Consider the following 40,659-nt stretch of genomic DNA (forward strand, 5'->3'; position numbering starts at 1 on the left):
ATTATGACAACTACCATGTCATAGCGCGAAGTGCTTATGGCGAACTTTATCTGTGGGGAATAAATACTGGACACTCATTGACAATAAAGCCGTCATTCAACTGGATAAAAACGAGTAGTGGTGATGAAAATGAAATTCAGAGCGGGCGGGCCAATGCTGCGATACAGAGTTTTTTCGGTATAAAAGAGCCCGCAGATGTGGATATCATTAGCAACTCAATCCCCTTGTTCCCATCTGTACTCAAAACGTATGGCCCAGTGGGCAAAGACGAAGTCATGGTCTTTACCCCCTACCTATTTATGGGCGGTAAAAAATCCGTTGATGCTATGGCCAAAGAGAATCTGCAGGTGTTCTTACACATCATGGCTGATTTGGGCGGTGCCGAAATCATTGATATGGCCGCTATGGTCAGCAACGTCATCAAGCATTATGAAGGTTAACCAATATCGTTAAGCCCGCACCCAAATAAATGATTCATCGATCGTCAGGGGGCATTAAGGGCATGCACCTTAATCTAAAAAATGAAATAATACGAACAAGCGGTTTTCATCGTCCTCGGCAATAAATAATACTTATTTATCAATTTTAATTTTTTGTCCTGAGATTTACCTATTTCATTAGTTAAAAACCCCGTTATAGTATTTTTTGATTTAACACTTTTAGGACTATGAGACTCAGGTCAATGAGAGATAATACTTACACATCAAGCCCTTTTATTCTCTTACTGTTACTAACCGTTGTTTCTGCTCTTATGTATGCGTTGGGGATGGTAGCAAGCATTAGCGAACAAGTAATAGGTTTTTTAGCCTCATTAACTAATTACCCCATTGTAATCACATTATTTTTGTCTTTCAAAGGTGTCGATCTATTAGGTAGAAACGTAAGGAAAGTGTTAGCTGTCTGGTTTGTTTTAATTACTATTTTGGAAGGGCTTTATCCTGTATTTTTGTATGCAAATCAAGAAATACCTAGTGATTACTATACATTATTATCACTACAAATTTTGTTAAACTTATATATTGCAAAGGTAATTACAGATGAGCGCAACTTTATTAAAGGAAGTCAGTAAGTCATCTCCTCTTACTACTTTATTATTGCTAATGAACAAAAGAGTTGATAATAAATAGAGTTCCAATCGAATTTACAAAGATATCTATCCTATTCTTAACGACTCTTTAGCTAAAGGATACGCATTCGAATCAGAAGAGATTCAGGGAATTGTTCGAATTCTCGAGCGATTGCCAGCTTGGGGGGCTAAAAGGGAAAACTTTAGAAAAATGTACCTAAAGAATGAATACACACTAAGAAAGCTTCCTAGAGATCCTGCTGTTTTTAATGGCCAAGGCTATTGGCATTAGTCGAACGCCCTAAAAATCAAAGACCTCGAATCACGCGAGGCCTATTAGTATGCCAAGGGAGCTTTTAAAGGACAGGCGTTACAAGCCCTGTACTGCACCTACTACTCTGATGATACATTAGTCTTCTCAACAGACTGACTACCCACATTGCTGGTACTATCCGCTATACTAAATGCGAGGTGTCGCGCTACTAACTGGCTAATACTAGTAAACAGACATGCGGCGAAAAAGTAGGCATGATCAATACGTAGCAGCTGCCTAGCTACTACGTGATTCATAACTCCAAGTGAGTATAAGTTTTATAAGGGAGGTTCTAGCTATGGCTACTACTTCATTTGATAAGAACTTCGTTGTGACTGATGAAGTGGCTATCGCAAAGTTTAAAAACGCAGCGAAAAATCCACGCAAGATCAGTGTCAAGAAGCGCGACTATGAGTCTGATAAAGAAAAAGGTATTCAGCGATTAGTACAGAAGTTATCAAACTCAGCGACTTGTTAGAAGCTGTTGGTACAGAAGGTTGCCAACGGCTTTTCTCTGATTTTTCTTGCCCCAAAAATCCAGAGCTAGAAATCTTTCTAAAACTAAATCCATACGATTCGAGCAAAGCGATAATTCTCGCACTTATCTAATACTCGATAGTGAAAACGCTGATATTCTCGCCTATTTTTCGATATCCTTTAAAGAAGTCTCTCTGACACAAGCCGAACTGTCTCAGAATCAAGTAAAAACTAGATGGCATTAATAAACACTCGGAGAGCGTTAAAACTTATCTTATTGGGCAAATCGGTAAAAATTTTACTATTCTGCAAAATCCAATATCTCTACCCGACATTTTAGAAGAGGTTTATGCCATTATCGAAGCGGCTCAAGCATTAGTTGGTGGGAGAGCCATCATACTGGAATGCGGTAAAGTGGATAAGCTTATTGATATATATCGAGATAACGGTTTTGATGTATTGATTCAGAATGATGAAGAGCACTTTGTTACTATGTATACCTACATAACCGACTAAAGTCCTTGTGTTAGACGAACTTGCTCCAGAACACTTGTCCGAAGTGCTATCAAAAAACCCTATCGCCACTTTAAAAAACTGAGAGCCCTGCCGCCACTTCATAGCTACTACGGTTATATAGGCAATTTAAAAGGCCGAGATTTCGGCCTTTTAAATTAATAATATCAGTAACTTAGAAAGATATCTTTTACTTAGTGAATTGGCTTATCGGTTTTCGAATAGAACTTGCCGAAGTACTGTTCTAGGATTTCTGGAGTCAACTCACCCGCTTCTTCGAGCTTTTTCAGTTCTGCTGCGATGGCTTTTTGTTCTTCAAGTGATGGCAGGGCTACTTCAGGCTCATCACTCATTTCCTGTGACATTTGCTCCAGCTCTTTTTCAAAATCACTCATGCTATTACTTACCTAATCAATATAAAAACTGGGGCTAAGTTTACCCACTTAACCCCAGTTATTCTAGTTTACGAATGGTTTTATAGCTTAAAGCTTCCTACCATACGATCCAGACGTTCGGACAACTCTTTCAGATCAGAACTCGCGGCTGCCAGTTCTTCTGCTGTGCTGGTTGTCACTTCATTGATGGCGTTGATCTCTTCGATATTTTGGTTGATGGTATGCACAACCGTTGATTGCTCTTCCGTCGCCGTCGCCACCTGAGTATTACGGTCAGAAATATCGTGGATACGCTCGGAAATACTCACCAACACGCCAACCGCTTCATCTGATGATGATACCCCTTCATGAGTGACTGATTTACCCGCTTCCATCGCCGTTACCGCATCTTTGGCATCACTTTGTAGCTGGTTGATCATCTTCTGGATCTCTTCCGTCGAATCTGCGGTTCGACTCGCCAAGTTTCGTACTTCATCCGCGACTACAGCAAAACCACGACCCTGCTCGCCAGCTCGCGCCGCTTCAATGGCTGCGTTGAGTGCAAGTAGGTTGGTTTGTTCGGAGATATCACGGATAACATCCAGAATCGAGCCGATTTCCTGTGTTGTCGATGCCAGTTGCTCAACGACTTGACCAGTATTCTCTATGTCCGTAGCCAAACGACTGATCGCATCTTTGGCCTTATTGACAACATCTTGACCAACTTGGGTATTATCAGAGGCTTGATTCGCCGTTTCTGCGGCAGTGGCCGCATTCGATGCAATCTCGCTGATCGTTGCGCCCATTTGGTTAATCGCCGCGACGACTTGAATGGTTTGGTCGCGCTGAATTTGGCTGTTATCGTGTGTCGTGTTGGCTTTTTGGGAAACACTGTCAGAGGCGGTTTGTAGCGCCCCACTGGTTGACGCCACTTCTTTCATCGACTCATGAATTTTCTCAATGAAGCCGTTAAAACCTTCAGAAAGCTGGCCAATCTCATCGCTGCTCTTCACTTCAATACGTTGTGAAAGGTCACCGTCGCCTCGGCCAAGATCGGTAAAGCGTGCTGCGATCGACCTGATAGGACGGGCAATGCTGTTTGCCAAAAATAGCCCCATAAAGATAAACAAAGCCGCGACCACTAATGTCGTAATGGTCATTTGCTTCGCCACCTGATTTAAATCGGAGAAGACTTCATTAACAGGAGCAACACCAATCACAAACCAATCCATGGAAGGGATGTACAAGCTTGATACGAACACTTGTTCACCGTCGTAGCTGGCTTCAATCAGGTTGAAATCCGATTTATTGAGAAGTTTGGAAGCGTCGCTGCCATAGAGCTGAGAGAGCGTCGAACTGGACTTATCTTTCTCACGATGGATCTGAACTTGCCCTTGAGAGTCAGTCAGAAAGACAAAACCTGTGTCTTCGATTTGAAAACCATTCAGCATTCTGACCATATCATCCATCGACTTAGATAGGCCAGACATACTTAGCCCATTAACAAACTGGAAGTTGGCGAACATTTTCACTTCCCCTGTCGACTCTTGGAACATGCTCACCATGGTGCGCTGATTCGAGCGGGTAAAACCAAAGAACCAACCATCTTGTTGTTGGGTCAATTGGCGTAAAAAGCCGTTTTGGTTCCAGTAATACGCCGTTTCACGGTTCGCAACGGAAGCATCATTCAAATTGTATTGGTTACGAACGTTATTCAGTTCCTTGACCAACTTGGCTTCAACTTGAGGATCAATGTTGGTCGTGCTGATCGCATCTTTGATAAATTCATTGTTTGCGATCTGCTCCGCAGCTCGCAGTAGCTGAGTCACATCATAGTCAATTTGTCCCTTGATCTGGTCTAGCATCGAGGGTAATTCTATATTTACCAGCCTATGCTCCAGAACTTCGCGTGCCTGACGCTGTGCCATCACCCCAACAATAATTGTTGAAGCAAGAACAGCAAAGGTAATACCCGCAACAACCTTTTGCTTAATACTGATCGCGTTTAGTTTCATCATTCGCGTTGCCTTCTAGCGCTTTGTCATTATGAAAATTCATCATCGCCACAGATTGACTGGCTCCGGAGAGGGCCAAACCAAGCTCAATAGTGACGCATCTATCTATATCGGATGTAAATTACATTTCTTTACTGAATAATTCATCAATTTCGTACTGATTTGCAAACCAATTTTTCGATATTGAACACTTGCATGAGGAGTCAAAATCCCCATATTGTAAATAACTGAATAATAGCACTTATATTGCAATGCTGTGTTGATGAGTAAATCAGCAAACAAAACGCAATAAAGTCAAAATGGATGAACTTTTTCACGGCTTAAACCACTAAGTGAAAAAGTGAGGAGATAGACACCAATGAACTCTCAGTCATTTCACAACCTTCAGCAATACTTGGAGAGCCAAGTTATTGGTCAGGCTGAACTGGTTAAACAACTTTTAGTCGCGTTACTCGCCGATGGTCACATCTTGGTCGAAGGACCACCGGGGCTAGCCAAAACAAGGGCAGTAAAGTCCTTGGCTGATTGTATTGACGGTGATTTTCATCGAATTCAGTTCACCCCTGATTTACTGCCCGCCGATTTAACCGGTACTGATATATTCCGTCCAGAAACAGGCGAGTTCACTTTCCAAGCAGGGCCAATCTTTAACTCATTGATTTTGGCTGACGAAATCAACCGTGCACCCGCGAAAGTTCAGGCAGCAATGCTTGAAGCCATGGCAGAAAAGCAAATCACGGCGGGTCGAAAAACCTACCCGCTTCCTGAATTGTTTCTAGTGATGGCAACACAGAACCCCATTGAGCAAGAGGGTACCTACCCACTTCCTGAAGCCCAATTGGATCGCTTTTTACTGCATTTAGCGGTGGACTATCCAAATGCAGAAAGTGAACTGGACATTCTGCGTCTAAATCGAGGCGAGGCAAAGGGTGAAGAAAAAGTAACCCCACCTGTACTGTCACAACAGGAAGTGTTTTCTGCCCGTCAAGAAGTGTTGAATATTCATATGGCTGAAGGCGTGGAAAACTACATTATCCGTCTTGTCATGGCAACACGACAGCCAACGCAATATGACGATACGCTAAACAACTGGATAGAAATGGGCGTTAGCCCTCGTGCCACCATCGCATTAGATCGCTGTGCTCGAGCTCACGCTTGGCTATCGGGTCGTGACTATGTCTCTCCAGAAGATGTGCAGGCGATGGCTTTCCCTGTTCTCAGACACCGTATTCTGCTCAGCTATCAGGCTCAAGCCGAAGGTATAAGCGCCAATCAGGTGGTTAACCGCCTTCTGTCTCTGGTGGGCAGCGCATAAGGGGAACAGATGGATAAACAATTATCCCCACACTCTGACGGCGTGAACTTGTGCCTTGATGAACTGCTTTACTACAAGCAACAAGCGATAAAGTGGTTACCTCCTGCCAAGAGTTTGTGGTCTCAAATGTTGGGGCAACATCAGAGTAAGCAACTCGGTCGTGGTATGGACTTCGCCGAAGTCCGTCAGTATCAAGCTGGAGACGATGTTCGCAGCATTGATTGGCGTGTGACCGCACGAACGGGTAAACCTCACACTAAGCTGTTCACGGAAGAGCGAGAGAAACCCATTATTGTTTATGTCGATTTCAGTGCCAGTATGATGTTTGGTTCTCAGCTGATGTTCAAATCGGTGTTGGCCTCTCATATGGCAAGCCTAATCGCATGGTTGTCTGTCGCGCAGCGAGATCGCATCGGTGCCATCATTGATACTGGTAGCCAACTGACTGAACTCAAGCCAACCAGTCGTCATCAAGGTCCGCTCGCGTTAATGCAGCATTTGGTGACGCTTCACCAGGACACACTGCATCAATCGACTACAGGTCACGCTACCGACATGGGCCACGCCTTACAAGCTCTGAATCGCCTTTGTCCCAAAGGTAGCGAAGTGGTTATTATCAGTGACTTTCTGCGCTTTTCAGAATCAAACCAGCCATTACTCACTCGATTACGTGCGCACAACCGCGTACGACTGGTCCATATTTCCGATCCTTTGGAAGCAGGCATCACTCGTTACCGTGGCGTCGAACAAGTTTCCGATAAGCGTCAAACCTTGTGGATGGATTTTTCTTCACAAAAAGCACGCGACCAAATTAAGTCTGTTTTTGAACAAAAGCAGCAGGATCTGAAAGACTTATCGATTCACCACGGCTTGAGTTTTACTCGTCTCTCTACCCAAGAGTCATTACTACAACAATTATCTGGACGTAATCAATGAGCACCAATAACAAGGATTTACTATTACCACTCAATCCAATGCAACTACCGGAAGTGCCTTCATGGTTTCCACTTGCATGGGGATGGTGGGCAACCGCAGGAGCGATTGTCTTTGGCACATTGATCATTTGGTTGACTTATCGCTGGAACAAAAAGCGTTTGGCACCAAAGAAAACCGCGCTAAAGCTGATTCAAGCCGGCGACAAACCGGCTGAAGCCATTGAATTATTACGTCAAGCCGCACTGTGTTACTACCCAAGAGAAGAGGTAGCGCAGCTCACGGGCAAAGAGTGGTACGCGTTTCTTGATACTCAGATGAAGTCACCCGTGTTCGTTAACAACTATGAACTTTGGCAAGAAGCCTTGTACTCAAAACAGCCTGTGGGGAACGCCGCTGAACTGATTACCCATTGCGCCCAATGGGTTGACGAAGCGCTTCCCCCAAAAAGAAGGAGAGCCAAAGTTGGCTAATATCGAATTCGTATGGTGGTGGGCATTTTTGTTGCTACCACTTCCCATACTGATTTATTTTTTACTGCCACCGGTTAAGCAGTCATCGCCGGTTTATATGCCCTACTTGCCGAATTCAGCAGTCGGCAGTGCGCCGAGAAACTTATTGGCTAAAGTTCTGGCGAGCTTAGTCTGGCTAGGCGTGATTACAGCAGTCGCGAGACCTGTCTGGTATGGCGATCCTGTCACGACACAACCCAAGCATAGAGACATGATGCTGGTTGTCGATCTGTCTTACTCAATGAGTAAAGAAGACATGCAGTTCAACGGTGATTACATCGACCGTTTAAGCGCCGTCAAACACGTCTTATCTGACTTTATATCCAAACGTCAGGGAGACCGATTGGGTTTAGTGCTGTTTGCCGATCACGCTTATCTGCAAACACCATTAACTCTCGATAGACAGACAGTCGCCGAGCAACTAAACCAAACTGTATTACGCCTTGTAGGGACCAAAACCGCTATTGGTGAAGGTATTGGGCTTGCAACCAAAACGTTCGTCGATAGCGATGCGCCACAACGAGTGATGATACTACTCAGCGATGGCAGCAACACGGCGGGCGTACTGGATCCTATCGAAGCCGCCGAAATTGCCAAAAAGTACAACGCCACCATTTACACAGTTGGCGTCGGTGCTGGAGAAATGATGGTCAAAGAGTTTTTCATGACACGTAAAGTCAACACTGCACAAGACTTAGACGAAAAATCTCTGATGAGCATTGCCCAGCTAACAGGTGGACAATATTTCCGCGCTCGTGACAGCAAAGAACTGGCCACCATCTATGACACCATTAATAGCCTAGAACCTGTTAGCCAAGCCACGCAGACCTGGCGACCACAACAAGAGTGGTTCGGGGTACCACTGGCGATAGCACTGACAGGCTTATTTGTACTGATTATCATTAGGAGGAATCATGTCTGATTTTCGCTTCCTCTACCCAGAGTGGCTGCTGGTACTTGTTCCACTATGTGGATTGGTTTTCTGGCTCTCAAAACGTAGCCGTAGCCAGACGTTGATCGCTCCTCATCTAGCCAAAGCAATGGGTATACAGCAAAAATCGGCACGGAATGCCATCACGAGTGCCATTGCGACCAGCGGTTTGATCGCCATCATTGCTCTCTCTGGGCCAAGTTTTAATAGCTCTGAAAGACCGAGCTTCAGCAACGACAGTGGTCGTGTATTGATCATGGATATGTCGATGTCCATGTACGCGACCGACATCAAGCCTAACCGGCTGACCCAAACAAAATACAAGGCCAGCGACTTACTTAAACAGTGGCGTGAAGGGACTACAGGGCTTGTCGCCTACGCTGGTGATGCGTACACCGTCAGTCCGATGACCTCCGATACGCGCACCATCGAAAACCTGATACCGAATCTCAGCCCTGAGCTGATGCCCTACCCGGGTGCCGACGCCGTGAAGGCTGTCAGTTTGGCCATCAATATGATGAAAAACACAGGTTTATCTCGCGGTGACATTATTCTCTTCACTGACGATTTAGATGATGCGGAAACCCAAGGCATTGAAGATCTGGTTGAAGGCACTCGCTGGCGACTGTCTATTCTGGGTGTGGGTACCCGCTCAGGTGCCCCGATAAAACTCAGTGACGGCACTCTGCTTAAAACCGATGCTGGGCAAACGGTGGTCGCTAAATCTAACTTCAGTAATATGAATAGTGTCACCAATGCCCTTGGTGGTTTCTTTACACCCATTCAGCTTAACAACAGTGACATCGACGCCATCGCCAATCATACCAGCCGCATCGAAAGCACTGGTAAGTTAAACCAATCACAACAAATCAGCGATCGGGTCAATAGTGGTATCTGGTTAGTCCCCTTGCTTGTCATCCCAGCATTACTTATGTTTCGCCGTGGCTTTTTGTTTGCTTTGGTCATTATGGCTTACCCGCTACTGACGCCGAAACCTGCAATGGCCTCAGCCTGGCTCAATCAGGATCAACAAGCCAAGCAGCTCTATGATGCCGAGCAATATCAACAAGCGGCTGATCTGTTCGATAGCAAAGAGTGGCAAGGCATTGCGCAATATCAGGCGGGTAATTTCCCTGCGGCCATCAATGCGCTTAAAGGCTCACAAACTCTACGCGGAAAATACAACCTCGCTAACGCCTATGCTCAGAACCGAGAGTTTGATCAAGCGATTCGTCTTTATGAGGATGTCCTTACGCAAGATCCAAACCACGAAGATGCACAGCACAACCTGAATATTGTCAGACAGCAGCAACAGCAACAGCAACAGCAACAGCAACAGCAACAGCAACAGCAACAGCAACAGCAACAGCAACAAAAGTCTGGCGATGACAGCTCATCAGCGCAAGAGAATTCTTCTCCATCTGAGCAAGATCCTTCGTCAAATGAGCCATCCTCTGACAAGCAATCTGATCAACAGCCCTCTCAAACGCCTGAACAAAATCAGGAAGAGACTGACGAACAACAAAAGCAACAAACCTCGAGTTCCAGTGCTGATCAGCAACAACAAGAGCAACAGCAGGAGAAACAACCGCAAGGCGCACCAAAACCGGAACAAGCACCAGAGCAGCAAAACAAAACCGCGACTCCGCCACAAAGCGCAGCAGAGCAGGAACAAAATTTAGAACACATTGATCCTGCACTTCGCAAACTGGAACAGGTCGAAAGCGCGCGCGACCCTAGCCGTTTACTCCGAGCACAGATGATGTTGCAAGCTCAACAAAAACAACCACCGCAGAATACAGGTAAGAAGTGGTAACTATGAATCGACAAATAATGAAACTGATTAGCTTCTTAGCGCTGGCGTTATCTTTTTTCAGCCAACCCGCGATGGCGGCTAACGTCTGGGCGTCTGTCAGCAAGAATAAAGTCGTCAAGAACGAAGTCTTTCAACTTCGCGTGGTGGTCGACGAAAAGGTATCTTCCGACGATATTGATTTCAGCGGATTGCAAAAAGACTTCTATGTGGGTCGACCTAGCTTTGGATCTTCGATCAATATCGTCAATGGCAATCGCAGTACACGCAGTGAGTGGAACTTAACACTAGCCGCTCAGACTCTCGGCGTGGCAAAGATTCCCGCTTTTACCATCAATGGTGCGAGCTCGAAACCAATCGCGATTCAAGTCACGATGAACAGAGATGAGCCTAAGGTATCCGATCTCGTTGAACTGCGCAGCTCACTGGATAAAACAACGCTCTACCCCAATGAGAGTGCGTCATTACAAACTCGTCTCATTATCAAGGCCGATCCTAGACGACTGCAAAACCCAAATGTGGTTCCTCCACGAGTCGACGGTCTGACCTTAACTCAAATTGGCGAACCGAATCAGTACCAGAGTGTGCTGGGTGGCGTAGAAGTCACGGTACTTGATCAGAACTACCTCATCACGGCAGACGAGCCGGGGGAATACACGCTCACCAGCGCGGCTTTCAAAGGCTCCGTTGTGTACGGAAATGACCGCACAGGAACGACCAAGCTCATTTCCGTGGATACCCCTGCGAAAACATTTGATATCAAAGTAGAAGACAAGCCAGCAGGCTACACGGGGGTATGGCTACCTACCTCTGAGCTTAATTTAGCCCAAACATGGACGTCGGCCGATGGAGAAAACATCGCCTCCTCTTCGACGCCTCAAGCCAAAGTTGGAGACTCAATTACTCGTGAATTGACGCTTGATATCAAAGGGCTGTCATCTGACCGATTCCCCAATCTGAAAATCACTTACCCACAAGGTATTCGCGTTTATGAAGAAAAGCCCCAGTTCGCGCAACTGAATAATGGCTTCACTCGTATGACATTAAAACAAGTCCTCATTCCTCAGCAAACGGGCAAGGTTGACCTACCGGAAGTTAATCTCAACTGGTGGGATAGCCAGAACAAACAACAAAAGACCGCGCGTCTGGATGGTTTGTCACTGGATGTCAGCCCCGGTGAGAGCTTGAACATTCCCGTACCGGCCTCTCCATACACAGCGCCAGCCGACATAAAAACGGTCACCGTCAGTGACCCAGGCATCTGGCCCTATCTAACCGGGTTGTTTGCTCTTCTTTGGGCAATCAGCACTGTGCTGTGGCTAACAAAACGTCCACAAACAATCGAGTCAGATAAAAGGCAAATCAACGTTCCCCTCAAATCAAGTGACGCTTTGATAGCGGCTTTGCAAGCAGGAGACCATTTTAAAGCACAGCACAGCGCCTCAAAATGGCTGATGGAAGCACAAATTAACGATCCTTCTCTTGTTAACGAGATCCAGAATGAACTGGATGAAATGCAAAAGTGTCATTTTTCTCAGCAAGAAACTGGCTGGAATGCTGCAAAACTGCTTAAACTAATAAACAAGGTGGACAAAATGCCTCGCGCAACAGGGAAGCCAGAGGAAAGATTAGCGAAGCTTTAGCACAGTCAAGATAGAGGCATTGTCCAGGTTTATATTCATTACGCTAATGAATAACTGGAGGAATGATGTCGGCAATTGAAAAGCCAGATCCCAGTACTCATTATGTGATCCTCTATTTTGATGGATCTCAAATGACTTCATTTGAAGTCGATGCGTCCAGTCGTCATGAAGCGATAGAAGCGTTTAAAAATCTGGGGTTTGCGGAGCAAGATATATTTTCAATCTCTCCCTAATCTAATCATCTAGCCACGAAAGGCAGCGTCTTAGCTGCCTTTCTGTTTTAAGCGGACAATTCAATAATGAAAAGGACTGCCTCTAAAACAATTGGGATGTTGGGCACGTTGTTTTTTGCCTTTGCAGCCATCGCAGAAGTTGATTTGGTCAAGGTTGATAAATCCAAACGCCGCATGTACCTGATCGACAATGATCAGGTAGTGAGGGAATTTCGCATTGCCCTTGGCAAGCATCCAAAGGGACATAAAACTCAGGAAGGGGATCATCGGACACCAGAAGGACGCTACTATCTCGACTTCGTGCTTGATGATTCGGAGTTCTATCGCTCAATTCATATCAGCTACCCCAACCTACGGGATATTGCCTATGCAGAGCAGCTCAATATCAACCCTGGAGGAAACATAAAGATTCATGGATTAAGAAACGGGGAACAGCGCCCCGCAACATTTGTACAGAGTTTTGACTGGACTAACGGCTGCATCGCCATTACTAACGAAGAAATGGATGAACTGCTCACTCTAGTGAAAACAGGGACACCGATAGAGATCCGCTGGTAAACCTCAGTCCTGACACGGCTGTGGTTCAACCGAAGCCACTTTTTTCTCCCTCGTCACCCACCAGCACAACAATGACCCTATCGTCACCAGCGCCACCCCCTGCAAAAACGTATCGGTGAGCACTAGGCCAAGAATCACGGAAGAAATAACGGTAGACAGCACAGGTGTAAAGTAAGACAAGGTTGCGAGCAACACCATATTACCGCCAATAATTGCGTAGTTCCAAAGCGCATAGCCACTGCCCATCGCAATCCCCGTGATGAGCAACAAACCACCAGATTCAAGATGGATACTCATTCCCGTTTCATTACTAATGGCGTACTTTATCCATAACGTTACGGCGGTCATTATAAAGAACAAGGTGATCGGATTTTGCCCTTTAGAAATTCGCTTAGTGAGATTGCAGTAGATCGCCCACAGAAACGCGCCGACAAATGCCATCGCGTAAGTGAGCGGGTTGGTCGCCACATTAGCGGCAATTTGGTTGAAAGACAGCCCCTGTTCTCCAGTGATACTCCAAGCCACACCAAAAAACGCCAGAGCAATCGCCGGATAAACCAAGATATTGGTTTTCTTCGGACTAAACGTCACTGCCAATAACACCGTCAAAGCAGGCCATAAGTAGTTAATGACCAGCATTTCCACAGCTTGTTGTCGAGAGTTCGCCATAGCGAGTGCGAGCGCCAAGCATATTTCGTAAGCAACAAACAGCCCGCCACCCAGCATGACGTAGGTCAGTGAATAGCTTCTGATTCTGGGTAACCCCATGACCATCACCAAAAACAGAGAAGCAACGGTATAAATCGATGCCGCACCGCCAATCGGCCCCAAAAATTCGGTGACCGTCCGAGCCAGCCCCATCACACTGCTCCATAGTAGGATGGCTAACACACCGCACAAGGTAAATTTATGTTGGCTCACACAACTCTCTCAATTTGACCACAAAGGAGCTTAACCTAGCGTTAACTGTCGTTCTCTGTCAAATGTCTTATTAATTTTGCTGGCGTTCCACCATACAGGCTGTCTGGTGGAACATCACGTGTGACCACAGAGTTGGCGGCAATGACGCTGCGTGCACCAATCGTCACACCTTGATTGATCACCACATTGCCGCCAATCCAAACATCATCTTCAACGATGATTGGCAAGCAAGTGGTTTCCCAGCCACGTCGGCTACGATAGTCCAAAGGGTGGCCTGCCGTATAAAATTGCGTATTGGGACCAATCAGTACGTGGTTACCAATGGTTATATCAGCGCCATCTAACATGGTGACGTTCATATTGATAAAGGTGTTGTCCCCAATGGATATGGTTTGGCCAAACTCACAAAGAAAAGGAGAACGAATCATGCTCGCTTCGCCAAAGCGTTTTAGCAGCCGGCGGAAAAGATCGACACGCTGCGCATCACTGGTGTTGTGATTTAACTCTTGCAATAAACCAGTGGCTTGCTCACGAACTTTATTGACACTACCGTCAGAGCCGTTAAACAACTGACCCGACACCATTTTTTCAAACTCTGTCATCACGTTTTCCAATTAACTGCTTGAATAGAATAAATAAAATAACGCGAATGGAAGGCAGGAAAAAGAGAAAAGCTCGCAGGTGATCTTTTCCCTAATTTACAAAAAAGCCGAGTTGTAAACTCGGCTTTCCACATAATTGAACAGGCTAAACGATTTCCCAACTGTGGGTCATTTCGACGCCAGCACCTAGCATCAGACACACTGAACAGTACTTTTGCAAAGAGTCTGCTGTTACTTTTGCGACAATGTCTGTATCCAGATTGTCTCCCGACACCTCAAAGTGAATATTGACTTTGGTGAAGATACGAGGCGCAGTTTCACGTCGCTCTGTCGTGAGTTTTGCAGTGCAGCTAGTGACCTTTTGTCCTGCTTCTTTAAGCCCGTCCACAACGTCAACTGAGCTACATCCGCCAGCGGCCATCAAGACCATTTCCATTGGGCTGGGTGCTGTGGCACCGCCATTGCCATCCATCACTACGGAATGACCAGATTGAGAGTGACCAAGAAATTTAAAATCTTCGACCCATTTTACTTCGGCTTGCATATCTTTCTCTCTTATACGTCTGTCGGGAATGTGACACCCGTTTGCTTGCGAATTTCTGTCAACAATTTAGCCACAATCAGCGAGCGCTGCATACACGCTTGATCAATTTTTTTCGTTTCAAATTGCTGAGCAAACGCCAGAGCTTCGTAATACATCGGATTTGGGTCTTGCTTTACGCTCAAATCCACACCAACGCCACCTCGGGTGATTTTTGTCAGCTTTTTGCCCGTTGAAATCATCTCCATTAGCAGCGCTCCTTCTTCACCCTGAATTTCACTCGGTAAATAAGAGTCACTGGTCTTGGAGTGCTGAAGCACCACTTCAAAACCGTCATAGCCAAGGATGACGCTCCCGCTACCATCTACGCCACTGTCGAGCATCTGAGCCTGTGCTTTGACACTGAGAGGTTCACCAAACAACTCTACCGCTGAACCCACACAGTAGTAACCAATGTCCATAATCGAACCATTGGCGAAGGCAGGGTTAAAGGTGTTTGGGGTTTCACCAGCCAGATACTTAGGATAACGTGAAGAATACTGGCAGTAGGTAATCAAGGCTTTTCGGATCTGACCAATGTTCTGACTTTGCTCTTTCAGTCGCTTAAAATTCGGTGTATGTGGCGACATGAAAGCCTCAAAAAGAACCACATCATTCGCCAACGCAGTCTGATACATCTGTTGAGCTAGCGTATCATTCGCAGCCAATGGCTTCTCGCAAATAACATGCTTACCTGCCTCGAGTAATTTCAATGCTTGTGGCGCATGCAGCGAGTTGGGGCTAGCGATATAAACGACATCGATCGACTTCGACGCCGCTAGCTCTGCAAAATCATCAAACAGAGCGGGAGATGCGTATTTCTCAGCAAACGCTTTCGCTTTCTCGATAGAGCGAGAATACACACCAGCCAAAAGATATTGTTCTGTCTTCAACGCCGCTTCAATGAACTGATCAGTGATCCAGTTGGTCCCAATCACAGCAAGTCTAATCATTATTTCGTCTCCAATCATGACAAAAGGAGCCGATGGCTCCTTTGAGAGTACTCTTGTTCGTGTTCGCTATCTTACACCGTCATTACCACTCGCACTGCTAAAAAGATCAGTACTGCGCCAGACAAACGGTCAATCAGTTGTGCTTTAGAGCGAATTTTGTCCAATAAACGGGGACTCGATAACAAGAACGTTATCAGGGTATACCACAAGCCATCGACTACGAGTGGGGTCAGAACAATCAAGGCTTTGGCGGTTAAACTGTCCCCAACGGCAACAAACTGGCTAAAAAGCGCGATAAAGAACAGCGCAATCTTAGGGCTTAGCATGGAGATAAGAAACCCTTCCTTAGCCGATTGCCAAGCCGATGTGTGCTCTCCCGATTCCAGCTTCGCGGCCACACCTCCTTTTGATCGAAGAGCATTGTAACCAAGGTACGCCAGATACGCGGCACCAGAGTAACTGATCGCTTTGAAAAGCAATGGAGACTGTTGTAGCACAACCGCTAGGCCGATCAGAGTAATAAAGGCGTAAATGCCAATCCCCAGAGCATGAGCCCAAGCCGCTGCTAAACCATTGGTTCGTCCTCCCGCCAAACTATGTTTGGCAACCATAGCGAGGCTCGGGCCAGGAGACATGGCTCCTAAAATACAAATGGTAAAAAGTGATAGCCAGATTGTGAGTGTCATTGTTGTTTCCTGAGGCTGATTCCATATCGCTAAACTATCGCAGCCAATAAATGATTTGAAATCAAAGTTTATTATATCGGCTATGAAGTCAAATCATACCCACAGAGTAACTTGATGTTCGCATGGCATGAAGTACCCTCTCACGCATCCATTGATGCGCTTTATCCTGATCGTATTTGGGGTGCCACATCAGCCAATACTGATGAGCGTCAGTATCAAACGGTAAAGGGCGGTATTCAAGAGGGTAGTTAGCCGACAAGTTCAACGCAATATGCTCCGGCACCACCATCAGATAATCACTGGAAACCAACGCGTTGGCCGCTGCGGAAAAGAACGGGACTTTTAAAGCAATTCGTCTTTCATAGCCAAGCGATTTGAGAACGTTATCTGTGCTTGAGTCTTTATCTCCCCCCCCAGTGACCTTTAAATGGGGGTAACCCACCAGCTGTTCTTCTGTCAGAGTTTGCAGGGCCGACAATGGGTGAGATTTTCGCATCAGACAGACTGACTTGTCTTCACCAATTTTCACACTGGTCACATTAGCGGGTTTCTCCGGCTGCATGGTCGATGCCAAGTGAATACCGGTTTCACCAAAATTCAGCAGATATTCGGGCTGCCAAAGACGATAAGCGAGGTTGACGTTGGGCGACTGTTCGACCATCACCGCGACCACATCTGGCACTATGTATTGAGCGACATAGTCACTGGAAGAGAGCACAAATTCTTGCTTCCATGTTCGTGGATCGAAAGGTTTGTCATGCAGCAGTTGCTCAAATTCACCCAATAAGAGGTTAAGTTTCCCCTGCATGACCAACGCTCTTGGTGTCGGTACCAACGCGTTGCCTTCGCGGACCAATAATGGGTCGCCACACAAGTCTCTTAACTGAGCAAGCTGGCGGCTGACAGCTGATTGGGTAATGTTGAGTCTATTCGCGGCTCTACTGACATGGCACTCTTCAAGCAATACCTGTAGCGAACGTAACAAGTTGAGATTGATATGGTTAAGAGACATGGCGTGTATTGAGGAACTCCGTAAGTACAGTGTGAGTCATTAGATGACGCAGTTCGGGGATTGCTTGTAGCTGATCACGAATTTCATTGAGCCTTGTCATGGTCGGAACTTCGACAAACAACATCATGTCGGTTTCTCCAGTGATAGCATGACACCCTTTCACACCCTCGATGTTGCAAATAGTCTCAGCATAATATTCACAATAATGAGAAGACTCAGACATGTCGAACTTTAACGCCATATAAGCCTGTATCAGATCCGTTTCATCTTGTGCAATGTTGGCATGATAGCCAAGAATAACGTTTTCCTGTTCCAGTTTCTGAATTCTGGCCGTCACGGCTGAACGTGACAAGTTGACCTGCCGAGCAATATCCGTGACCGAGGCTCTGGCGTCATGCTTTAAAAGACTAAGAATTTGATCGTCGAACTTATCCATATTACTTCCTGTCATATCTCAACTTATCCTGTTGATTTCAGGTAATGTGACACAAAAGTCCGCTCGGCGAAAGAGTACAAATTGTCTATTCACCCTCCTCACTTCCGCCAAATTGACATATAACTACGACACATTGCTTGCTGTATTTTTCTATAAGTTTGATTAAGCTGTCACAAAAAATTTCAGCAAAGGCAAACCATGAGTCAGCTAAAACAAGAAATCACATTACTCTCGGGCATAGGACAACTGTCAACGACCTTACTGGGCACTGGGCTATTTATGGTACCCGCTATTGCCGCCGGAATTGCCGGCTCACTCTCACTTTGGGCGTGGCTGATTCTGTTTGTAGCCATCTGTCCCATTGCACTGACCTTTGCTCAACTCGGAAAGCGCTACCCTAATGCTGGCGGCACGGCCCACTTCGTTCGTCAGGCGTTTGATAAGCGTCTAGAAAAAAGCGTTGCTTGGTTGTTTGTCAGTGTTATTCCAGTTGGCGTTCCGGCTGCGGTGGCACTAGCCGCGGGCTTTTTACAGCAATTACTGCCTGAAGCGCTTAACTCTTCTATTTTCGCTCAACTACTCACTGTGTTACTTCTGATCGCAGTCAATTTGGCTGGTACTAAGTCATCGGGACGCCTTCAGACACTCATCGCTCTCAGTATTTTCACTCTAGTTGCGGCTTTCTGGTGGAAAGGTGATGTGGGTGCGCCAGATCTGACGATGCCAGAGCTCACCTCTGAATCGACATGGAGTATTGGGGCTGCACTAGCCGTGATGTTTTGGTGCTTTGTTGGCATTGAAGCATTCGCTCATATGGGCGAAGAGTTTAAGAACCCGCAGCGGGACTTCCCTATCGCGATCATCATCGGCTGTTTTGTTGCCGGTGCAATCTATTGGGCCTGTTCGGTGGTCATTCTTAAATTTGGTGCTTACGGTAGTAGCGAATTCGATAGTGCCTCCATACCTTGGCTATCAGAAATGCTGTTTGGTGAACAATTGAAACTGCTGATCAGTGTCCTTGGTTTTGCTGCCTGTTTTGCCAGCGTGAATTTGTACACACAGAGCCTCTCAAGAATGGTCTGGTCACAAGCGCGCGAATACAAGCCTCAAAGTGCCCTAGCCAGAGTTTCAGTTCGTGGTGTGCCAGCAAATGCAACACTCGCGGTCGGCGTGGTACTCATCCTTTCCTGTCTCGTGGGAGAAATTTCAGGGTTGGATCTGGAGTTCTTCCTAAAACTGGCCAATGGCATCTTCGTACTGGTTTACCTTTTGGCGATGCTTTCAGCCTGCAAACTTCTGACAGGTATCAGTCAATGGTTAGCAGGCCTCTCACTGCTCATATGCACTGGTGTATTCATTTGTTTAGGTTGGTCGATGCTTTATGCTGTCGCTGTTTTCGCCCTCCTATCTCTACCATGGGGAAAGCGACAAACTCTAGAGCAACGTCAGGCTAAAGAGCGTATCTAGTGACGTTGTCACCCCTAACTGACAAAATACTTTGTGGTGATACTTTCTTCCACTCAGCGTTTTTCTCTAATGGCTCTGAAGCCAGAGCGATGTTTGCGCCATCTTGTCGAATAAAGACCGTTGGCGCGTCATCATCTGAGCTATAACGCACCACCCAAAACTGCTCGCCATCAGAAATACAAATCGATGCTTTTAAGGGTTCTTCAATCCCTTTGGATTGAAGCAACTGGCTAATATCAAGAATGGTTTTGCGTATCGCTTCAACGGGTTGTTCTCGCAAACCATTTTCGAGCATCAACAAGAAAATGAGTTCACTGTCTGTAGTGCCCATGCGCTTGAGAAACAACGATTCCGGTAACTGCTTTTGCAACTCATACTTTACTTTCTCAAACTCACCAATTTGGCCATTATGTAAGAACATCCAATTATCGATGATAAACGGGTGACAATTCGAGCGAGATACCTGTGTCCCCGTCGATGAGCGAACATGCGCCATAAAACGGTGAGAACGTATGTGATGTGTCAGAGAACGTAGGTTCTCGTCCCCCCATGCCGGCAGAACTTCGTGGAATTGCCCCGGAGTATCCCGCTCTGTGTACCAACCGAGTCCAAAACCATCGGCATTAACACGCGTCACCGCTTTTCTTGCATCAAGACTTTGGTGCACCAACGAATGCTCCGGCTCATAGACCAGTTTATCCAGATAAATTGACTCTCCCTGATAAGCTAACCAGCGGCACATATTCTTCCCTCAATTGATGATATTTCTTCCATACAATCACGATTCCAACTATGGAGCAAGCGCGAGAACCATCGCACTATGGATTGACTAGATATCCGCAGCAAGGATCAGGCGTAGTACCGCTGAACATACTGATTGGGAGTCAAACCTCGATGCTTTTTAAACATACGGTTAAAGCTTGCAATATTCTGATACCCAAGGCGAGGCGCAATGTCCGCCACTTCGATACCATGACGCATCATTTCAACGGCAATGTTACTCAACACATAACCACTCACCGTGGTGAAGTTCATACCTAAATGACGCAACCGACGTTGAAACTGCTGAACTGAAAGCCCGAGTAAGTTCGACACATTATCGACCGTTGGCAAGCCATAGTGACGGCTGTAATTGAAAATCTCGTAGATGACTTTCACTTCATCTTCTGGGTCGGGCATATTAAGCAGTTCATCTAAGTCTGCAAAATTCATCGCCAGACGCCCTTTTTGTACCCTAGTCTGCTGCTTAGTCGCAAGACGCAGTTCCGAGTGAAACCATATTTCTGTAGCCGGATGATTCCATGCTACCTCACAGCCAAAATAGGCTTGATATTTGGTGGTATTCTTACGGGAACCCGATAACTGTACTCTGAGTGGTGAAAAATCTTGCCCCAAATAAGCACGCAAGATCTTCATCAATGCCATCGCCATCCGAACACTATCGTGAACTTTACATTCAGAGGCGACCATGGGATTTCTGTATGCCCACTTTATCAGGGAGCCATTCAGAGAAGCTGAGAGAAAAGCACCACTTTGCAAACTACTAAAACCATAATTCACCCGACGAATAGTCGAGGCCAGATCGCTGCCAGAAAGTAGCCAATGAGAAATCATCCCCACCTGCCCCACGTCAACATCACGATTGATATCAAGAATGACATCAGCATTGCCCGTCACCTTCTCTAGCGACTCGAACCAGCGATTGATTTCGACCATAGGTATCAATGTCATCGGATTGCTAAACGCCGACTCTGGTATCGCCAACGCTTCATTGCCTATTTGGTATCGCCGCCTCGCTTCTTGGTGAATGTGCCTAATTCCCAGCACACGCATAAACCTCACTTTATTCATAATCAAATCACGTCGATTCTGGATGTATTTTGAATCAATCTGTCACATTTAATCCAACTATTCAAACCTGACACACAATACAACACCTTATAAATAAAGGAGCCTTGAATGAGTTTATTGAGTGTCCCGTTCGTTGGAACAGGTGCAGACACGGCATTGCATGTTGTTGCGACAGTGGTCTTAATCGCGACTGTCGGTGCAGCGCTGTTTGGATTCTGGAAGTTTCACGAACTACCCATCAACAAAGCCCACAGCAAAGACCATCATCAAATCGGCTTGATCACTGCACTCACATGGATTGGTTTCATCTGGCACTGGGTTTGGGTTGTGGCAGTAATACTTGCCTTCGTCGATATGGAAAAAGCCATCGTTAATCTTCGCGACACTTGGCGTCACGCGCCAAACGAGAAAGATCAACAGGAGGAGTTGTAATGTTAGAAGGTTTGGCCGTCTGGGCGCTTTTCATCTACCTATTACGTCTTGTTGGTATGCCTTGGAATGTGGTGACCAAATCGTTCGCTTATTTCGGCGGGGTCTCTTGGCTGATGTTCGTTTGGGTCGGGCTAATTAACTATACTCCAATGGATTTATCAGGGGGTTCAGTCGTGCAATCCCCTCATATTCAATTGCGCCCTGATTCGCCTAACGTCACAGGCAAAGTTGACAAGATTCACATCGAACCCAACCAAAAAGTGAAAAAAGGACAGTTGATCTACGAAATAGACCCAACACAATATCAAATCGCTTATAACCAAGCGAAAGTGGCGGAAGAATCAGCGATGGTTGAACTTGAAGTCGCATTTGAGGATATCTCAATCTCACAAGCGACCTACGCTTCCATGGTTCAGGATTTGAAAACTACACAAAGCCAACTGGCCGCGGCTAAGGCTGATTACCGTCTACAAAACAAAATGTTGGCCCGTTATACAGAACAAAATCGTGTTGTGAATAACACCATCACCGCAAGCGATATCGATAAACAGGAAACCGCCGTCACCAAAGCACAGCACAATGTCACAACCTTAGAGTCGACACTCAAAACCAAGCAAGTCGATACTCAGAAAGCTAAGTTGGCGATCGCAAAATCAGAACTCGCTGTCAAATCAAAGCATTCAGATTGGAAGACAGTGCAAGAACAACTCGCTAAAGCAAAATGGGATTTAGACAGTACCAAGGTTTACGCTCCAGCTGATGGCTTTGTGACCAATTTTATATTGCGAGAAGGGCAACGCGTATCAATGCTGCCAAGACTGCAAATGTACACTGATGAAAAGTATGTCTTGATGCGTGTTAACCATCAGGCGATCCGCAACATTAAACCGGGCCAAAGTGCCGAGTTTTCTACCTCTGTTTATCCGGGCAAGATTTTCTCGGCCAAAGTAGAAGGCATCGTCGAAGCGACTGGTGAAGCCCAAAGTAACCTACTTGGTTTTGATGATTCAGTGCGCACAACCACAGGCAAAAACTTACAAAACAAACATCACTTTGTGCGTTTGAAGATTGAAGAAGCAGACCAGTATGACATCCCTGTCGGCTCTGTTGGACTTGCTTGGGTCAGTGGGGAGAAGCCGATTAGCTTCATGGCGTTTCTTGACGTGATCCGAGGTATCATCATTCGAATGAAATCTCAGCTCTATTACTTCTACTCGATTTAACCCCTAACATATGGAAGCCCAAATCAACTCGGCTTCCATTCTATCTGCCCAAAATAGTCCCCTCCGCTTAGTTGTCTTTTTGGGCACTTAAATACACATAGCACCTTGTTTGGTCATTTCAGCCAATTTCATGCTTTGGAGTGCAGTCATTACTCTTGCGTACTCTCCAATTAGCATGACTCAATAGCGCACTTGCTTCTTAGAGATAAAACACGACCATGGTTTCAAACTTAGCCCCAATGTGGCTTAGCTAGCATTTTCCAAACACAACCTAGTAAAAATAACGATAACTCAAGACTCAAACTGTCTTAAATATCATTAGCAAAATTGAGGTGATTTGCAAAATGCAATTCCATATTGCAATCGGTTGCTTTAAAACACCCATTTAACGGTCGAATTTTGAGCAATTGCGCACTGTAAAAGTTGGCACATATACTGCTTATGTAATATTGACCCTTCTTAAGCCGAGGGTCACCTAGCCAACTGACGTTGTTAGTGAACCTAATTTGTTCACACTTATTTAAGCCAATCTTACTTATTGAGATTGGCTTTTTTTCTACCTGCTCTCACTCAAATAGCTTCTTTATAAATTACTACATTGATGTGTCACTGCTATGAATTTCTTATTTTCACTTAAATCAACAGAGGCTGGCTGAATTTTTTCACTTCCTTGTTATCGCCAAAAATCAATGGCTTTAAATGTAAAAATACAAGTTTCAGCAAAATATTATTCCAAAGTACAAAAATCCGTTAAAAGCTTCCCAATCACTGACATCATGATTTAATCACAGCTGTCGGCATTCGCTTCATGAATCTCTGATTTGTTTACTCTTGAATTAATGCCAGAAACTGTATGTTCCCGCTATCATCGCTTTTGGGCTCAATATCTGGACCTCCAACTAGAATGCCATTTGTGCTGCACAATTAGGCTCCTCTAGCATCATGGCACGCTCAAGTACTATGATGTCTGTAGTGTAAGAAGCGCGTTGCGCTACGTCGTACTCAACCCTCTTATCAACAAGACAATACTCAGCGAGAAATCGCGTAAGGACGCACAATGACTCAGTTGTTGATCAAAAATGTCAAACTACAACACCAAGCAGGGGTAAAGCAGATCCTGATTGAACATGGGCAATTTCAACGGATCGTCGATAACGACATGGCTATTGACCACTGTGGGCAGGTGTTAGACGCAGAAGGTGGCATCGCCGTCGCTCCATTTTGTGAGCCTCATATTCACTTAGACACCACGCAAACAGCAGGTGAGCCAAAATGGAATATTTCTGGCACGCTTTTCGAGGGGATTGAACGCTGGGCTGAACGCAAAGAAATGCTGTCAGTGGAAGATGTTAAAACTCGCGCAAAGCAGACTCTTAAATGGCAAATAGCCAATGGTGTTCAGCACGTACGCACTCATGTCGACGTATCGGACCCGACCCTTGTCGCACTTAAAGCCATGGTCGAACTGCGCGAAGAGATGAAAGAGTGGGTAGATATTCAAATTGTGGCTTTTCCCCAGGAAGGGATCCTCTCCTACCCGAACGGTAAGGCGTTACTTGAACAAGCCGTGCAGATCGGCGCCGACGTGATCGGTGCCATTCCGCATTTTGAGTTTACCCGCGAGTATGGCATTGAGTCTCTGCACTATGTCTTTGAGTTGGCCAGACAGTATGACCGCTTAATTGACGTACATTGTGATGAAATTGACGACGAACAATCTCGTTTTGTCGAAACCTTGGCTGCCCTCGCTCTAAAGTATGAGATGGGAGATAAGGTTACAGCCAGTCACACCACAGCGATGGGTTCTTACAACGGAGCCTATGCTTCGCGACTTTTCCGTTTGTTGAGAATGTCGGGAGTTAACTTTGTCGCCAACCCTTTGGTCAACATTCATTTACAGGGTCGCTTCGATGATTATCCGAAGCGCCGTGGAGTCACTAGAGTCAAAGAGATGCTCAACGCTAATATCAATGTGTGTTTCGGCCATGATGATGTCTTCGACCCTTGGTACCCACTAGGGACGGCAAACATGCTGCAAGTGCTCCATATGGGTTTACATGTTTGTCAGGTGATGGGTTATGACCAAATCAACAATTCATTGGAACTCATCAGCACCAACTCGGCACGTACTTTGAACATCCAGCATAAGTACGGGTTAGAAGAAGGTAAACCGGGTAGTTTGCTGATCCTACCTGCCAACAATGGCTTTGATGCTGTCAGACGCCAAGTGCCCGTTCGTTACTCGATCCGCCATGGTAAAGTGATCGCACAAACTCAACCCGCGACGACTTCTATTTGCTTGGAGAGCGAAGAAACGATTACTTTCCAACGTTAATACCAGCTTGCTGAATAGGGGGGCGCAAGCATCCCTTGTCTATCGATGGCAGCAATATCATCGCTCAATCCTGTTAGCGCTATTTGTCGTGATAAAAAAGAAAACCCCACTAAGCTTTCGCCTAGTGGGGCTTATTCTTACTCGCAGCAATCCGGCTACTAATAGGTGCTCCCTGCATCTATTCCTTGATAGTACGCTGATTCCTTCAGCACTGTCCGTATCATCGCCTTCCTAGCGGTGTCCTCGGCAATCCAGCCCGTTAGCTATCCTCGCTAACTCCCATCGCTTTTTCCTTAAGCGGTGTCCCTGAACCTATCATCCTGATAGAAAATGCCTTAGTCCGTTAAGCGTCCATTAACTTTCCTTGGTGTAACCATCCTAGTTACTAGCGTCCAGCTAATGTCCTTTGCTTTCCTTGCCGATTGTTCTTCCTAAACAATCGAATCTTCGTCCTGAAGATGACCTATCCTTGGGTCTTTCCTGTTCCGTGTCTGCTCCCTGCTGACAACTTAAGATTATGCCAGTGGCAAATTTTAACAATGGCGGATTTTTCTCTTAGTAGATACCATCGTAGCGACAAAAAATTAAAACCATTTACAATACATACACATAGAAAACAAAAGCAACAATCTCCATGTCATTATCAGTCATTAAACTTACGCATTTGTAAGAGATATCGCACAAGCAGAATAGTCATTTGCGACCATCCTAAAACCAGATGGCCACGAAGATATGTGAGGCTTATCGAAATAAAATAGAAGTGGCTTGAATCAAACATAGCTAAAGTCTGATTTTACTGGACTATCTCCGCGGAAATTAGGATATTATTAGCTGATCTGTATCACACTACTTTTATAAGTCCCCTACACCGGGTTTTCTTTCCTAGAGGAATGATTGAATGATTTCTAAATGGGCACAACGCTTTTACCAAATGGCTGTTCTTGTCGGCTCATGGAGTAAAGACCCTTCTACTCAAGTGGGTGCTGTCATCACTAAACAAAATCGCATCGTGTCTGTTGGCTTCAATGGCTATCCACACGGCATTTCCGATAGTGCAATGACCGATGAAAGGGAAATGAAATATCTCAAAACACTGCACGCAGAAGAAAATGCTATTTTGTTCGCCAAACGTGATTTGGATGGTTGTGAAATATGGGTAACGCACTTCCCTTGCCCAAACTGCGCAGCAAAAATCATCCAGACAGGCATCTCAGCCGTTCACTGTCCCGAACAAAGTGAAGATTTTCTGTCACGCTGGGGTGATAAGATAAAAATAAGCCAAGATATGTTCCTTCAAGCTGGCGTAAAGGTAAACTGGCTACCGCTGGAAGACCTATAGGCCAACCTGCAGTCGCTCAAAAGTATCAAAAAGCTGTTGTGACTTGTATGGCTTAGGCAGATAGGCATCCATTCCAGCCTCAAAACAGCTGTCTATCTCTTCCGGCAGAACACTGGCCGTCAAAGCAATAATTGGTGTTCTGCTTATTTCCTGCTCCGTTTCTAACGCCCGAATGCGACGCGTTGCGGTCAGTCCGTCCATGACGGGCATCATACAATCCATCAGAATCGCTGTGTACTGTTGTCCTGACTCAAACAAACTTACTGCTTCAGCACCATTACTGGCTATTTGGTAATCCACCCCAACGCGGCTGAGAAAGAAGCTCGCGATTTTTTGGTTCATCAGATTATCTTCGACGATCAAAATACATCGGCTTTCACTGGAGTGATATGCTCTACTTTTCCTCCGTTCAATCTGAGTGGTATTCACATGAATACCGTTGAGTGCTTTGTCAATCGCAGTCTCAAAACGGCTACCCAAAAAAGGAAGTGTTAGATTAGATGACACAAGAGGCTCGGAATCAGGCAACATGAACAAGTGATGCTGAAAACCAATAATTTCTGAGAAATTAAACCGCGCTCTGAGCGATGCGAGATCACGTCTAGAGCTATGATGGGCATGATAACAATAGAAGATAAGATCAAACGGCTCATCCAACACAAGCGCATCATTGGTGGTGTTTAAAGTGGTGACGCTCAAACCGAAACGGTTAGATTCACTCTCGATTAAAGAGGTGTATTGGCTGCCATTTGTAATACACAACGCTTTGCCTTTCACTTTATCTCGACTTGACTCTACGGCTGAATGGGCCGGAATAGAAAAATGAAAACGGCTTCCGACGCCGAGCGCGGTGTTAGCAGTGATGCGTCCCCCCATCAGCTCTGCAATTTGACGACAGATAGCCAAACCTAAACCTGTGCCACCATAGCGCCGAGTAATACTGCTATCTTCTTGGGTAAACGGCTGGAAAATCTCATCTAGCTTATCTTCATTGAACCCCACCCCCGTATCCGAAATACCGCAATCCAAATACGCTTTTCCATCTTCAGTCACCATAGTCATGGTGACTGATACCGCGCCATCTTGAGTAAACTTCACCGCATTACTCAATAAGTTCAGCAAAACTTGTTTATATCGAAATTCATCAATGTAGAGACTGTCCGGTATATTGGGAGAAAGTATCACGCTAAGCTCTACCTGTTGTTTGAGCGCCTTGGTACTCACCATATTCATTGCTTCAAAAACAGATTCGCGAACATCGGCATGGCTAGGCGATAAGGTCAGGTTACCGGACTCAATCTTCGATAAGTCGAGAATATCGTTAATAAGGATAAGCAGAGCATGTGAAGACACATCAATATCGCTCAGAATCTCTTTCTGTGAAGGCGTTAAATGACTGTCAGACAAAATCTCCGTCATACCTATGATACCGTTTAAAGGGGTTCTAATTTCATGCGACATGTTGGCCAAAAATACGCTTTTGGCTTGGTTGGCCGCCTCGGCACTTTCCTTGGCTATAACCAGCTCCTGTTCATAGTCCTTCTGAGCTTGAATCATATAGTTGACGCTGCGGGCAAACTTAGCAAACTCATCGTTACCATCCTCTGGGACAAATTCTGCACGGCCATGGTTGCGCATACTCCCCATAACAGCAAGGATCCGTGCCAGCTTGGCATTGATTCTGTAAAGGGTACTCGTCCCCCAGAAAAACATCACGGCTAACACCAAGAAGCCACCGATGGCTAAAGACAACAGCGCATTTTCGCCTTTTCTAATGTTCATTTGGAGTTCTTCATGAAGCTCAGCGGAAAACATAGCAAGTTGTTTTTCCACTAACGCGTTACGCTGCTCAATCGCTAACGCGAAATCCTCCAACCTGTCCTTACTCCCGGGAGTAAGCAACATATGCTGCTTGTAATGACTCCCACGCTGAAAATCGCGACTGGTAAGAACATCGAGTAGCCTATGGATTTGCTCGGAATCGTCGCCCAAATCAATAAGCTTATCTAGGTGAAATTGTTGACGCTCGCTGATCTTAAAATAGTCCGCCGCATAGCCCGCATATGAGAGACGAACACTTCTTATTTCCTGAGCGAGCCAAGCTTCCTGCTCCATCCAAAAATACAGCCAGTTCAGGTCACTCAAGACAAGATCCAGCTGATGTACTTTGCGCTCAAGGTTGTTGTTTTCTATCGATTGAACCTCGTTATATAACTGATACAAAGCCGCATAGATCAGCCGTCCTAACGCTAAGCTTTCACGGGAATTCACTGTTTTCAGTTGTGGCAGCAATGCGTTGAGCTTTTCAATGTAACTCAAAGTTCTATTGGAGGCATTGACGCCATAATGTACGTGTTCTGATGTATGCGCCGCCTCGGCGGCTGAATTCAGAGATTGCTGCGCCATGTCAAACGCGCTCACCGCACTCTCACCTCTAATTCGATAGTCCAACGCTTCATACACATATCTGGAAAAATCAGATAAATGTCTGACTGCCTTATTTTTCTCACTAATGACAGCGTAGCTGTAAAGTCTCTCCTGAATACGAGTCACCGTATTCACGGTGAATATCAGGATCACCAATGTAGGTATCAGACATAAAATCAACAACCGGCTTTTGATTGATATGTTAGTGAGGAGCATGGAGACTCGTTCCTTCGAATCATTTTTTGAACCACTAGACTGTTAATACTAGTTGATATTAAATTTGGTTCTTATTATCCAGACCAAAATCGAGAGAATTTTTCGAGCGGCACAGGATCTTTTTGCGCAAATGTTCGCTGTCCTACACCGTTCTTTGTTTTCCATCTCTAGCATGCCGTGGTATATCGAGCGGCATTTTTAAGACAAACTACCAACCCAGTACAAAGGGGTTATTTCACGCGTCAAAGCCGATCAGCCTGAAAAGTGCTCGGCTAGTATTATTTCACGCACTAAATTAATAAATCTATTGAGGAGCAAAGGGAAGCAGGTCAAAAAACGTGATCAACAGTCAATGCACACTGCCTCACAAAACAAGTGAAACGTTTACTTAACTAGTTAAATTCAATTCACCAGAATTTTGTTTACTTTTTCAGTTGTTAACATGTTCCAATTCAAATTATCTAATGTTCAATTTTAAAAATTTTCATTATTTTTGAGCTTCAAGTATTTTTCTACGAAAATTAAGTAATAGATTTAAAAAATGTCAATAGGTTAATTTAAGCGTAATTTACGTATTCTAGACCATGATGTTAGCGATTTACTCTGTAATTAATTTTTCTAGCAGAATAAGATTTTAGGCATTACAATCCTGCCGCATAAAAATTACATAAATAAAACACTTTTTTATCTCTACTCACTCCCCCTACACAGTGAAGTAGAGTCAGTCCCCAAAACGTGAAAGGTCCAAACAAACAATGAGCCCAGAGAAACACCTCCTTGACTGGCAAACTAGCCAAACGATTGCGGAAACTATCTCTCCCCTACTTGGTCAACTGTATCGCGAGAAAGGCGTCGAAGTTCTACTGTTTGGTAAAACTCTGGTGAATGCAGCGACCATAGACATTATCAAAACGCATCGTCTTGCTCGTCGCTATACAGGAACGCCACTTTCAGCGGAGCAAACATTACCGCTGATCAAAGCACTATCAGAAATGGAGCTATCGCCATGTCGTATTGATGTGGGCCAATTAGCGCACCAATTCTGGAAAGGTCGCGATGACGAACACGGTGTCAAAGACTTCCTGCATTCTTCTCTGATGGGCGCAATGAACGGTGAAACCGTCACTGAGCCTCGCGATGTCGTACTTTATGGTTTTGGTCGTATTGGCCGTTTGCTTACTCGCCTATTAGTCGAAAAAAGTGGCCCGGGCTACCCATTGCGCCTCCGCGCTGTCGTAGTACGCGGCGGTAAAAAAGGTGACCTAGAAAAACGTGCAAGCCTACTTCGCCGTGACTCAGTGCATGGTCAGTTCAATGGCAGCATCGTCGTCGACGAAGAACGCAAAGCGATCATTGCTAACGGCAACTACATTCAATTTATTTACGCCAACAAACCGGAAGACGTCGACTACTCAAGCTATGGCATACACAACGCTCTGGTTGTCGACAACACAGGCGTTTGGCGTGACGCAGAAGGGCTAAGTCAACACCTTGAATGTAACGGTGCAGAAAAAGTCCTTCTTACTGCTCCAGGTAAAGGTGACATCAAGAACGTTGTATTCGGTGTTAACGACAAGGTGATCGACGCCGAAGATACCATCATATCTGCGGCAAGTTGCACCACTAATGCCATTACGCCAATTCTGAAAGCAATGAACGATAAGTATGGCGTTGTCTCTGGTCATATCGAAACGGTTCACTCATTCACCAATGACCAGAACCTAATCGATAACTTCCACTCAGGTGAACGTCGCGGACGTAGTGCCTCTCTGAATATGGTACTCACCGAAACAGGTGCTGCAAAAGCAGTAGCAAAAGCGCTCCCTGAACTTGCTGGTAAGTTGACGGGTAATGCGATTCGTGTCCCAACACCAAACGTGTCCATGGCGATCGCTAACCTAAACCTAGACAAAGGCACAGACAAAGAAGAACTGAACGCTTACCTGCGTGAAATGGCGCTGGCGTCTGAGCTGTCTGCACAAATTGATTACACAGAGTCAACCGAAGTCGTTTCTACCGACTTAGTCGGCTCACGTTTTGCTGGTGTGGTTGATGGTGCTGCGACTATCGCTCAAGACAACCGCTGTGTTTTGTACATTTGGTATGACAACGAATTCGGCTACAGCTGCCAAGTTATCCACTGTATGGAACAGATGATGGGTGTTCGTTACAAAACTTACCCATCCAAATAACCGAATATCGCCCCTGAGTTCAATCAGGGGCAAACCTCCACAACACAACTATAACGATATACCCCCGTACTTGCCGTTTTCATCTGAGAACGGCTTTTTTTGTTTAAGAGTGTTTCATTCATCTTTCATTCATTTCCGATTGTTTAGTATTTGTATTAAAAGAGAGGTATCAATTATGAATAGAGTGATGTCGAGCGTACTTGCGCTGTTTATTGGCTTCTTTACCATTATCATTGGCCTGATTCTCGCGATACCCCTTACTATCGCGGCACTGATTACTGGAAAGAAGATTGAGAGGGCGATTAAGAAAAACGCCAACACGGCTCAGCAACAATCAAAAGGTTCAGTGCTGGAGGGAGAGTATGAAGACGTATCAAAGTAAAACAGACAAACTTGAATACATGATGCGTAAAAAAATTGCCTTGGTCTTTTATGTTGCAGCCGCAGTCACAGCAGGACTGGTTGGCTGCAGTTCGCCGTCCAAAGATCCAGCGTATGAAAAGGCGGACACACTACCCAGCTACCAACAAACAAGCTTTGAAAGCTATGTAGCGGACACAAAAGCATGGCTGACGGACAACCGATTGTTTATGACAGCGGATCATCAAGAGGAATTGGCACAAGTCCTACCACACGAATATCGCCCAGCCTCGCCGAACGGCCAAGGTGTACTCTTGGTTCATGGCTTAGGAGATTCACCTTATTCTTTCACTGACATCGCGACTCACCTCGCGGGACAGGGTTATCTAGTCAGAACCATTTTGCTTCCCGGACATGCAAGCAAAGTTGGAGACCTTCAGTTACCTAGGCTTGCTGATTGGCAAGGCGTTGTAAAGCATCATATTGATCTCCTAAAAAAACAGACCGATTCCATCTGGGTTGGTGGTTACTCAACAGGGGCAAACCTTGTAACCTCTGAAGCTTTGAACGACCAAGACATCAACGGTATTCTGCTTTTTTCTCCCGCTTTTGAACCCGGTTCGTCTACCGTTAAGTTTGCTGAGTTAGCAAGCTACTTCGTTACCTGGGCAGACCAAGATCCTGAAGATAATCCATTACGTTATAACTCCTTGCCAATGAATGCAGCGGCCGTCTACTATCAAACGTCTGCCGTCGTGAGAGAGCAGCTCGCTACCACCCACTACAGCAAACCCGTTTTTATGCTCATGAGTGAAGGCGATCGTGTGATCAACACTCAGTATTCGATTGACATCTTCTCCCACCGAATGCACAACCCTAACAATCGTTTGGTTTGGCAAGGCGAGCAAGATCTTCCGGAACCGCGTTCGACACGTTTCAGCATGAAGCTACCAGAGCAACGAATTTCCAATGGCTCTCACATGGGACTCCTGTTCTCTCCGGAGAACCCTAACTATGGCGTGAACGGCACGAACGTCATCTGTTCCAATGGTCAGGAACAAGCACAGGCAGAAAAATGTGTACAAGGTGAACCAGTTTGGTACTCGGCTTGGGGCTACAATGAATCAGGCAAAGTTCATGCGCGTCTAACATACAACCCTTACTTCGTTGAGAGCATGCAAATCATGGACTCTGTTATGGCTGCTCGAATTTGATCACCAGCCCCCCCTCTTCTGACGTATCAAGATAGGTAAACACCCCTTTATTTCTGGGGCTCCTACGTTTTTTCGACTAAGCTGGAATTATTGATTGAAGTTTATTGAAGTGTTTGTTAATAGTTTTAACAAACACATAAAAACGAAGGATTGACAGATGAGCAATGGTCAACGCGATATAACACTACGCTTTCTAGCTGAACCTGGGGATGTCAATTTCGGTGGTAAAGTCCACGGTGGCGCCGTCATGAAATGGATTGACTTGGCCGCTTATGCGAATGCTGCTGCTTGGAGTGGCAAGTACTGTATCACCGCTTATGCGGGGGGTATCCGCTTTGTTGCGCCGATACATGTCGGTAACTTGGTTGAGGTCAGCGCCAAGGTCATTTACACAGGAAAAACATCAATGCACATTGCCATTGATGTCCAAGCGAGTGATCCAAAAGAGCTGAAAAATCGCCTAACAACGCATTGTATTGTCATCATGGTGGCGGTGGATGGGGAAGGACAACCTTCACCTGTGCCAGAATGGGTACCCGAAACCGAGGACGACGTTGAGCTGCGGGATTCAGCGATTCGATTGATGAACATGCGCAAACAAATAGGTGAAGAAATGGAAGCGCATGTAAAGTATTTGAAGTAATTATTCTGCGTAAAAAAGAGGCTAAATGCCTCTTTTTGGCCTTTATTGGTCAAATTTATGTCAACACGGCTAACCTGTCATTTTTCCTTCATCTTTATTTGATTAAATCCGCAATCGATTAGGTAGAAGGAAGGAGATGGTGTGAACCTCATCCAAACAACACTTAGCGAAACAACACTGTCTAACCCAAAAGCTGTCGAATACCAATGGGTTCGCACCATGTATGTGGAAGGCTATGCAGAACATGAGATTAACCATTACATTCAAACCTGTTTTGGTGGTGATGACACCTTCGCTGATTTGTTTCGTAGAGTCGCGCTTTCTCAGGAAAGTATCTACGTTCTTCTTCAGTATCTGGGCTGTGCCCCTTCTAACCGTGAGTTTTGACAGATTTAGCCACCGTTTTTCATAACAAAATACCACTCAGGCAGGCATGACATCAGGTCATCCTTCTCCTTCTTTACACGCTATCAAGTGCAAAGACCATATATTTTGGACCAAACCATATAGAGTGACCCTTTGCCACTCCCTAAAACGTTCAACGCTGATGATACGCAATAGGCAACATCTCACTCTATAGTGACGCTCAGTCGATGCGGTCTTTGGTTAACAGTGTCGTTCGCTCTCCTTAGCGCATTTTGTGATGCTTATGGTCGCATATGACACCCGCATACTATAGAATTCATCAATAACCTATTGTTAAATAATTATTTTTAGGAATTCAATGAAGCCCCTTATTTCGCTGCTTACCCTGTTATTGACCTTATCAGGATGCAATAGCACACCTAAGCCCGTACTGATCAATGAGATCAAGTTTAAAGACAGTGCTTTCGAGCGCTGTATTAAAAAACTTGATGTTGAAGAAGTCGCTCAAGTCACCCATATCATCTGTAATTACGGTGATATTCAAGACGTCAGTGAACTGGGCTATTTTACCCAAGCTCAAGATGTTCAGTTTGTTGAAAACAATATTGAGCGTATTGATCTGTCTTCACTTCCACAACTCAAGCGTTTAACAGTATCAGGGAATGGCTTAACGACCATCGATGTCACTTCCAACCCTCAACTTGAGTTTATTAATATCTCCAGAAACGCGTTGACCGAGCTCGACCTAAGCAATAACCGCAAACTAACTGGCTTATATGCCTATCAAACTCAGCTTGAAGAACTGGAGCTAGGACATCTTACTGAGCTGAAACGTCTTGGTGTTAGCCAAAGTCAGCTAACCGAGCTTGACCTAAGCCAAAGCCATAAGCTTGAAGAATTGATTGTCACTGGGGCGAATTTAAAGGAGTTGGACGTCTCTCATTTAACTCGCCTCAGGCATTTGGAATTGCCGAATAACCAGCTCAAACAGATAATACTCAAGACGCATCCTCAGTTGGTTATGCTCAATGTACGCAACAACCAGTTGCAAGATATCAACCTTTCAGGCGTTAGCAGGGTCAATAGAGTGATGGCCAGCTTCAACCAACTCTCGGCTATCAATTTATCGGCACTTCCGCTACTTCATGATGCAGAGTTGAACAACAATAATATTAGTCAGTTAGATGTTCAATACAACAAACAACTGACACGCTTGCTGGCATTCAACAACCCTTTGGTAAGCTTTACACGAGACGACGACCAAGAGATCAAATACCTGTCGATTGAGGGTACACCCGTGGCTAAAGCTCACTTTGAGGACGATGCATTAGGGGCCGTCATTCCGACGGTAACTGTGCTAAAAGGTGGTAAGAAGCCATCCATTAAAGATAACTTTAGGCCGCTATATAGCCAAATCATTGCCCCTGAATTGGGTGACTTTATCGGCTTTCAATATAAAGTTACCACCAATAGCAATCATGGTAGGTCAGAAACCTTTCCTATTACAGTCCGAGTTACTCATCCGCCAATTAAGTCAGCAGGCAATCAGAAAGCGTTCACTGTGAGCAGTTGGCCGGATACCATGTTCGAACATGACCGTAATCAGGCGTTATGGCAATTTTCCAGCCCAGAAGAATTGGTTGCAGGCGTATGGACCTTTGAAATCATTTACCAACAGCGTGTGTTGGCAGAGCATAATTTTGTTGTACAAACCGACGATGAGTCAGTGTTCGTCGACGCCGCTCAGCGTGAGGAATCATTTACACTATTCGATAGCGTCATCGATGGAACCAATATGCTGTGTCATGACGAACGTTTCTATCAATGTCTGAATATAGAATCGGCGCAAGCTTGCCATAAAACACTTGTTCCTTTCGAGAGTGACTGCAAAGCCAAAGCACTAAAGCAGACGCATCAGGTTTTTCAGTATCGTGTCGGTAATACGCTAGAACAGCTTAAACGATATGATACTTTCTATTTAGCCTGTCTCGCCGAAGGTAAACTAGAGCAAGTCGATGGTGACATGGAACAGTTTGCAGACTGTTTGCTTGCCGATTAGTCGCTTTACCCAGTTGATTAGATAAACCCTTAGCAATAAAAACGTCATTGGCTTTGCTTAGTTTTTGCTTTTTACTAGCCAAAAACATCGGAGCCAATGGCTTAAATACATCAACGCTCCATTTTGCTATCACCGCTATATCGCGTGGCCTGTGGGCCGCACTACTCTTGTAAATACCGATACAATTTAGGAAGAACGTGTTCTTGTTGCAAAAGCTTTTCCAATCGTACTTCAAAAGGCTCTGGTCTTTTATCAATCATAAAATATGTTTTAGGTTGAGGGCGGTAAAACTTCTCACCGGTAATGACGGTACTTTTGCCATTTTCCATAAAGTTGAAGATTTGTTGAAAGAACTCATTATTGTCTCGGGCAGTATTAAGAATTAATTTACCCGTCGGTTGAATTCTGATCGGCACCATATCGTAGCCATCTTTACCCTTTCTATTTTCAGCGTATAAGTAGAGAACAATACCCGTACTTTTCTCTAAGAACCCCAAATTATCAAATCGACAAGCGGCCACACGGCCATAGAACCACGTATAAACAATCCCACGTTTTCTATCAAAAAAAATATTTTCAGGCCTTGGGGTTCTTATCAAAAATAAAGTGATTAAAATGGTAAAAAAAACCGTTATACTAGTAGCTACAAGGCCTTTTCGAAGCGCATTTTTCTGACCCTCGCTTCCATATAGACGAACCCCTTTAATATGGCTAATAATTGAATAGCTTCCTTCTTCATCAAATACTGTTTTATAGAAAGAGTATTCCTGATTCTGATGAATGCTAAAGTACCCTCCCTCACTTTCTTTTAACTTATAATGGTTGAGCATTTTTTGACTAAATCGCACAGTAGAAGAGTCTAAGCCCAAGTCATTAATAAAAAAGATAGATAGCAACCAAAATACAACTACGACAGGAACAAGATAAACGGAGCGAATAGTATGCCTTGCATCGCGAATGGATATAATATCGTCAGTAACCTGCATAAATGGCTCTGGTGGTTGATCAGTAGGCGCTATAGCTTTCTGATTGACAAATTCATCTCGCCCATCCATCAACTTTTGTGCATACCGAAACCTAACCAGGGTTTCTTGGGTATTGACTCTGCTCATCGATTAATCCCTTTGCACGCCTATCTATCCTTCGTGACGGTATTGCATGGCCTGTGGGCCGCACTACTCTTGTAAATACCGATACAATTTGGGAAGAACGTGTTCTTGTTGCAAAAGCTTTTCCAATCGTGCTTCAAAAGGCTCTGGTCTTTTATCAATCATAAAATATGTTTTAGGTTGAGGGCGGTAAAACTTCTCACCGGTAATGACGGTACTTTTGCCATTTTCCATAAAGTTGAAGATTTGTTGAAAGAACTCATTATTGTCTCGGGCAGTATTAAGAATTATTTTACCCGTCGGTTGAATTCTGATCGGCACCATATCGTAGCCATCTTTACCCTTTCTATTTTCAGCGTATAAGTAGAGAACAATACCCGTACTTTTCTCTAAGAACCCCAAATGTTCAAATCGACAAGCGGCCACACGTCCATAGAACCACGTATATACAATCCCGCGTTTTCGATCAAAGAAAATATCAGTAGGCCTTAACGTTCTTATGAAAAACATACTCACAAGAAAAACGATCAAAGCCGACACACCTGTAGCTTTTAATTCTATTTCTAAGCCCTCACGTAATCCTTCATGACCATATTTGTAGACAGCTATAATATAATTGACTAATGAATAATCTCCATTATTAGCAAACATTGTTTGATAATATGAATACTTCCTTCGGTCATAATCATCAAAATAAGCTCCTTTTTGTTCTTCTTCTTGGTAGCGACTAAATTGCTCTTTCCCATGAGATATAGAAGCTGAATTTAAGCCCAAATCACTGAGTATAAAAATAAAGAGAAACCACACGACCACCACAACAGGAACAAGATAAACGGAGCGAATAGTATGCCTTGCATCACGAATGGATATAATATCGTCAGTCACCTGCATAAATGGCTCTGGTGGTTGATCAGTAGGCGCTATAGCTTTCTGATTGACAAATTCATCTCGTCCATCCACCAACTTTTGTGCATACCGAAACCTAACCAGGGTTTCTTCGCTATTGACTCTGCTCATCGATTAATCCTGTTCAATATTGCTATGCTTACCATCAATCATACCGTGGTAGGTTGTGACTAAATTACCATCATTTGTGACCATACGCTTGGGTACTGTGACACCCGGGCTTTGCTCATAATACCAGCGAACTTCCAGTGTTTCTCCAGGTTCACTCTCCATTATGACCGAAAAGTAGATATTGAAATTTTGACAGAGTTCAGGCGGGCTATATTGTGGAAACCTCTCTAAGTCGGTCTCCGCCTCAGAGAATGCTTTTCTAAAAGCTTGCGTGGCTTCTGTATTTAAAGAAGCCTTTATTTGCATACCATTAGTTGCTGGATAAGTGTGCCCTAAATTGATCACTCTTTTGCTGTAAACCGCTGCAATGATATTTGATTGACCAAGCGTAAAGCTCGGTAGTCTAAACTCGTATTGATAACACTTTTTGGTTTTAGATATCTCGGAGATCTCCACAAGCATGCGTGGCTGGTAAAAATAATTTAAAAACTCTTGTTGTTCAATTTGCAATGCAAGCTGATATTTTTCATCATGAAAATTTTTGGCAGCCTCTGATAGGCGATCTGGAATCTTAATTTTTCCACCACCTTCAAAATACCAGAATGAATATTTTCTACTTTTCCCCCAAAACCCACGATATAATAAGTTATCAAAATCTGACTTAAGGCCAATTTTTTTTGCCGCATCTGCCGCAAGCAAAAATACCATGCCAAAGAGGAAGAAATAGGCATTACCATATCTTATCGTCGCCATATTTCTTAACGCGATAACAGGCCCCGCTAAGAAAAAGGCAGAACTCAGTATTGTGTAAATGTGGCCATTAAATAATTCTCGATTGCCCGTTTGATAGGCATCATAAGCTCCATGGCCAGATGACGCCATGACTGCCAAGTTAGAAATCACAACTAGCTTAGAGACCGCTTTTCCAGTTGAAATTTTCTCTAAACCTCCAATAATTGAATCCATCTTCGCCGTTATCGCGTTCCTTGCTCCAATTGTCGTTACCGCAAATAACTGGGGTAAACCAGACCTCAATGCATAATAAACGCGATTTGAATTTATCAATCTCTTTTGCAGGAGTAGATTTGCACGGGAAACACTCACATAATCGGTAATGCCCGCAGACAAAGCCGCAACTAATTTTGCATAGTCGAGCATCGAATCCGTTTCTGTTCCACGTTTGAGAGGATCGGCGTTCTCGAATGCACTATTTTGCAGTAGCTGAATAAGTACATCGATATTGGCGCGTAATGAAACCATAGCGATAACGCCATCTCCTCCTTTACCCAGTAGCTCCAGTGATGACTCAGCAGTAAAATTAGAGTGACGCCCACCAAACTTTGGAATTTCAAGTTCAGGCCATTGTGCACTTTTGGCACTTGATTCCATTTCAGGGATTCGGTTCTTCCATTGACTATTTGCCCAATTAATCATTTTCTTACCATGATGATGAGCAGTAAGTACTCTATTCAAAGGGCTGTCATTTTTCCCAACAGAATCAATGTTTTTGGCTAACACTTCTGCCAGTTTATCCAGAGTGATTCTTACATTTCCGTCGAGTTCTTTGATACCGAACCCTTTTTCAAAGAAGATAGGGATGAAGTTTAATAGTTTGGTGAAAGCGAGCGGTCTTAAAATGAGTGCTGACGTTATCGTGCCTTTTTGTACATATTTTGCAGATGAATAGATCCAACAATAAACAAACTCTAAAATATTCGCTGTGTTTTTAATCAGTGCTTGGGTCACATCACTCCAATCAACACCATCCTGACATTGAAGTAGAATTGCTTCCAAATGCCGTTGGTACGTTACGTAGGCAGAATCTTCTGCAGCCTCGTCACTCACCATATAAAAGACAACTTTTTGGCCTTCTTCGGTCCCTTCTATTCCATCCAATGTGGTTTGCATCACTTTACTGAGTTTTTCAAGCTCTTTCACTTTATCCTTTGGTGATAGAGAATAAAAATAAAGGTCGAAATAAGCGTTTAAAGAACCTAAGGAGTTATCAGCAAGATCCTTATAAGCAAAAGAGGAATAGAGGTCTAAGATTTTTGTCCTTTGCGATGTCGCTTTCTCTTTAACAAAAGAGTTATCTTGGTAAAAGTTATTTAGTTCCGTCAGGTCAACATTTTCATTAATAGATTCTTTGACGGCTTCACTGCCGTTATTTTGTAATTGTAAAATGATATCTCCAATAGTCTTTGGATAAACTCTACTTGCTTCAAAGGCTTTCTCTGCGAGAAACAGCATTGATAGTGATAATGCAATATCTGCCTGGCGGCCAACCGGGTCAAACAACACCACTAAGGTACCGTCTTTTTTCTCACTGTGGCTTTTTTGCATGATTTCAGCCAGCTCATCAGCAGCAAGGTGATAATTGTTGGCTGTGGTAAACACATCCAAACCGTATTGACTGGGTTTGTCTTTGTTCTTATCCGCCAACCATTTGGTATCTGGGCTGCGGTAGTCCTCGACCAAGGCGCTTAACGTATCTTGGCTGGCTGTGTCGCTAAAGTCATCGCT

At 44.8% G+C, this 40,659-nt stretch carries 36 protein-coding genes; 21 read left to right on the forward strand and 15 right to left on the reverse strand.

Features of this window, described 5'->3' with window-relative positions:
- The 3 genes from TW84_RS14030 to TW84_RS14040 all read left to right on the forward strand — a co-directional run.
- A partial coding sequence (locus tag TW84_RS14030; RefSeq protein WP_045976260.1) for a T6SS immunity protein Tdi1 domain-containing protein occupies positions 1-440 on the forward strand: 440 nt, incomplete at its 5' end.
- A 242-nt stretch (positions 441-682) separates the two neighbouring features.
- On the forward strand, positions 683-1,069 hold the full coding sequence (locus tag TW84_RS14035) for a hypothetical protein (protein WP_045976261.1): 387 nt from the start codon (positions 683-685) through the stop codon (positions 1,067-1,069).
- A 608-nt stretch (positions 1,070-1,677) separates the two neighbouring features.
- Entirely contained in the window at positions 1,678-1,857 is a 180-nt protein-coding gene (locus TW84_RS14040; RefSeq protein WP_045976262.1) for a hypothetical protein, read from the forward strand.
- 706 nt (positions 1,858-2,563) lie between these two features.
- Here the strand turns inward: TW84_RS14040 and TW84_RS14045 are convergent.
- The gene (locus TW84_RS14045) at positions 2,564-2,764 is read right to left on the reverse strand and encodes a chromosome partitioning protein ParA (protein ID WP_045976263.1); all 201 of its coding nucleotides are present in this window, start codon (positions 2,762-2,764) and stop codon (positions 2,564-2,566) included.
- 80 nt (positions 2,765-2,844) lie between these two features.
- Positions 2,845-4,761, reverse strand: coding sequence for a methyl-accepting chemotaxis protein (locus TW84_RS14050; RefSeq protein WP_045976264.1), 1,917 nt, complete (start codon positions 4,759-4,761; stop codon positions 2,845-2,847).
- 355 nt (positions 4,762-5,116) lie between these two features.
- On the opposite strand from TW84_RS14050, the gene TW84_RS14055 reads away from it, so the two are divergent.
- The 7 genes from TW84_RS14055 (at position 5,117) to TW84_RS14085 (ending at position 12,696) form a co-directional block, all read left to right on the forward strand.
- On the forward strand, positions 5,117-6,073 hold the full coding sequence (locus tag TW84_RS14055; RefSeq protein ID WP_045976265.1) for an AAA family ATPase: 957 nt from the start codon (positions 5,117-5,119) through the stop codon (positions 6,071-6,073).
- A gap of 9 nt (positions 6,074-6,082) precedes the next feature.
- Positions 6,083-7,009, forward strand: coding sequence for a DUF58 domain-containing protein (locus TW84_RS14060; protein WP_045976266.1), 927 nt, complete (start codon positions 6,083-6,085; stop codon positions 7,007-7,009).
- On the forward strand, positions 7,006-7,479 hold the full coding sequence (locus TW84_RS14065) for a DUF4381 domain-containing protein (protein WP_045976267.1): 474 nt from the start codon (positions 7,006-7,008) through the stop codon (positions 7,477-7,479). Before TW84_RS14060 ends, TW84_RS14065 begins: the two co-directional genes overlap by 4 nt.
- Complete coding sequence (locus TW84_RS14070; protein WP_045976268.1) at positions 7,472-8,440, forward strand: vWA domain-containing protein; 969 nt, start codon at positions 7,472-7,474, stop codon at positions 8,438-8,440. Before TW84_RS14065 ends, TW84_RS14070 begins: the two co-directional genes overlap by 8 nt.
- Entirely contained in the window at positions 8,433-10,265 is a 1,833-nt protein-coding gene (locus TW84_RS14075; RefSeq protein ID WP_045976269.1) for a VWA domain-containing protein, read from the forward strand. The genes TW84_RS14070 and TW84_RS14075 overlap by 8 nt, the downstream gene beginning before the upstream one ends.
- A gap of 2 nt (positions 10,266-10,267) precedes the next feature.
- Positions 10,268-11,905, forward strand: coding sequence for a BatD family protein (locus TW84_RS14080; protein ID WP_240478185.1), 1,638 nt, complete (start codon positions 10,268-10,270; stop codon positions 11,903-11,905).
- Between the two features lie 299 nt (positions 11,906-12,204).
- Positions 12,205-12,696: a L,D-transpeptidase family protein gene (locus tag TW84_RS14085; protein ID WP_045976270.1), complete on the forward strand. Its 492-nt coding sequence runs from the start codon at positions 12,205-12,207 to the stop codon at positions 12,694-12,696.
- A 3-nt stretch (positions 12,697-12,699) separates the two neighbouring features.
- Here the strand turns inward: TW84_RS14085 and yddG are convergent, their stop codons facing one another.
- The 7 genes from yddG to TW84_RS14120 form a co-directional block, all read right to left on the reverse strand.
- Entirely contained in the window at positions 12,700-13,617 is a 918-nt protein-coding gene (gene yddG, locus TW84_RS14090; protein WP_084720236.1) for an aromatic amino acid DMT transporter YddG, read from the reverse strand.
- A gap of 41 nt (positions 13,618-13,658) precedes the next feature.
- The gene (locus TW84_RS14095; protein ID WP_045976272.1) at positions 13,659-14,219 is read right to left on the reverse strand and encodes a sugar O-acetyltransferase; all 561 of its coding nucleotides are present in this window, start codon (positions 14,217-14,219) and stop codon (positions 13,659-13,661) included.
- Positions 14,220-14,364: 145 nt separating this feature from the next.
- Positions 14,365-14,763, reverse strand: a complete 399-nt coding sequence (locus tag TW84_RS14100) for an OsmC family protein (RefSeq protein WP_045976273.1) — start codon at positions 14,761-14,763, stop codon at positions 14,365-14,367.
- An 11-nt stretch (positions 14,764-14,774) separates the two neighbouring features.
- Positions 14,775-15,752 carry a Gfo/Idh/MocA family protein gene (locus TW84_RS14105; RefSeq protein ID WP_045976294.1) on the reverse strand — a complete coding sequence of 326 codons (978 nt, stop codon included), beginning with the start codon at positions 15,750-15,752 and terminating at the stop codon, positions 14,775-14,777.
- 71 nt (positions 15,753-15,823) lie between these two features.
- The gene (locus TW84_RS14110; protein ID WP_045976274.1) at positions 15,824-16,438 is read right to left on the reverse strand and encodes a LysE family translocator; all 615 of its coding nucleotides are present in this window, start codon (positions 16,436-16,438) and stop codon (positions 15,824-15,826) included.
- A gap of 88 nt (positions 16,439-16,526) precedes the next feature.
- The gene (locus tag TW84_RS14115) at positions 16,527-17,450 is read right to left on the reverse strand and encodes a LysR family transcriptional regulator (RefSeq protein ID WP_045976275.1); all 924 of its coding nucleotides are present in this window, start codon (positions 17,448-17,450) and stop codon (positions 16,527-16,529) included.
- The gene (locus TW84_RS14120) at positions 17,440-17,886 is read right to left on the reverse strand and encodes an Lrp/AsnC family transcriptional regulator (RefSeq protein ID WP_045976276.1); all 447 of its coding nucleotides are present in this window, start codon (positions 17,884-17,886) and stop codon (positions 17,440-17,442) included. Before TW84_RS14120 ends, TW84_RS14115 begins: the two co-directional genes overlap by 11 nt.
- A 198-nt stretch (positions 17,887-18,084) precedes the next feature.
- On the opposite strand from TW84_RS14120, the gene yjeH reads away from it, so the two are divergent.
- A complete protein-coding gene (gene yjeH, locus TW84_RS14125; RefSeq protein ID WP_045976277.1) occupies positions 18,085-19,353 on the forward strand; it encodes an L-methionine/branched-chain amino acid transporter in 1,269 nt (422 codons plus the stop codon).
- Here yjeH and TW84_RS14130 read toward each other — a convergent pair.
- Complete coding sequence (locus TW84_RS14130; protein ID WP_045976278.1) at positions 19,337-20,095, reverse strand: class II glutamine amidotransferase; 759 nt, start codon at positions 20,093-20,095, stop codon at positions 19,337-19,339. The genes yjeH and TW84_RS14130 overlap by 17 nt on opposite strands.
- Positions 20,096-20,202: 107 nt before the next feature.
- On the reverse strand, positions 20,203-21,204 hold the full coding sequence (locus tag TW84_RS14135; protein WP_240478186.1) for an AraC family transcriptional regulator: 1,002 nt from the start codon (positions 21,202-21,204) through the stop codon (positions 20,203-20,205).
- Between the two features lie 108 nt (positions 21,205-21,312).
- Here TW84_RS14135 and TW84_RS14140 point away from each other — a divergent pair, with 108 nt between their 5' ends.
- From TW84_RS14140 to TW84_RS14155, 4 genes are all read left to right on the forward strand, one after another.
- A complete protein-coding gene (locus tag TW84_RS14140) occupies positions 21,313-21,636 on the forward strand; it encodes a hypothetical protein (protein ID WP_045976280.1) in 324 nt (107 codons plus the stop codon).
- Positions 21,636-22,859: an HlyD family secretion protein gene (locus TW84_RS14145; RefSeq protein ID WP_045976281.1), complete on the forward strand. Its 1,224-nt coding sequence runs from the start codon at positions 21,636-21,638 to the stop codon at positions 22,857-22,859. Before TW84_RS14140 ends, TW84_RS14145 begins: the two co-directional genes overlap by 1 nt.
- A 1,057-nt stretch (positions 22,860-23,916) precedes the next feature.
- On the forward strand, positions 23,917-25,194 hold the full coding sequence (locus TW84_RS14150; RefSeq protein ID WP_045976282.1) for a cytosine deaminase: 1,278 nt from the start codon (positions 23,917-23,919) through the stop codon (positions 25,192-25,194).
- Between the two features lie 898 nt (positions 25,195-26,092).
- The gene (locus tag TW84_RS14155; protein ID WP_045976283.1) at positions 26,093-26,533 is read left to right on the forward strand and encodes a dCMP deaminase family protein; all 441 of its coding nucleotides are present in this window, start codon (positions 26,093-26,095) and stop codon (positions 26,531-26,533) included.
- Here TW84_RS14155 and TW84_RS14160 read toward each other — a convergent pair.
- Positions 26,528-29,176, reverse strand: coding sequence for a hybrid sensor histidine kinase/response regulator (locus TW84_RS14160; RefSeq protein ID WP_045976284.1), 2,649 nt, complete (start codon positions 29,174-29,176; stop codon positions 26,528-26,530). The two genes, TW84_RS14155 and TW84_RS14160, sit on opposite strands and share 6 nt — an antisense overlap.
- 755 nt (positions 29,177-29,931) lie before the next feature.
- Here TW84_RS14160 and TW84_RS14165 point away from each other — a divergent pair.
- From TW84_RS14165 to TW84_RS14190, 6 genes are all read left to right on the forward strand, one after another.
- Positions 29,932-31,368 carry a glyceraldehyde-3-phosphate dehydrogenase gene (locus tag TW84_RS14165; RefSeq protein WP_045976285.1) on the forward strand — a complete coding sequence of 479 codons (1,437 nt, stop codon included), beginning with the start codon at positions 29,932-29,934 and terminating at the stop codon, positions 31,366-31,368.
- A 175-nt stretch (positions 31,369-31,543) separates the two neighbouring features.
- Positions 31,544-31,750: an FxsA family protein gene (locus TW84_RS14170; RefSeq protein ID WP_045976286.1), complete on the forward strand. Its 207-nt coding sequence runs from the start codon at positions 31,544-31,546 to the stop codon at positions 31,748-31,750.
- A 19-nt stretch (positions 31,751-31,769) separates the two neighbouring features.
- Positions 31,770-32,942, forward strand: a complete 1,173-nt coding sequence (locus TW84_RS14175) for an alpha/beta hydrolase (protein ID WP_045976295.1) — start codon at positions 31,770-31,772, stop codon at positions 32,940-32,942.
- A gap of 157 nt (positions 32,943-33,099) precedes the next feature.
- Positions 33,100-33,585, forward strand: coding sequence for an acyl-CoA thioesterase (locus TW84_RS14180; RefSeq protein ID WP_045976287.1), 486 nt, complete (start codon positions 33,100-33,102; stop codon positions 33,583-33,585).
- 141 nt (positions 33,586-33,726) lie between these two features.
- Positions 33,727-33,972 (forward strand): hypothetical protein, encoded by a 246-nt coding sequence (locus tag TW84_RS14185; RefSeq protein WP_045976288.1) that lies wholly within the window; start codon positions 33,727-33,729, stop codon positions 33,970-33,972.
- A gap of 337 nt (positions 33,973-34,309) precedes the next feature.
- A complete protein-coding gene (locus TW84_RS14190; protein ID WP_045976289.1) occupies positions 34,310-36,010 on the forward strand; it encodes a DUF3859 domain-containing protein in 1,701 nt (566 codons plus the stop codon).
- Between the two features lie 161 nt (positions 36,011-36,171).
- Here the strand turns inward: TW84_RS14190 and TW84_RS14195 are convergent, their stop codons facing one another.
- The 3 genes from TW84_RS14195 to TW84_RS24595 all read right to left on the reverse strand — a co-directional run.
- A complete protein-coding gene (locus TW84_RS14195) occupies positions 36,172-37,122 on the reverse strand; it encodes a hypothetical protein (protein ID WP_045976290.1) in 951 nt (316 codons plus the stop codon).
- 63 nt (positions 37,123-37,185) lie between these two features.
- Positions 37,186-38,136, reverse strand: a complete 951-nt coding sequence (locus tag TW84_RS14200; protein ID WP_045976291.1) for a hypothetical protein — start codon at positions 38,134-38,136, stop codon at positions 37,186-37,188.
- A 3-nt stretch (positions 38,137-38,139) separates the two neighbouring features.
- On the reverse strand, positions 38,140-40,659 hold a 2,520-nt coding region (locus TW84_RS24595; protein WP_045976292.1), incomplete at its 5' end, for a hypothetical protein.

The organism is Vibrio neptunius, assembly GCF_000967495.1.
GTDB lineage: Bacteria > Pseudomonadota > Gammaproteobacteria > Enterobacterales > Vibrionaceae > Vibrio > Vibrio neptunius.

Bases quoted from the DNA above. Each gene is read 5' to 3' on its own strand.
- TW84_RS14100 (WP_045976273.1), bottom strand. From the start codon at position 14,763: ATGCAAGCCGAAGTAAAATGGGTCGAAGATTTTAAATTTCTTGGTCAC.
- TW84_RS14055 (WP_045976265.1), top strand. From the start codon at position 5,117: ATGAACTCTCAGTCATTTCACAACCTTCAGCAATACTTGGAGAGCCAA.
- TW84_RS14170 (WP_045976286.1), top strand. From the start codon at position 31,544: ATGAATAGAGTGATGTCGAGCGTACTTGCGCTGTTTATTGGCTTCTTT.
- TW84_RS14175 (WP_045976295.1), top strand. From the start codon at position 31,770: ATGATGCGTAAAAAAATTGCCTTGGTCTTTTATGTTGCAGCCGCAGTC.
- TW84_RS14040 (WP_045976262.1), top strand. From the start codon at position 1,678: ATGGCTACTACTTCATTTGATAAGAACTTCGTTGTGACTGATGAAGTG.
- TW84_RS14165 (WP_045976285.1), top strand. From the start codon at position 29,932: ATGAGCCCAGAGAAACACCTCCTTGACTGGCAAACTAGCCAAACGATT.
- TW84_RS14075 (WP_045976269.1), top strand. From the start codon at position 8,433: ATGTCTGATTTTCGCTTCCTCTACCCAGAGTGGCTGCTGGTACTTGTT.
- TW84_RS14160 (WP_045976284.1), bottom strand. From the start codon at position 29,176: ATGCTCCTCACTAACATATCAATCAAAAGCCGGTTGTTGATTTTATGT.
- yjeH (WP_045976277.1), top strand. From the start codon at position 18,085: ATGAGTCAGCTAAAACAAGAAATCACATTACTCTCGGGCATAGGACAA.
- TW84_RS14045 (WP_045976263.1), bottom strand. From the start codon at position 2,764: ATGAGTGATTTTGAAAAAGAGCTGGAGCAAATGTCACAGGAAATGAGT.
- TW84_RS14140 (WP_045976280.1), top strand. From the start codon at position 21,313: ATGAGTTTATTGAGTGTCCCGTTCGTTGGAACAGGTGCAGACACGGCA.
- TW84_RS14130 (WP_045976278.1), bottom strand. From the start codon at position 20,095: ATGTGCCGCTGGTTAGCTTATCAGGGAGAGTCAATTTATCTGGATAAA.
- TW84_RS14085 (WP_045976270.1), top strand. From the start codon at position 12,205: ATGAAAAGGACTGCCTCTAAAACAATTGGGATGTTGGGCACGTTGTTT.
- TW84_RS14195 (WP_045976290.1), bottom strand. From the start codon at position 37,122: ATGAGCAGAGTCAATACCCAAGAAACCCTGGTTAGGTTTCGGTATGCA.
- TW84_RS14180 (WP_045976287.1), top strand. From the start codon at position 33,100: ATGAGCAATGGTCAACGCGATATAACACTACGCTTTCTAGCTGAACCT.
- TW84_RS14060 (WP_045976266.1), top strand. From the start codon at position 6,083: ATGGATAAACAATTATCCCCACACTCTGACGGCGTGAACTTGTGCCTT.
- TW84_RS14150 (WP_045976282.1), top strand. From the start codon at position 23,917: ATGACTCAGTTGTTGATCAAAAATGTCAAACTACAACACCAAGCAGGG.
- TW84_RS14105 (WP_045976294.1), bottom strand. From the start codon at position 15,752: ATGATTAGACTTGCTGTGATTGGGACCAACTGGATCACTGATCAGTTC.
- TW84_RS14115 (WP_045976275.1), bottom strand. From the start codon at position 17,450: ATGTCTCTTAACCATATCAATCTCAACTTGTTACGTTCGCTACAGGTA.
- TW84_RS14190 (WP_045976289.1), top strand. From the start codon at position 34,310: ATGAAGCCCCTTATTTCGCTGCTTACCCTGTTATTGACCTTATCAGGA.
- TW84_RS14035 (WP_045976261.1), top strand. From the start codon at position 683: ATGAGAGATAATACTTACACATCAAGCCCTTTTATTCTCTTACTGTTA.
- TW84_RS14095 (WP_045976272.1), bottom strand. From the start codon at position 14,219: ATGACAGAGTTTGAAAAAATGGTGTCGGGTCAGTTGTTTAACGGCTCT.
- TW84_RS14120 (WP_045976276.1), bottom strand. From the start codon at position 17,886: ATGGATAAGTTCGACGATCAAATTCTTAGTCTTTTAAAGCATGACGCC.
- TW84_RS14155 (WP_045976283.1), top strand. From the start codon at position 26,093: ATGATTTCTAAATGGGCACAACGCTTTTACCAAATGGCTGTTCTTGTC.
- TW84_RS14065 (WP_045976267.1), top strand. From the start codon at position 7,006: ATGAGCACCAATAACAAGGATTTACTATTACCACTCAATCCAATGCAA.
- TW84_RS14145 (WP_045976281.1), top strand. From the start codon at position 21,636: ATGTTAGAAGGTTTGGCCGTCTGGGCGCTTTTCATCTACCTATTACGT.
- TW84_RS14200 (WP_045976291.1), bottom strand. From the start codon at position 38,136: ATGAGCAGAGTCAATAGCGAAGAAACCCTGGTTAGGTTTCGGTATGCA.
- TW84_RS14135 (WP_240478186.1), bottom strand. From the start codon at position 21,204: ATGAATAAAGTGAGGTTTATGCGTGTGCTGGGAATTAGGCACATTCAC.
- TW84_RS14050 (WP_045976264.1), bottom strand. From the start codon at position 4,761: ATGATGAAACTAAACGCGATCAGTATTAAGCAAAAGGTTGTTGCGGGT.
- TW84_RS14110 (WP_045976274.1), bottom strand. From the start codon at position 16,438: ATGACACTCACAATCTGGCTATCACTTTTTACCATTTGTATTTTAGGA.
- TW84_RS14080 (WP_240478185.1), top strand. From the start codon at position 10,268: ATGAATCGACAAATAATGAAACTGATTAGCTTCTTAGCGCTGGCGTTA.